The organism is Paenibacillus faecis, from assembly GCF_008084145.1.
GTDB classification, from domain to species: domain Bacteria; phylum Bacillota; class Bacilli; order Paenibacillales; family Paenibacillaceae; genus Fontibacillus; species Fontibacillus faecis.
In genome coordinates this window covers 57,672-115,342 of record NZ_VSDO01000005.1, presented here as the reverse complement: position 1 = coordinate 115,342, position 57,671 = coordinate 57,672, and the positions used below count along the sequence as shown (strand labels likewise).

49 protein-coding genes, 1 pseudogene and 1 riboswitch (2 of these 51 cut by a window edge) are annotated in these 57,671 nt (G+C 53.9%); of the genes and pseudogenes, 12 read left to right on the top strand and 38 right to left on the bottom strand.

Annotated features, from left to right (window positions below; translation table 11 throughout):
* The 7 genes from purL to purE form a co-directional block, all read right to left on the bottom strand.
* Positions 1 to 30 carry the 5' end (the start) of a phosphoribosylformylglycinamidine synthase subunit PurL gene (purL, locus tag FRY98_RS22180; RefSeq protein ID WP_148456264.1) on the bottom strand. The gene continues 2,214 nt to the left of window position 1, outside the view, so 30 of the gene's 2,244 nt are visible here — the first part of the coding sequence; its start codon is at positions 28 to 30; its stop codon lies beyond the left edge, outside the window.
* Positions 8 to 697, bottom strand: coding sequence for a phosphoribosylformylglycinamidine synthase subunit PurQ (gene purQ / locus FRY98_RS22175; RefSeq protein ID WP_148456262.1), 690 nt, complete (start codon positions 695 to 697; stop codon positions 8 to 10). The genes purL and purQ overlap by 23 nt, the downstream gene beginning before the upstream one ends.
* A 2-nt stretch (positions 698 to 699) precedes the next feature.
* Positions 700 to 945, bottom strand: a complete 246-nt coding sequence (purS, locus tag FRY98_RS22170; protein ID WP_148456259.1) for a phosphoribosylformylglycinamidine synthase subunit PurS — start codon at positions 943 to 945, stop codon at positions 700 to 702.
* Positions 946 to 1,005: 60 nt separating this feature from the next.
* Positions 1,006 to 1,905 carry a phosphoribosylaminoimidazolesuccinocarboxamide synthase gene (locus FRY98_RS22165; RefSeq protein WP_148456256.1) on the bottom strand — a complete coding sequence of 300 codons (900 nt, stop codon included), beginning with the start codon at positions 1,903 to 1,905 and terminating at the stop codon, positions 1,006 to 1,008.
* Between the two features lie 838 nt (positions 1,906 to 2,743).
* The gene (gene purB, locus FRY98_RS22160) at positions 2,744 to 4,042 is read right to left on the bottom strand and encodes an adenylosuccinate lyase (protein WP_148456253.1); all 1,299 of its coding nucleotides are present in this window, start codon (positions 4,040 to 4,042) and stop codon (positions 2,744 to 2,746) included.
* A complete protein-coding gene (gene purK, locus FRY98_RS22155) occupies positions 4,039 to 5,160 on the bottom strand; it encodes a 5-(carboxyamino)imidazole ribonucleotide synthase (RefSeq protein WP_373317745.1) in 1,122 nt (373 codons plus the stop codon). The genes purB and purK overlap by 4 nt, the downstream gene beginning before the upstream one ends.
* Positions 5,161 to 5,348: 188 nt before the next feature.
* Positions 5,349 to 5,834 carry a 5-(carboxyamino)imidazole ribonucleotide mutase gene (gene purE / locus FRY98_RS22150; protein ID WP_148456247.1) on the bottom strand — a complete coding sequence of 162 codons (486 nt, stop codon included), beginning with the start codon at positions 5,832 to 5,834 and terminating at the stop codon, positions 5,349 to 5,351.
* 194 nt (positions 5,835 to 6,028) lie between these two features.
* Positions 6,029 to 6,130: riboswitch (purine riboswitch) on the bottom strand.
* A gap of 208 nt (positions 6,131 to 6,338) precedes the next feature.
* Here purE and FRY98_RS22145 point away from each other — a divergent pair.
* Positions 6,339 to 7,055 (top strand): ATP-binding cassette domain-containing protein, encoded by a 717-nt coding sequence (locus tag FRY98_RS22145; RefSeq protein WP_148456244.1) that lies wholly within the window; start codon positions 6,339 to 6,341, stop codon positions 7,053 to 7,055.
* Between the two features lie 5 nt (positions 7,056 to 7,060).
* A complete protein-coding gene (locus tag FRY98_RS22140) occupies positions 7,061 to 8,671 on the top strand; it encodes a hypothetical protein (protein ID WP_148456242.1) in 1,611 nt (536 codons plus the stop codon).
* Positions 8,672 to 8,810: 139 nt separating this feature from the next.
* On the opposite strand, the gene FRY98_RS22135 is transcribed toward FRY98_RS22140, so the two are convergent.
* The 4 genes from FRY98_RS22135 to FRY98_RS22125 form a co-directional block, all read right to left on the bottom strand.
* Positions 8,811 to 9,245, bottom strand: coding sequence for a universal stress protein (locus FRY98_RS22135; protein ID WP_148456239.1), 435 nt, complete (start codon positions 9,243 to 9,245; stop codon positions 8,811 to 8,813).
* An 88-nt stretch (positions 9,246 to 9,333) separates the two neighbouring features.
* Positions 9,334 to 9,597, bottom strand: a complete 264-nt coding sequence (locus tag FRY98_RS22130; protein WP_148456236.1) for a DUF1294 domain-containing protein — start codon at positions 9,595 to 9,597, stop codon at positions 9,334 to 9,336.
* Positions 9,598 to 9,720: 123 nt separating this feature from the next.
* Positions 9,721 to 9,858, bottom strand: coding sequence for a hypothetical protein (locus FRY98_RS28520; protein WP_170287157.1), 138 nt, complete (start codon positions 9,856 to 9,858; stop codon positions 9,721 to 9,723).
* A 47-nt stretch (positions 9,859 to 9,905) separates the two neighbouring features.
* The gene (locus FRY98_RS22125) at positions 9,906 to 12,041 is read right to left on the bottom strand and encodes a DNA topoisomerase III (protein ID WP_148456233.1); all 2,136 of its coding nucleotides are present in this window, start codon (positions 12,039 to 12,041) and stop codon (positions 9,906 to 9,908) included.
* A gap of 218 nt (positions 12,042 to 12,259) precedes the next feature.
* Between FRY98_RS22125 and FRY98_RS22120 the strand changes: the two genes are divergently transcribed.
* Positions 12,260 to 13,261, top strand: coding sequence for a ketoacyl-ACP synthase III (locus tag FRY98_RS22120; RefSeq protein ID WP_148456230.1), 1,002 nt, complete (start codon positions 12,260 to 12,262; stop codon positions 13,259 to 13,261).
* Here the strand turns inward: FRY98_RS22120 and FRY98_RS22115 are convergent, their stop codons facing one another.
* On the bottom strand, positions 13,262 to 13,858 hold the full coding sequence (locus tag FRY98_RS22115; protein WP_148456227.1) for a hypothetical protein: 597 nt from the start codon (positions 13,856 to 13,858) through the stop codon (positions 13,262 to 13,264).
* A 196-nt stretch (positions 13,859 to 14,054) separates the two neighbouring features.
* Between FRY98_RS22115 and FRY98_RS22110 the strand changes: the two genes are divergently transcribed.
* Complete coding sequence (locus FRY98_RS22110) at positions 14,055 to 14,267, top strand: hypothetical protein (RefSeq protein WP_148456223.1); 213 nt, start codon at positions 14,055 to 14,057, stop codon at positions 14,265 to 14,267.
* A gap of 785 nt (positions 14,268 to 15,052) precedes the next feature.
* On the opposite strand, the gene FRY98_RS22105 is transcribed toward FRY98_RS22110, so the two are convergent.
* Positions 15,053 to 15,976 (bottom strand): DMT family transporter, encoded by a 924-nt coding sequence (locus FRY98_RS22105; RefSeq protein WP_148456220.1) that lies wholly within the window; start codon positions 15,974 to 15,976, stop codon positions 15,053 to 15,055.
* 183 nt (positions 15,977 to 16,159) lie between these two features.
* Here FRY98_RS22105 and FRY98_RS22100 point away from each other — a divergent pair, with 183 nt between their 5' ends.
* Entirely contained in the window at positions 16,160 to 17,014 is an 855-nt protein-coding gene (locus FRY98_RS22100; protein ID WP_148456217.1) for a sulfurtransferase, read from the top strand.
* 278 nt (positions 17,015 to 17,292) lie between these two features.
* Here FRY98_RS22100 and FRY98_RS22095 read toward each other — a convergent pair whose 3' ends face one another.
* Positions 17,293 to 19,131: a S8 family serine peptidase gene (locus tag FRY98_RS22095; protein ID WP_148456214.1), complete on the bottom strand. Its 1,839-nt coding sequence runs from the start codon at positions 19,129 to 19,131 to the stop codon at positions 17,293 to 17,295.
* A 480-nt stretch (positions 19,132 to 19,611) separates the two neighbouring features.
* Here FRY98_RS22095 and FRY98_RS28685 point away from each other — a divergent pair, with 480 nt between their 5' ends.
* On the top strand, positions 19,612 to 20,277 hold the full coding sequence (locus FRY98_RS28685) for a hypothetical protein (protein ID WP_211373347.1): 666 nt from the start codon (positions 19,612 to 19,614) through the stop codon (positions 20,275 to 20,277).
* A gap of 893 nt (positions 20,278 to 21,170) precedes the next feature.
* Here FRY98_RS28685 and FRY98_RS22085 read toward each other — a convergent pair.
* The 14 genes from FRY98_RS22085 to FRY98_RS22020 all read right to left on the bottom strand — a co-directional run bounded on the left by FRY98_RS22085 (position 21,171) and on the right by FRY98_RS22020 (position 39,132).
* Positions 21,171 to 22,127 (bottom strand): permease prefix domain 1-containing protein, encoded by a 957-nt coding sequence (locus FRY98_RS22085; RefSeq protein ID WP_148456212.1) that lies wholly within the window; start codon positions 22,125 to 22,127, stop codon positions 21,171 to 21,173.
* A complete protein-coding gene (locus FRY98_RS22080; protein ID WP_148456209.1) occupies positions 22,124 to 22,465 on the bottom strand; it encodes a PadR family transcriptional regulator in 342 nt (113 codons plus the stop codon). Before FRY98_RS22080 ends, FRY98_RS22085 begins: the two co-directional genes overlap by 4 nt.
* A 220-nt stretch (positions 22,466 to 22,685) precedes the next feature.
* Entirely contained in the window at positions 22,686 to 23,744 is a 1,059-nt protein-coding gene (locus FRY98_RS22075; protein ID WP_148456206.1) for an NAD(P)/FAD-dependent oxidoreductase, read from the bottom strand.
* An 86-nt stretch (positions 23,745 to 23,830) separates the two neighbouring features.
* A complete protein-coding gene (locus tag FRY98_RS22070) occupies positions 23,831 to 25,546 on the bottom strand; it encodes an ABC transporter ATP-binding protein (protein WP_148456203.1) in 1,716 nt (571 codons plus the stop codon).
* A gap of 124 nt (positions 25,547 to 25,670) precedes the next feature.
* On the bottom strand, positions 25,671 to 26,696 hold the full coding sequence (locus FRY98_RS22065; protein WP_148456200.1) for an ABC transporter substrate-binding protein: 1,026 nt from the start codon (positions 26,694 to 26,696) through the stop codon (positions 25,671 to 25,673).
* A gap of 16 nt (positions 26,697 to 26,712) precedes the next feature.
* Positions 26,713 to 27,474 (bottom strand): ABC transporter ATP-binding protein, encoded by a 762-nt coding sequence (locus FRY98_RS22060; RefSeq protein WP_148456197.1) that lies wholly within the window; start codon positions 27,472 to 27,474, stop codon positions 26,713 to 26,715.
* Positions 27,475 to 27,480: 6 nt separating this feature from the next.
* Positions 27,481 to 28,509: a FecCD family ABC transporter permease gene (locus FRY98_RS22055; RefSeq protein ID WP_249043497.1), complete on the bottom strand. Its 1,029-nt coding sequence runs from the start codon at positions 28,507 to 28,509 to the stop codon at positions 27,481 to 27,483.
* Between the two features lie 273 nt (positions 28,510 to 28,782).
* A complete protein-coding gene (locus FRY98_RS22050) occupies positions 28,783 to 30,087 on the bottom strand; it encodes a DUF5050 domain-containing protein (RefSeq protein WP_170287156.1) in 1,305 nt (434 codons plus the stop codon).
* 165 nt (positions 30,088 to 30,252) lie between these two features.
* Positions 30,253 to 31,815, bottom strand: a complete 1,563-nt coding sequence (locus FRY98_RS22045) for a glycoside hydrolase family 32 protein (RefSeq protein ID WP_420819712.1) — start codon at positions 31,813 to 31,815, stop codon at positions 30,253 to 30,255.
* A 110-nt stretch (positions 31,816 to 31,925) separates the two neighbouring features.
* On the bottom strand, positions 31,926 to 33,377 hold the full coding sequence (locus FRY98_RS22040; protein ID WP_148456188.1) for a glycoside hydrolase family 68 protein: 1,452 nt from the start codon (positions 33,375 to 33,377) through the stop codon (positions 31,926 to 31,928).
* A gap of 249 nt (positions 33,378 to 33,626) precedes the next feature.
* Positions 33,627 to 34,475 carry a PRD domain-containing protein gene (locus tag FRY98_RS22035; RefSeq protein WP_148456185.1) on the bottom strand — a complete coding sequence of 283 codons (849 nt, stop codon included), beginning with the start codon at positions 34,473 to 34,475 and terminating at the stop codon, positions 33,627 to 33,629.
* Entirely contained in the window at positions 34,450 to 35,976 is a 1,527-nt protein-coding gene (locus FRY98_RS22030; RefSeq protein ID WP_148456182.1) for a PTS transporter subunit EIIC, read from the bottom strand. The genes FRY98_RS22035 and FRY98_RS22030 overlap by 26 nt, the downstream gene beginning before the upstream one ends.
* A gap of 241 nt (positions 35,977 to 36,217) precedes the next feature.
* Complete coding sequence (locus FRY98_RS22025; protein ID WP_148456179.1) at positions 36,218 to 37,297, bottom strand: hypothetical protein; 1,080 nt, start codon at positions 37,295 to 37,297, stop codon at positions 36,218 to 36,220.
* A complete protein-coding gene (locus FRY98_RS22020) occupies positions 37,294 to 39,132 on the bottom strand; it encodes an HSP90 family protein (protein WP_148456176.1) in 1,839 nt (612 codons plus the stop codon). Before FRY98_RS22020 ends, FRY98_RS22025 begins: the two co-directional genes overlap by 4 nt.
* A gap of 73 nt (positions 39,133 to 39,205) precedes the next feature.
* Between FRY98_RS22020 and FRY98_RS22015 the strand changes: the two genes are divergently transcribed.
* Together FRY98_RS22015 and FRY98_RS22010 are read left to right on the top strand one after the other, a co-directional pair.
* Positions 39,206 to 39,754, top strand: coding sequence for a hypothetical protein (locus tag FRY98_RS22015; protein ID WP_148456173.1), 549 nt, complete (start codon positions 39,206 to 39,208; stop codon positions 39,752 to 39,754).
* 163 nt (positions 39,755 to 39,917) lie between these two features.
* Positions 39,918 to 40,445 carry a hypothetical protein gene (locus FRY98_RS22010; protein WP_148456169.1) on the top strand — a complete coding sequence of 176 codons (528 nt, stop codon included), beginning with the start codon at positions 39,918 to 39,920 and terminating at the stop codon, positions 40,443 to 40,445.
* Positions 40,446 to 40,467: 22 nt separating this feature from the next.
* On the opposite strand, the gene FRY98_RS22005 is transcribed toward FRY98_RS22010, so the two are convergent.
* The gene (locus tag FRY98_RS22005; protein WP_148456166.1) at positions 40,468 to 42,204 is read right to left on the bottom strand and encodes a WD40 repeat domain-containing protein; all 1,737 of its coding nucleotides are present in this window, start codon (positions 42,202 to 42,204) and stop codon (positions 40,468 to 40,470) included.
* 1,540 nt (positions 42,205 to 43,744) lie between these two features.
* Positions 43,745 to 44,413 (bottom strand): hypothetical protein, encoded by a 669-nt coding sequence (locus FRY98_RS22000; protein ID WP_148456163.1) that lies wholly within the window; start codon positions 44,411 to 44,413, stop codon positions 43,745 to 43,747.
* Positions 44,414 to 44,806: 393 nt separating this feature from the next.
* Between FRY98_RS22000 and FRY98_RS21995 the strand changes: the two genes are divergently transcribed.
* Together FRY98_RS21995 and FRY98_RS21990 are read left to right on the top strand one after the other, a co-directional pair.
* Positions 44,807 to 45,835: a hypothetical protein gene (locus FRY98_RS21995; protein ID WP_148456160.1), complete on the top strand. Its 1,029-nt coding sequence runs from the start codon at positions 44,807 to 44,809 to the stop codon at positions 45,833 to 45,835.
* Positions 45,836 to 45,907: 72 nt separating this feature from the next.
* A complete protein-coding gene (locus FRY98_RS21990) occupies positions 45,908 to 47,299 on the top strand; it encodes an SMI1/KNR4 family protein (RefSeq protein WP_148456157.1) in 1,392 nt (463 codons plus the stop codon).
* A 125-nt stretch (positions 47,300 to 47,424) separates the two neighbouring features.
* On the opposite strand, the gene FRY98_RS21985 is transcribed toward FRY98_RS21990, so the two are convergent.
* The 3 genes and pseudogenes from FRY98_RS21985 to FRY98_RS21980 form a co-directional block, all read right to left on the bottom strand.
* Positions 47,425 to 49,107 carry a DUF6138 family protein gene (locus tag FRY98_RS21985; RefSeq protein WP_148456155.1) on the bottom strand — a complete coding sequence of 561 codons (1,683 nt, stop codon included), beginning with the start codon at positions 49,105 to 49,107 and terminating at the stop codon, positions 47,425 to 47,427.
* Positions 49,108 to 49,183: 76 nt separating this feature from the next.
* Positions 49,184 to 49,375, bottom strand: a pseudogene (locus FRY98_RS29340) (DUF4274 domain-containing protein); the annotation flags it as partial.
* 12 nt (positions 49,376 to 49,387) lie between these two features.
* Positions 49,388 to 49,891, bottom strand: coding sequence for an ankyrin repeat domain-containing protein (locus FRY98_RS21980; protein ID WP_338114621.1), 504 nt, complete (start codon positions 49,889 to 49,891; stop codon positions 49,388 to 49,390).
* Positions 49,892 to 50,027: 136 nt separating this feature from the next.
* Between FRY98_RS21980 and FRY98_RS21975 the strand changes: the two genes are divergently transcribed.
* The gene (locus tag FRY98_RS21975; protein ID WP_148456153.1) at positions 50,028 to 50,399 is read left to right on the top strand and encodes a hypothetical protein; all 372 of its coding nucleotides are present in this window, start codon (positions 50,028 to 50,030) and stop codon (positions 50,397 to 50,399) included.
* 451 nt (positions 50,400 to 50,850) lie between these two features.
* Here the strand turns inward: FRY98_RS21975 and FRY98_RS21970 are convergent, their stop codons facing one another.
* From FRY98_RS21970 to FRY98_RS21965, 3 genes are all read right to left on the bottom strand, one after another.
* Positions 50,851 to 51,315: a hypothetical protein gene (locus FRY98_RS21970; protein WP_148456150.1), complete on the bottom strand. Its 465-nt coding sequence runs from the start codon at positions 51,313 to 51,315 to the stop codon at positions 50,851 to 50,853.
* 132 nt (positions 51,316 to 51,447) lie between these two features.
* On the bottom strand, positions 51,448 to 51,573 hold the full coding sequence (locus FRY98_RS29230) for a hypothetical protein (RefSeq protein ID WP_276508721.1): 126 nt from the start codon (positions 51,571 to 51,573) through the stop codon (positions 51,448 to 51,450).
* Between the two features lie 63 nt (positions 51,574 to 51,636).
* On the bottom strand, positions 51,637 to 53,025 hold the full coding sequence (locus FRY98_RS21965; protein ID WP_148456147.1) for an SMI1/KNR4 family protein: 1,389 nt from the start codon (positions 53,023 to 53,025) through the stop codon (positions 51,637 to 51,639).
* 79 nt (positions 53,026 to 53,104) lie between these two features.
* Between FRY98_RS21965 and FRY98_RS21960 the strand changes: the two genes are divergently transcribed.
* Entirely contained in the window at positions 53,105 to 54,394 is a 1,290-nt protein-coding gene (locus FRY98_RS21960) for an XRE family transcriptional regulator (protein ID WP_148456144.1), read from the top strand.
* Positions 54,395 to 54,816: 422 nt separating this feature from the next.
* On the opposite strand, the gene FRY98_RS21955 is transcribed toward FRY98_RS21960, so the two are convergent.
* The gene (locus FRY98_RS21955) at positions 54,817 to 57,102 is read right to left on the bottom strand and encodes a hypothetical protein (RefSeq protein WP_148456142.1); all 2,286 of its coding nucleotides are present in this window, start codon (positions 57,100 to 57,102) and stop codon (positions 54,817 to 54,819) included.
* A gap of 46 nt (positions 57,103 to 57,148) precedes the next feature.
* On the bottom strand, positions 57,149 to 57,671 hold the 3' portion of the coding sequence (locus FRY98_RS21950) for a hypothetical protein (protein ID WP_148456139.1). The gene runs 278 nt beyond the window's last position; the window shows 523 of its 801 coding nt (coding positions 279–801); its start codon lies beyond the right edge, outside the window — the gene reads right to left on this strand; it ends in the stop codon at positions 57,149 to 57,151.

Below are 57,671 nucleotides of genomic sequence, written 5' to 3'. Positions count from 1 at the left end.
CGGTTCCTTAGCGGACACTTGCTGACTCATGCCGATCCCTCCATGCCTTTAATATTGAAGTGAACATTTTCTTTCCGTCTTCGGAGCTGAGCAGACGGTCCACGGCGCGCTCCGGATGGGGCATCATGCCCACCACGTTGCCGCGTTCGTTGGAAACGCCGGCGATATCGTCCACCGAACCGTTCGGATTGTTCACATAACGGAAAATAATCTGGTTATTCTTCTTCAACTCCGCCAACGTGGCCTCATCGCAATAGTAATTGCCTTCGCCGTGCGCAATCGGGATCGTGATTTCTTCCCCGGCAGCGTACTGCGCCGTGAACGGATTGGCGTTGTTCTCCACGCGAAGCACCGTGTCATGGCAGCGGAATTTAAGCGACGTGTTGCGCTGCAGCGTTCCGGGCAGCAGTCCCGCCTCCGTCAAGATTTGGAACCCGTTGCAAATGCCGAGAATGTATTTACCTTGTTCGGCGGCCTTGGCCACCTCGGCCATTACCGGAGCGAACCGGGCGATTGCGCCGCAGCGCAGGTAGTCACCGTATGAAAAACCGCCGGGAACCAGGATGCAATCATAGGCGGACAAATCCGTGGCCGTGTGCCATACATAATCCACCTGCTCGCCGATCGTATCCTCCACCGCCTTGTAGCAGTCGATATCACAGTTGGAACCGGGAAATACGAGTACCGCGAATTTCATGATTAGCCCTCCAGTTCAAAGCGGTAATCTTCTACCACCGTATTGGCCAAAAGCTTCTCGCACATCGCCTTGACCCGGGCTTCCGCCTCGAAGCGGTCATCGGTGTCGAGCTCCAGCTCCATATACTTCCCGATCCGTACGCTGCTAACTTCCCTGAAGCCCATCGAATGCAGCGCCCCTTGCACGGCAACCCCCTGCGGATCAAGTACGCTTTCCTTGATGGTGACATAGACTGTCGCTTTAATCATATCCCTGTGTTCCTCCTAGTCATGGATTATGCGGCACGCCGCGAATTTGTATAAAAAAGATTATTGCAGCTCCTGTCCGGTCAACCGGTGAAAAATATCGCGGTACCTCCGGGTCGTTTCCTCCACGACCTGCTGCGGGAGCGGCTCGGGCTGGCTGTTCTTGTCCCAGTCGGAGCCGGCCAGATAGGTCCGTACCGGTTCTTTATCCATGCTGTCGATTTCGATGTCGAGCGCGTAGTTTTCCTTCGCCCAGAAGCGGGAGGCGTCGGGCGTGAACATCTCGTCAATGACGATCAGTTTGCCGTCCACCAGGCCGAATTCCAGTTTGCAGTCCGCCAAAATAATGCCGCGTTCCTCGCAATAATCGCGGGCAAACCCGTAAAGCTCCAGCGTCCGGCTGCGAAGCTGCTCCGCCAAATCGGCACCGACCATACCGGCCATCGTCTCAAACGAGATGTCCTCGTCATGGCCGACATCATTCTTGGCCGCCGGCGTAAAAATCGGCTGCTCCAGCTTGGCGTTCTTGCGCAGCCCCGCCGGCAGCTGAATGCCGTTGATCGCGCCCCCGCTTTCGTACTGCCTCCAGCCGCCGCCGGTGACATAACCCCGGACCACGCATTCGATATCGATCCGCTGAGCCTTGCGCGTCACCATAATCCGGTTGCGCAGCGCTTCCCGATGCGCCTCGGGGACGACCTCGCCAAGCCGGTCCACATCGGTGTGGATCACATGGTTCGGAATCAACTCCTTCGTCCGTTCGAACCAGAAAGCGCTCAGCCGGTTCAGGACATTCCCCTTGTCCGGCACCGCCGGCTCCAAAACATAGTCGAATGCGGAAATCCGATCCGTCACGACGATCAGGTAATGCTCCCCCAGGTCATAAAGCTCCCGGACCTTGCCTTTATAGAGCAGCGGAGCGTTTACCAGCCCCGCCGCCGTGGAAATTGCCGGTGTCGACATCCTGCGGCCTCCCTCTCCTCAACTGCTTTACTTTACACTCTTCATTCCATGTCCCCACCTGGTGGACATTTCAGATAATTTGTCTTTCCAAATGTGGACAAACCGACTATAGTTCGTCCCACCGTTCAAAATCCATATATGGTACTCCAATCCCAAACCACCATCGATATCTGGTTAAGAGATCCACTCGCTGCTCAATCCAACAAGCGGTTTGCGTGTCCACCTTTGAAAAGACACTTTAGCCCGAAAAATCCACCTCACAAGGACACCGCCAGTTACCTCGGAATCCCCGGCATCGCATTTCTTAATTTGCGCCTTTTGTATTTGCTACTATCCAACCGTGCTTCTACTGCTCGCTCCTGGTGCTTGCGTACTCTGCTGCTTACGTACCCCTGCCTGCGTACTCTGCTGCTTACGTACCCCTGCCTGCTTGCGTACTCTGCTGCTTGCGTACCCCTGCCTGCTTGCTTACTCCTGCTGCTTGCGTACTCTTACCTGCTTAAGTGCTCCTAAGTGGCTTCCCCCAACACTGTCCTTCTACTGTCCTTATAGGGTAGACATTCTGCCAATTTGTCTTTCAAATAGTGGACAACCAACTTTTGCTCATATCCCCTCGGCGTCTCGTCCCAAAAACTACATCTTCTATTCGGAATACTTGCTCTGGGCTATATCTAGTTCGGTAAGTCGCCCTGTTTCCCGGCAGGACAAGTGTTCTGTTTGTCCTCATTTGCAAAGACATTTCAGCCCCAAAAGTCCACCTGGTGAGGACGGATGCATTGTCTGCAATGTCTGCAATGTCTGCAATGTCTGCATTGGCTGTACTGTCTACTTTGTCTAATTAATCGATTAAGCCCAGCTTGCGGAAGATCGTGTCCACGTGCTTCAGATGCCAGGACGGATTGAACGCGTCGTCGATGTCCTCGCGGCTTAGCACTGAAGTGATTTCCGGTGTCTCCTCGATGATTTCGCGGAACTGGCGCTGTGTTTCCCAAGCCTGCATGGCGCGCGGTTGAACGGTATCGTACGCCTGCTCGCGGCTGAAGCCTTTGTCGATCAGCTTCGTCATGACGCGGCCGGAGAACGGAACGCCGAACGTGCGGCCCATATTGCGCTTCATGTTTTCCGGGAACACCGTCAGGTTTTTTACGATATTGCCGAAGCGGTTCAGCATATAATTCAGCAGCATGGTCGCATCCGGCAGGATCACACGCTCTACGGACGAATGCGAGATATCGCGCTCATGCCAGAGGGTGACGTTCTCGTAGGCTGAGATCATATGGCCGCGAATGACGCGCGACAGGCCGGAAATGTTCTCGCAGCCGATCGGGTTGCGTTTGTGCGGCATCGCGGACGAGCCCTTTTGACCCTTCGCGAAAGCTTCCTCCACCTCGCGGAATTCGCTCTTTTGCAGGGCGCGGATCTCCGTCGCGAACTTGTCGAGCGAGGTGGCGATCAGGGCCAGCGTGGCCATGTACTCGGCGTGGCGGTCGCGCTGCAGAGTTTGGGTCGAGATCGGCGCCGGGCTCGTGCCGAGCTTGCGGCAAACGAACTCCTCGACAAACGGGTCGATATTGGCGTAGGTGCCGACCGCGCCCGAGATTTTGCCGAACTGGACATTGTCCGCCGCCCGGCGGAACCGCTCCAGATTCCGCTTCATTTCCTCATGCCAGAGCGCCATCTTCAGACCGAAGGTGGTCGGCTCCGCATGTACGCCATGCGTCCGGCCCATCATCGGCGTGTCTTTGTAAGCCAGCGCTTTTTCGCGGAGAATCTCGATAAAGTTGACGATGTCTTTTTCCAAAATCTCATTCGCCTGCTTCAGCAGGTAGCCCAGCGCCGTGTCGACGACATCGGTCGAGGTCAGCCCGTAGTGAACCCATTTGCGTTCCGGCCCCAGGCTTTCCGAGACGGCCCGGGTAAAAGCGATTACGTCATGGCGCGTTTCCTGCTCGATCTCGTAGATCCGGTCGATGTCGAAGGAGGCGTTTTTCCGCAGCAACGCGACATCTTCTTTCGGAATAACTCCGAGTTCCGCCCAGGCTTCGCACGCGCAAATTTCAACCTCCAGCCAAGCTTTGAACTTGTTCTCCTCGGTCCAGATGGCCCGCATTTCCGGTCTGCTGTAACGTTCGATCATGAGTTTTGATTCCTCCAAATATTGGTTTGCTGTATAAAATCAAGTCCGTCCTGGACATCCCCGCAAAGCAGATTCACATGCCCCATTTTGCGTTTGGGAGCCGAGCCGTTCTTTCCATATAAGTGTACTTTCGGGATGACCCGAAATCCAGCCGGATCTGCACCGCCTTCCGCTTCCGCGCCCCAGCGTCCGGTAACCACCGCTTCTTTGACGGCGTCCAGATGCTCGCCCAGGACGTTGACCATAACGACCGGGGTCCGAAGGGCCGGATCCCCGAGCGGCAGATTGCATACGGCCCGAACGTGCTGCTCGAATTGCGAGGTGGCGCAGGCCTCCATCGTATAATGCCCCGAATTATGAGGACGCGGGGCGAGTTCGTTGACGAACAGTTCCCCGTTCTCCGTCAAAAACATTTCGACCGCCAGCAAGCCGACGGCTTCCATCGATTCGGCAATCCGGGCGGCCAGGCGCTCGGCCTCCCGCAGCACCGTTTCCTGGACGCGGGCCGGGACGATGGACAGGTGCAAAATATTGTCCACATGAATGTTCTCCGCCACGGGAAACGTGCTGATTTCCCCGTGCGGGCTGCGGGCAGCGATGACCGACAGTTCCTTGACGAACGGGATGAACTGCTCCAGGACAAGTTCCGTGCCCGCGCGGCTCAGCTCGGCATATGCCGGACCGATCTCCTCGTCGGACCGGATGACCCATTGGCCTTTACCGTCGTAACCGCCGGTGGCCGTCTTCAAGACCGCCGGCAAGCCCAGGCGCCGGACGGCCTCCCGCAGCTCCTCTTCGCTGCCGATCTCCGCATAAGGCGCCACCCTGGCACCGGCGGCCTCCACCGCGCGCTTCTCGCGCAGGCGATGCTGCGTAGTATACAGCAGCCGGCTGCCCTGCGGCACGTACGACTGCTGCTCGAGCAGCGCCGCCACCTCGGCGTCCACGTTCTCGAATTCGTACGTGATGACATCGGCGCGCTTCGCCAGCTCGCGCGCGGCCTCCTTGTCCCCGTAGCCGGCGACGATCTGCTCCGCGACCTGGCCGCACGGCGATTCAGGCGTCGGATCGAGCGCGATGAAGCGGTAGCCCAGATTGCTGCCGGCGAGCGCCATCATGCGGCCGAGTTGGCCTCCGCCCAGTACGCCGATCGTCGCGCCCGGCCGCACCTGACGCTCCCGCCGCTCCGCGGATACCGCCTTGCCGGAAGCCGCTTCAGCCTCGCGGGCCTTCGCCGTGCTCCCCGCCTTGCCGTCCCCCGTCTTTGTACCGGAGGACTCCAGTGAACCCAGTAACTCCCGGCGGATCATAGCGAATCACTGCTTTCCAGCACTTCGCTTGTGATTCGGTCGCGGCGGGCCTGCACCCGCTGCTGGACCGCCGGGTCGAACGCGCCGAGGATCTGCGCCGCGAGGAGCCCCGCGTTGACCGCCCCGGCCCGGCCGATCGCTACCGTCGCGACGGGGATGCCTCCCGGCATCTGCACGATGGACAGCAGCGAATCCAGCCCGTTCAGCGTCTTCGTCTGTACCGGTACGCCGATCACGGGCAGCGCGGTCTTGGCCGCGACCATCCCCGGCAGATGCGCCGCTCCGCCGGCGCCGGCGATGATGACGCGAATGCCGCGCCCCGCCGCCTCCTCGGCAAACCGGAACATCAAATCCGGCGTCCGATGCGCCGATACGACCTTTTTCTCATATCCGATCTCCAGCTCGTCCAGCACCTCGCACGCATGCCGCATCGTCTCCCAATCCGAGGTACTTCCCATGATGACAGCTACCTGTACCGACATTGTTCAACCTACTTTCCGTTTATTTTAGAGTTAAAAAAAGCCCGACCTTCAAGCGAGAAAAGGTTCTCCACCGGGAAGATCGGACCATGACGGGAATGTTGGCGCAGCCCTTGATCCGCGGAAAAACCCGGACGAAAAGACGACAAATGTCCGGTTTCCCCCTAGCTTCTCGGTAAAATGAAGCCGGGGATCACGGCTGACGCTGAATTCCTCGTAGTCCGGAAATTTACGGTTCCCGGGTAGAAACTGCCGGACCTTATTCCCGGCTTTATACGAGATTGATATATTTATTTTAATATTTAAGAAAAGAAGCTGCTTTAAGTTTACCAATCCCCTACGCCGAATGTCAACTTAAACCCGAACATTCATATGTGTAGTTTTTGGAATGTTCGTTTTTGAACAATACCTTCGACCTCCCTCTCTTTTTTTCGCGCGACCTTTCATCGTTTTATACGTATTCGTAATAGACTAAATAAGGAAAATCAAAAATGGAGGAAATCGCACATGCACTTGATTTTAGAAGATATCCTGAAGGACTACGGCGGGAAAAAGGTGCTGCGTGGTGCTGGATACAACTTCGAGCAAGGGAAGATTTACGGTCTGCTGGGCCGCAACGGAGCCGGCAAAACCACCCTATTCAACTGCCTGAGCGGAGAAACGAAAGCCGATGGCGGCAAAGCTTATCTTAAAGAGGCCGACGGAACGGTTCGGGAGCTGCGGGAGGAGGACGTCGGCTATATCTACTCGCTGCCGATTCTGCCCGAGTTTTTGACGGGATATGAATTCGTGAAGTTTTTTATGGACATCAATAGCGACAAGCTCCGGCCGGACCACGATATCGACGGGTATTTCGAGATGATGCGCATTGAACAGGAAGACCGGCATCGGTTAATCAAAAATTATTCCCACGGAATGAAAAATAAAATTCAGATGCTCCTGTTTATGATCACCCGGCCACCGGTCATTTTGCTGGATGAACCGCTGACCTCTTTCGATGTGATTGTGGCTCTGGAGATGAAAAATCTGCTGCGGGAGATGAAACGGGATCATATCCTGATTTTTTCCACGCATATCCTGCAGCTTGCATCCGATTTATGCGACGAGCTTGTGGTGCTCAATCAAGGACGCCTGTCGTCCGTTCCGTCCGAGCTGCTGCATAGTCCCGAGTTCGAACAAAGCGTAATTGATTTGCTGCAAGATGAGCCGGGAGAGGAGGGGTGAGCCTCTTGCTGAACACACTTCGTATGATCTTGAATTTGCGGGTATCCTCCTTTGCGAACATGCTCATCTATTATTTGCAAAGGCTGCCGTGGCTGGGGCGCCGCATTTCGGATCGCATCTACGGCAACCTGCGCATCAAGCGGATCGCGGCCGTCTTCGCCTTTTGTCTTAGCCTGCTCTGGGGATTCCTGGCGCATTCGCTGTACGTGGGGCTCGTGATTTTCTTTCCGGTCCGGGCGGCCGACGGGCATTTGAGTACACCGGAGCAATTGGCCTTATTTTGGCATATCTTCTTCCTATTGAGCTTCATCATCGCCGGTGTGGCCAATATCAAAATGCTGGAGCCCAAGCGGGACAAGTATATTGCGGTCAAGCTCATGAGGCTGTCCGCAACCCGATACATGCAGGCGACTCTCGGCTATCGCTACGCGGCCTTTCTGGTGTTCCTGCTGCCTGCTTTGCTGTTCTTTTCCGCCCGGCTGGGGGCTTCTCCACTGACGGGCGTCATCGTAGCCATAGCAACCACACTTTGGCGGCTCGTTTGCGAGCTGCTTCATCTTTGGATTTTCCGCCGGACCGGGACAATCCTGATCAAGCATAATCTGATCGTCTGGCTAGTGATCCTGGGCGGTTTGGCGGCGGCTTACGCGCCGCTGCAGCTGGAGTGGATTCCGGCGACCGGAACGCTCCTGATCAACGGGCCGGTCATGTTCTTGATCGCGGCGCTGGGCCTCACGGCGGGCATCCGGCTGTTCCGCTTCACGCGGTATGAGGATGCGGTCGAGGCGGCGACGAAACGGGATGATCCCCTGCTGGATCTCGGCAAGGTGATGGCTGATGCGCAGAAAAGCACCGTGCGGACCAAGGAGAGCGACTACACGGCGGAGACTCTCTCCAGCAAGGCCTTTGAGGGGAAAAAGGGATTCGCCTATTTGAACGCGATCTTTTTCGCCCGGCACCGCAGTTTGATCTATGAGCCTGTAAAAAAACGCCTAGCGGTTCTAGGCGGGCTCGGCGCGGCCGCCCTTCTCGCCGTCTTCGTGTTCCGCCAACAGGCGGCGTCTGTAGCGGCTGGGCTCGGTCATCTGCTGCCAATCCTTCTAATCGTCCAGTATTTCCTGTCCGTCGGCGAAAGAATCTGCAAGGCTTTGTTCTACCACTGCGATCTCAAACTGCTCCGCCACAGTTTCTACCGCCAGGCGGCGGCCGAGCATTTCCGGCTCAGGCTCGCCCGAATCCTCGGCCTGAACCTGCTGATCGCCGGAATTCTCGGGTTGATCCTGACGATCGTCGCGTCCGTTGCCGGAGACTTTAGCGTAAATCGGAGCAGTCTGATACTTATGTGGATATGCGTTCTTTCGCTGTCCGTCTTTTTCTCGGTGCATCATCTTTTCTCGTACTATATTTTTCAGCCGTACACCACGGAATTGAACGCCAAAAACCCGTTTTTTCTCATCTTCAACTGGGTCATTTCCATGGTCAGCGTGATCACGATCCAAATGCGGCCGGATCCGCTTTACTTTACTATAGCCGTGCTGGCGCTGAGTGTCCTTTATTTGGGATGTGCGTTCGCTCTTGTGCCCAAGTACGCTCCCCGGACATTCCGTGTGAAGTGAGCCTTGCTTGAAATGGCATCAGCCGACAAAACAGGCGTCCTCCTAGGCCGCATTTGCAAAAAAAGCCCTCCCGGGAAATGGACCGGCAATTTCCTGTCCTTTCCCGCGGAGCGGCTTCTTTTTTCTACAAAATATATAGTTATTTCACGACCAGTACCGGAATCCGGGCATGCTGCACGACATTGTGGCTGACGCTGCCGAGCACGAACTCGCGAATTCCGCCCAAGCCCCGGCTGCCAATAATAATGACATCATTGCCGTGTTTGTCCGCGTAATCCAGAATCGATTCGGCCGGAGCCCCTTGCACCATTTCCACCTTGGCGGCAACCCCGTCGGCTTCCAGCCGGCTCTTCACTTCCTCGACCGTCTTCTCGGCGAGCTCGTAGAAATCCTGGTTCACCTTGGCCGGAACGGGAGCGAAGCCCTCCGCGATATAAAAACGCGGAAAGTCAAAGGCGTGTACCACCTCGAGCGTCGCGCCGGGCGTCATCTTCATCAGCTCCACCGCTTTATCGAGCGCTTTGTTGGCCGCTTTGGAGCCGTCATAGGCCGCTAGTATTTTGGAAAATAACATAGGAAAGCACCTCACTTCTCTAGAGTATGTACTTCTCCAACCTGTCACACTTGCCAAAAACGAATGCCTCACTGCATAAAGAAGGCCCTCAAGTAAAAAAATACCCGTATAACGCGGCGTTTAAAACAAGGAGCGCAGGGATGCCCACCCTGAAGCTGACGTGCTTCGTCTTATGCCGCTTTAATTGCATGGCCAACAGTACGCCCGGCGCTCCGCCGATCGCGGCCAGCAGAAACAGCGTCTTCTCGGGAATCCGTTCCTTCCGCTGCCTGGCCCGCCGTTTGTCATCGGACATGACGATATAGGCCACGGCATTAATAAATATCAGCCAGACCAGCAAGCCCGTCCTCATTACCTTATCGCCTCCTCGTTCCCGTCGGGTTAGTTATGCGGATGCCTTCTGATTCCATTATAACGCCAACTTTTTAAATTAGGAAAATAAAATAAAGTGCTCCCCTTGCGGGGAGCGCTGCGTCTAAGACTCCTGCTTCGGAATCTCGTTGAGGTTCGGAGGATACTCGGCCTGCTTCTTGGGCTTCAGGGCGATATGCTCCTCCAGGATACTGGATTTATTCTGCCGGTTCTCGGTTTTCTCCGCTTTGTTATGCGGCATAAAATCACCTCCCGGGCTTAGGATTCCGGGCGGCCGCGGCTTTTATTCTATTCTCCCTTCTTCTCCAGCGCCGCTTTCAGGAGTTCCCCGAGATTGGAACCGAGCGATTCCTGCTTCGCATACTGCTTGACCAGCTTTTGCTGCTCCCGCTTGTTGACGTGCTTCGCATCCTTGTTCAGCGTCTCCGTAATGCCGCACGGGAGGCACTGCACGTACATGCCCGCCTTGCCTTCCTTTAGCTCCATCTTCTTATGGCACTGCGGGCAGCGCCGGTTCGACAAGCGCTTCTCTCCCGAACGCCGGTAGCCGCAGTCCTCGCTCGGGCAGACCAGCATCAAGCCGCGCTTGGATTTTTTCTCGAGGAGCCGCGTCCCGCAGTCCGGACAATGGCTGTTCGAAACATTGTGCGGCTTGTAGGTGGCCTCGCTGTTTTTTACGCCTTTGACGAGGGTCTGGGCCATCTCCCGGATTCCGTTCAGGAACGGTTCCGGCTTGCCCTGCCCTCGGGCGATCCGCTCGAGCTCCGCTTCCCATTTCGCCGTCAACTCCGGCGAGCGGAGGTCGGCGGGCGCGAGCTCGATGAGCTGCTTGCCTTTGCCCGTCGGATGCAGGCTGGGTCCCTGCCGTTCGATCGTGTCGGAGCTCACGAGCTTCTCGATGATATCCGCGCGCGTCGCCGGCGTGCCCAGGCCATGCTTCTCCATCTGCGTCAGCAGCGCGGCTTCGGTGTACCGCTTCGGCGGCTGCGTCCGGCCGGATTGCAGGCGGCACCGCTTGACGGTCAGCTTCTCGCCTTCCTTCAGCTCCGGCAGCGAGGCCGAACCGCCTTCTTCCTCGCGGTCCTCGTCGTCTTCGTCTTCGCCGTCCGCGACGGCCTGCCCGTCGTACACCGCTTTCCAGCCGCTGTCCTTGACCGTGACGCCTTTGGCGTGCAGCTTCTCCCCGTCCACGTCGATCACGACCGCGACGTTGTCGAACCGGGCCGGCGGATAGAACAAGCTGATAAACCGCCGCACGATGAGGTCGTACAGCTTGCGCTCCTCCGTGCTCAGCGTATTCAACAGCACCGTCTGCTCGGTAGGAATAATCGCATGGTGATCCGTCACCTTGCTGTCATCGACTACGCGTTTGCCCGGCTGAAGCGGCTTGCGAAGCAGCGGTCTGGCCAGCGACGCATAGGGTCCGACCGCTACGCTGGTGAGGCGCTCCTTAAGCGTCTCCACCATGTCGGAGGTCAAGTAACGCGAATCTGTGCGGGGATAAGTGACCAGCTTATGCTGCTCATAGAGCCGCTGAAGCACGTTGGAGGTCTGCTTCGCGGAGAAGCCCAGCAATCGGTTCGCATCCCGCTGCAGCTCCGTCAAATCGTAGGCCTGGGGATGCGGCACCTGCTTCTCGCTTTTGGTCAGCTTGACGATCGTTCCGCCCCGCCCCTCCAGCTTCCGCTGCAGTTGCTCGGCCCGACCCGGCTCAAAAATCCGCGAATCGCCGCCGTTTCCCCGCCATACGGCCTCAAAAGAGCCAAAATCCGCGCGGACTACTTGATACCCCTCCGACCGGAAGGACATAATTTCGCGTTCCCGCTGCATAATCATCCCCAGGGTCGGGGTCTGTACCCGTCCGGCCGACAAGGGCGAACCGAACTTGCAGGTCAGCGCCCGCGTGACGTTCAGACCGATCATCCAATCCGCCTCCGCCCGGCAGCGGGCCGATTGGTAAAGCCGGTCGAACTGCGAGCCCGGCTTCAATGAAGCAAAGCCTTCCTTGATCGCTTTGTCCGTTTGCGAAGAAATCCACAGCCGTTTAAACGGCTTGTTCCATTTCGCCATATCCATAATCCAGCGCGCCAGCAATTCGCCTTCCCTGGCCGCATCCGTCGCGACGATTAGCTCGCCGATGTCCTGGCGGCGCAAGAGCTGCTGCACCGCTTTATATTGATGGCTGCTCTCCCGCAGCACCTTGAGCTTCATTTTGCCGGGCAGAATCGGCAGGTCCTCCAAAGACCAGGTTCCGAATTTGCCGTCGTAATCCTCCGGCTCGGCCAGACCGACCAAATGGCCGAGCGCCCAGGTAACCACGTACTTGGGACCTTCGAAATGGCTCTTATGTTTTTCGCGGCTGCCCAGCACCCGCGCCAATTCCCGGCCAACAGACGGTTTTTCCGCCAGTACCAACGTTTTCATGACTGTTTGAGCACTCCCTTCTTTCCTTCATCCATTATAGCATCCCAATAAGCATCGCGCAGACTCGCCGGTGTTTTTTCGCCTAGATCATTTAAGGGTATGAGTGTATAAAAAAGGGGACTTGGAAAAAGGATACAAACCGGATATAATGTTTTTATCACCAGGTACTAATACCAGATAACAAAATTATCGAACATATGACTAAGGAGTGATTGTGAGTGAACCCGAAATCCGCAGCCCGCATCACCGCTTTGGGAACCTATGTACCCGAACGCCTGCTTTTGAACGATGATCTCGAAAAGCTCGTCGATACCAGCGACGCCTGGATTGTCCAGCGTACCGGGATCCAGGAGCGGCACATCGCCGCCGATGACGAATTCACCTCCCATTTATGCGTGCGGGCCGTTGAGAACCTCCGCGGTCCCGGCGGGGAAACCGTTGGCCTGGAGGACGTGGATTTGATCATCGCCTCCACCACAACCCCGGACTACTCGTTCCCCACCGTCTCCTGCCGCATCCAAAAGCACTTCGGAATAGAGGACGCCGGAGCCGTCGACTTGAACGCCACCTGCGCGGGCTTCACTTACGCCCTCCATATGGCGAACGGAATGATCACTTCGGGACTTCACCGCAAAATATTGGTCGTCGCCGGGGAAACGATGTCCAAAATTACGGACTACACCGACCGGAGCACCTGCATCCTGTTCGGGGACGGAGCCGGCGCCGCTTTGGTGGAGTATGCGCCGGATCAGCCGGGCTTCGAATCCGCGATTATGGGAACGCAGGGTAGCGGCGGTATCCACGTCTACCGCTCCGGCCTGTCGGCGGAGATGGACGGCGAGCCGCTGGCCGGCGAAGGCCGCATCGTTCAGAACGGCCGGGAAGTGTTCAAGTGGGCGGTCCGCACGGTCTCGGCCGGCATCGAGAAGCTGCTGGACCAAGCGCAGCTGACCGTGGACGATATCGACTGGTTCGTTCCCCACAGCGCCAATCTGCGGATGATCGAGTCCATCTGCGAAAAGTCCGGAATTCCCCTGGCCAAAACCCTCCAGAGCGTAACGGAGATGGGCAACACGTCTTCCGCGTCCATCCCCCTCGCGCTGCAAGCCGGCGTCCGGGCCGGGCAGTTGAATCCCGGCGACCGGGTGCTGCTCTATGGGTTCGGCAGCGGTCTGACCCATTGCGGGCTCCTGATCCGTTGGGGAGTAACCCCGAACTAGTTAAAACTCCCGGAACAACAGGCAGGTATATTCATATTTGCTGGAGGGATATTTGAAGACCAGCTTGATGCCTCCGCTCTGAATTTTTACCGCTTTTAGAGCGGGGGTTTTGACAAAACAACGAACCAAGCGGGAAGCGGCCCGTTGATGGCCTCTCCGGATCGCTCTGGCCAAGGCCGCACAATAAGAGGGACGACGGGCCATTTCCCGGTAGTACGGCAGAACGGCCCGGGCGATCCGCTGATGAATCCTCGGATTGAAGTGAAACTGAACCTGCCCCGGCGGAATGGTCACCCCGCACGAATAAGAGGACGACGACGGTCCGCTAAAGGAGATAAAATATCCGATCCCGTTGCTCCCCAACCCGTGGTGGGCCAGCCGCGGCGCCGCTACGCACAGCATTTTTTTCATCCCATCCAGGTCCGCGCCGACCACCGCCCGGCTCCAAGCCTCCGCAAAACGCGGATTGCAGGCGACCGTTTTGTACAAAGGAAGCATGCCCGCCGCCATCCTCTGCAGCAAATAGGCGGTGGGCGTCTGCCTTACCAGTCTTTTTCCGCGCCCTCCTCTCCTACCGCCAAGCCGATATCCAGACATGTCATATCCTCTCCTCAATGAAATTTTGAAAAGTCTTTTTAAAAAAATCGCGTCTCTTACTTCATCATATGCATAAGCCCGGGGGTACGGTTGGGCATTCCTTTCGGGTACCATGAGGCAACTGGACATTCAATAGGTTCGTTGATATGCTGGTGGCAAGAAACGAAGAGAATAGACAAGAGGAGATTATATACGCGTGCCAACGATCAGACGACTTTTGACCGAGCAGGATTTTCAGGAAGCGGTGGACCGTAAACTGTCCGTCCGTATTTTCCGCGATAACCATATGGTAGATAGCAGCACCTGCATCATCCGCTTTACCGACGACACCGTCATCACGCAAAAAGGCGTCAGCGAGCTGACATACCACCCCCGCAGCGACAGCCAATTTTTTGAGCTGAGAAAATAAGGCGGCCATTCCGGAAGACCCGCGGGCGAGGAACCGCTACGCCGGGTTGGAGACGGGTAGGGTCGGCGAGGACACGCTGGGGCAAGACGCGGGGCGGCCAGGACGAGCTGGGGCGGAGATGCGGGACGGTGAGGACGGACGCACCGTGCCCGAGTGAAGGCGAGCATGTGACGGCAGCCGGACACAGAGCGGGCGGAGACGCGGATCGGTGAGGATGAGCTGGAGCGGAGATGCGGGACGGTGAGGACGGACGCACCGTTGCCCGAGTGAAGGCGAGCATGTGACTGCAGCCAGACCATAGAGCGGGCGCGGCGAGGCGCGGGCAGTCAGTTGCTGCTCATGCCCCGCCTTTTTGAGGCAGCTTACGAAAATAGCGGCATTTTTGGGTGCTATTTTGTCGAATTTGGCACAAAAATGAGGAATAGCGGCATTTTGGGCCCTTATTTTTGGAAAATCGGGCCAAAACCTAGTTTCGGGGCCCGAAACAGGAAAATAAGGCCCTTTTTGACCGCTATTATTCCCCCGGAGCCAAAATGGGGCGAAATAACGGTCAAAAATGCCGTTATTTCGGCGGGCGGCCAGAGATTCGGCACGAAGGGCCAGAGATTCGGCGCAGGCAGCCAGAAATTCAGTGGGCGGCCAAAAAATAGCGCAGCGTGCCGGATCCCATTGCCAAGCCGCTCATTAGGGTGGCGAGAAGGACGCTATACCGAGTCCGATCCCATAAAAAAACGCAATCGCATCCCTAAAAGGGTCGCGATTGCGTTCAAAAATGACCGGCGGGATCATGCCGGTTCTTTAAGCACTTTTGGCTCAGGCTCGGCCGCAGGGGTTTCTTTTCCGTAACGGATAAAAATCCAGACTCCGCTCAATATGGCCACCCCCGCAACCAACTGGACACCGGTCAGGCTCTCCTTCAGCAAAAGCCAGGCCAGCAGCGAGGAGAAAACCGGCTCGCCCAGCACGGCCATCGAAACGGCGGCCGCACTGATGAATTTCATCAGCCAGTTGAACAGGTAGTGCCCGAACAAGGTCGGAACCACCGCGAGGAGAAGAAAAATCCCCCACTCTTTTGACGAATAACCGGTGAACTCAAACCCCTTGGCGGCGTTATAGCCCGCAAGTGTCGAAGCCGCGATGAAAAACACCCAGAAGTTGTAAACGAAGGCGCTCATATTTTTGAGCAATTGTTTGCCGAACAGCATGTGAACCGCCACGGCCACCGTGCCGAGCAGGGACAAAATATCTCCGTGCAGGGCGGTACCCGATAATTTAAAGTCCCCCGCACCTATCGCGATCGACCCGACGAGCGCCAGTCCCATTCCGGCGAGCATAGCCCGGTTTACTTTGGCTCCAAACAGGAAAAAAGAGCCTATCATCACGAGGATCGGTTCCAACGTCAAAATGACTGTCGAACTGGCCACCGTCGTTAGCCGCAGCGAGCTCATCCAGAGCAAAAAGTGGAGTCCCAGCATCACACCAGACAACAGCAGGCCTCGCCATTGCTTGGCAGTGAGAGAGAATATTTCCTTGCGGTACTTCCAGACGAACGGCAGCATCAGCAAGCACGTCAAATAAAGACGGTACATGCCGACGACGGACACCTCCGCGGCGGACCAGCGAATAAAGATCGATGAGAAAGAAATCGCAATGATTCCGATAACGTAAAGAAGCTCAAATGAAACAGATGACTTGGTACTCGATTTCATGGTGGTGCTCCTTGCTCTTTTGAATGTGTCGGCGACGTTTTTAAAAATTACAGTAAAGTCAGGCAGACCGAACCTAATTATAGTCTAAAGGCCAGGCGGTGTGCTACATTGAAAATAACTTTCACCTTTGTATCGAAAAAAAGCCATTTACTTAATGGAATGAAAAGGAGAGCCTGAACTCATATGACCGATCCCATCGTAACGCCAAAATGGGTCCTGGCCCGTATGTACGAGCCGGACCTCGTGATCGTTGACTGCCGGTTCACGCTGGGCCGTCCGGACGCCGGCCGGGAAGCCTATGCGGCATCGCATATTCCCGGCGCGGTTTTTTTGGACCTGGAGGCGGACCTGTCCGCTCCGGTCCGTGAACATGGCGGCCGCCACCCGCTGCCGGCGCCCGAGCAGTTAGCCGCCCGTCTCAGCCGGGCCGGCATCGGCAACGCCCACCGCGTCGTCGCCTACGACGACCAGGGCGGCATGTACGCAGCGCGCCTGTGGTGGCTGCTGCGCTGGCTGGGCCATGACGACGTGTACGTCATGGACGGCGAGTTCGCCGCCTGGCAGGCCGGCGGCTTCCCGGTGACCGACGCGCAGCGGACCGCGGTGCCGGCCGCGTTTGTGCTGAACGTCCGCGACGAACTGATCGCAGACGTGGACCAGGTCCGCCGGGCGCTCGGCGATCCCGGCGTCCTGCTGGTGGACTCCCGCGAAGCTTCGCGCTATGCGGGAGTCCAGGAACCGATTGACGCAAAAGCCGGGCATATCCCCGGCGCGGTCAATCGGTTCTGGAAGGACGTGCTGGATGACCAGGGGCGTTGGAAAGCGGAAGCTGCGCTCCGCGAGCAGCTCACCCCGGTCATCCGGGCGCTCGACGACGGACGCGACGCCGTCGTCTACTGCGGATCCGGCGTCAGCGCCTGTCCCAACGTGCTGGCGCTGTACCGGCTGGGCTACCCGCAGGCGAAACTCTATGCGGGCAGTTGGAGCGACTGGATTAGCTATGAGAACAATCCTATCGCAAAGGGAGAAGAACGCTAAAAGTTGGAATTGTAGAAGCCCGCGCCCGACGCGGGCTTTTCTTTTTTTAGATAGCGCCTGGCAGACGCACCGCTCCCCCCGTTGCTTGGACAAAATTCCATAGCAATCAAGCAGCCCCAGAAGAATCAGCGCGATTATCCGAAAACTAAAAAGGACAAGAAAATGACCCGTTACGGAAGTCACCCCTTGTCCCAAAAATGAGATCGTCCATGGCTGTTCACTGTTTCTCTCCATTCTAGTTGTAGTTATTTGTGTATTTTTTCACATTTTATTTAACATCAATTTACAGTAAGTTCGTGCCCGGTGATTTCTAAAGAATAATTGGCCGAGTCTTCAACACCATAAACGCCAATATAATAAGTTCCTCTAGGAGGATTAGACAAACTGAAGAACTCTTGTGGCGGTCCGTCGTTTCTACGAATCCAGTAAGAAGATGGATCCCCTTGGTACGGATTTGATCCAGGCGCCCAAATCACAAGATCCAGATTTTCCGCCTTTTCATTTAAAACTAGCAAGGTGGCATTTAAATCAGCAGCACTTGAATTGACTCTTACAGCATATAAATCCACGTTTCCTTTTTGAACGCTCCCATTAGGTACTCGAATATAGGTCCGATGCGTATCAAAACTCCCGGATGATTCTTGAGCAGCATCTTTGATAGACTCATATGCCAGCACTCTTCCATTGCCGTAGTTTTTATCGAAACCTTCTTCTCCCATATCTGTTACTGTAAAATTAATGCTAGATGAAACTCCACGGGAATAGGCGGCATCATACATCAGCGCAAACACACCTGAAACCATCGGCGTAGCCATGGAAGTGCCAGAAAGTGTCACATATTCCTTCCCCGTATTGGCTGCAGCAGCCCGAACATTGTGACCCGGTAGTACTACGTAAGGGCCTTTATTATAGGATACATTTTCATCAGTTCCGCGAGAAGAAGTCTCTGCTAGTCCCCAGCCTCCTTCATAAGGGTCTTTAATATTTCCGACTGAGGTAGAGGTGTATTTAGCGTAAGTCGATAAAGTGTCGTAATAAGGTTCATCGTTCCCCTCATTTCCGGCTGCTACAAAAACCGGGACACCGCGTGCTTTAATTTTATTTATCGTGTTAATAACTTCTTTCCTGCTTTCATATGATGCTGTAGTTCCTATACTCATATTAACAACATCAATGCTATATCGATCTAGATTTGCTAAGATCCACTCTAAGCCTTTTAATGTATCTCTGGGATCACCGGTTTGACCTGCTCCCGGTAAAGTTTTTACACCTACTAAAGCTGCGCCTGGAGCTACCCCTTCTTGTACTCCCGGATCTCCTTCTCCAGTTCCGGCGGCAATGCTAGCTACATGGGTACCATGCCCGCGATCATCATAGGGCTTGGTTTTTCCGTTAACCGCGTCGTACCAAGCAATAACTTTACCACCGTCCAAATCTACATGATTAGCATCAATTCCGGTATCTACAATGGCTATGACTACATCCTTTGTAGAATAAACATTTTCATTTCCATCTAAATCACCTGTTACCTTAAAGTCCTTCCTTGCCTTTTTGACGCCGATCATGTCAGTAGACGAATTAAGGTTGATACCGATTTCCTCCCCCCCTTCAGCCGCTTTATCGGGAACTATATAATTATTAATCGAGGCTATTACAAGAACCTCTTTTAGCATCTCAAGCTTGACCAGTTGCTCGTAGTTGATATTTTCAATAAGATAAGAGCTGATTTTTCTCTTTGTTAATTCTAAAGAATTTCCAAATAACTCCTTGTACTTCTGTTCAAACTCCTCGTCGGTATAATCGAAATGTACCAAAACCTCTACATCAAAGGTGGTCTCCTTATCTTTATTTAATTCTAATTCCTCTCTCAACATATGAGTAATCTTTGACTCAGGCTCCTCATCCTTCTCGAAGTTTTCCTCCTCAGTTAAAACAGGTAATTTAAATGTTTGTGTTTCTTTTTGCACACTCTGCTCATCAATCTGCTTTAAGATCAACTTCTCTTTATCCATGACGAGCCCATTTCCATCTGCATTAGCTTGAATTGTTCCGGACTGTGTCATCCCGCCAAAAACAATGGAACCTGCCAGAAGTAATGTAACCGTTTTCTTTAGCATGCTTGCTTTTCTCCTTTCATAAGTTAATTTACTGACAAGATTTTTAACTCCACGTTCATAATTATTCTTGAATCCCGCCGCCCATAGCCCCTCCTTTTGTTACCGTTCTGGAGTAAATGGTTTCACTTACTAATTTTCATAATTACATATTTTAACTTTATTTACAGTCGGTTTGCGTCGATTAATTGTGTCCAAAATTTTACTTTTCTCTAATGACGCACCCTCTCCCCAATTTGTTGCACAGAAAAAGGCCGATTCCCCAGAAAATCTTCCTGTTTGAACCGTCTACAAAGACATTCAAGCAACTCTCTCGCTTAATTCAACAGCCGGCCAACAAAGCGTTGCTATGTCTTCAAGATCACGGGAATAAACGGAACCCGGAGGCCCGTTTTTTCGTAGTAATATATGGACTTTGATTGTGGTAGGGATTTCCATGTTGTCCTACCCTTAATAGAATAAGCAAAATGGAGATGAACCGATATGGCAGACCATCCAACCAGCAAGGATATTTTTCGAGAATGTTGTTCCAGAATCGCTGCGGCCTGCGAGTCTTGCGGATTCAAGTACTATAAATCCAGGAGAAGCATGGTCAAACAAGTGGGCCCCTTCACGGCCGAGGTGCGTTTTTCGAGTCATAATTCCAATGTGGCCGGAAGTTATTTGGAGTTTAACACCGATTGCCGAATGATAAATACGGCCAGCGGAAAAACATACTGGTATATCAGCTTGAGCAGTTTCCGAGACAAAGGCAAGGTATGGAATCTGGCTAAAGAAGCCACCCGAGAGCGGGAACTGGCGGAAATTATCACGTTGATTCAAGACAAGGTTGTTCCTTTGGTGGACAAGTATGGTACGAATCTTGAGGAGGTACTTGAGGAAGCCATTATGACCGGATGGTTTTTGCCCCAGGCGAATCCTATGGAGTTTTATGTGATCGACATCATTGACCTGGTCGTTGATTTCGGCTCACCGGAACAGATCAGTGCATGCGCGCACCTATACATCCGCCATTTACCTGAGGATCTACAAGAGACATTCCGAAAAGACTTTGAAGCCTATCAAAGGGAGGAAAAGGCTGCATCCACGATCGCATTCCGTAAATTGATCCCTCTTATGGTGGAGAGAAATATTACTTTGCCGCAGTAATCCAAAGGATACTATATAAGTTGAACTAAAGAATTGGCGTTGGGCAAGGATATGATGGGGTTTCGGGATATACGCTGCCAACATCCACAATTGTAGATATAGGGTTCCGCCGTCGGAGTCTACAACATTAACGGGAAAATCTCCTGTTAATGTACGGCTCTTGGCTCTTCCAGCGGATTTAGCTGGAAAAGCTCCATCTATTTCGCGGCTCTATTGCCGAAATACACAATTTCAGGCGAATTAACGGGAGGTTTTCCAGCTAATTCGCCTCTGCAGCCGCATACGTACCAAATTAACGGTAAGAATTCCCTGTAATTCAAACCAGACATTTAGTTGCAGATCAAGAGTGTGAAAAGAGCCCTTTACATCGCTGTCTAATATGCAAATCCATAGTTCAACTTAATATAGTGCCGTTTTGGAGCGGTCTCCACAAGGATACAGTGAGCACTTTTTCAAAAGTTAACATCCAATCCGTATTAAGCCCACGACCATCAAGAGCCCCGCGAACTTCCAACTCCAAAAAGATGCAAATCTGCAGGTATTTAAATCGATCGGACGAGGATATGCGAAAATAGATGCAAATCTGCAGGTATTTCTAGTGAATTTAGAGATAGGAGCCGGTTTCGTCAAAAATTGCTGCAGATTTGCAGGAATTTTCAAATTTGGGGTCCAAACAAGAAAAAAACATGCAGATTTGCAGGAATTCTATGTTAATCAAGGTACGTTGGCTCAAGGTTGTCTGACGAGGTGGGGCACTAGGCAAGGACCGCAGACTGTCATATACTGCGGCCCAGTCGACCCAGCGTCTCCGCCTATCCAAACGTTTTTGGCTTTGGAAGAGGCCGGCTTCCTTCCACATCCCACGGCGTCCATCCTTTTGTCATATTTCAGGACTATAATGCAACCGCACCTCGCCGCTTGCTTCCGCGTGATAGCAGGTAAAGTCCATAACCGATAATATTTGTTAACAGAAACAGTGCAATCCAGCCTATATTGCCTTTCCCTTCATAATAAGCATTCATCCCCGCCCAGACCGTAAACAGCAGGCAGTAGCCGCCGAGCAGGAACAATCCCAAGCTGTAGAAAAAGGTATAATTGAAATACGTGGTCGCCACGCTGACGATGAAAGAATTCTCGTCAATCGTCTGAGGCTGCTCCGTGGCTGAATGGCCATGGCCAGCTTTAGAAAGGATCCTGGTGTGGATGAAAAAATGGGATTTCGGCAAGGAGTCGCCTTCTCCTTCGGATTCCATATGAGGCGAACGGAAATAATTGAGCCATTGTTCCGCCTCCGGATCGGCTGCATACATAAACAGTCTGGGAGACGCATTCTTCTGATAGTAAGCGCGCTCGACGCTAATTCCTTTTACCCCCCAGGTGTCTTCCACCCAGGCTTTCAGTTTCTCCTGAAGCGGCTGGGATAGCGAGGTGGTACCGGGAGTGCTTAATTCCTGCCCCACCATTTGATAGGCGTCTTCAGTAAACTTTGCTACCGTCCGCTCATTCCATACACCGATGATCAATCCCAAGCAGATGGCAGACAGAACCAGTAAGGTAAGTGCACTGCGGAGTACGCCGGCGGCAAAACGCCTTTTGACGGTGTAGATTTTCTCCAGCTCGCGCTTGACTTCCCCGGCTTCGCCAAACTGCGACAACGCCATAGTTACCGCCTGCTGCTCGTTGATCCCGGTATGCATGTGCTCCAGAACCCCCGAGATCAGGTTGGCTGTCATCTCCTCGCGAAAGTCATTGATTTCCGCAGCGGGTTCTTTCATCAGTCTGCACAGTTGGTCGACATATTCCGTAATCCGGCGGGTGGATTCAGTGGTTAAGCTCATCGTTTTCATCATCGGTCTCCTCCTAGTAATGTATCTATAATGTTGCGGAACACCGCCCAGCTCCGCTGGTTTTCCTGCAAGCGTGTTTGCCCTTCCGGCAGCAGCCGGTAATATTTACGCCGTCCGCCGCCGCTCGATTCATCGTCTTCTCCCCAGAAGGCCTCCACCAGACTCTGCTTCTCCAACCGCTTAAGCGCCATATACAAGGTGGCTTCTTTAAGATCCATCGCGCCGCCGCTTACCTCGCGCACTTTCTTGGCAATTTCATACCCGTACATCGGCTTGTCCTGAAGTAGACTCAAGAGAATGACATCGATATACCCCTTCAACATCTCTTTGTCGAAATCCAAAAAACTATTCACCTCTTTCAAGTACTTCGTAACATTTAACTACCTCGCAATACGAAGTATATCATAAAATAGTTTTTGGTAAAATACAAGTCCGCACATAAAACGTAAAACCAAAGCGGCCCTTGCCGGACACACACAAAAAAGCCCACGCTATCGCGGGCTCTTCGTTTTAAAGATCATACACAGCAAATTTCCGAGTATGTCGATTCCGTTCCTCCGCTCAAGCCTCCTCCTCCGCCACGCCGAGCGCGAGATTACGCTCCTTGAACTTCGGATTATGGGAGGAGACGTAGGCCATCCTGTACGCCTCCGGCTCCAGATACTGCTTGGCGCTGTTCACCGCCAAGGCGGCGTCGGTAAACGCGCCGGCGATCAAATGCAGCTTGCTCGCATAACTCGCCACGTCGCCGGCCACAAATACGCCGGGCAGACTGGTCGCCAGCCGTTCGTTAGCTTGAATATCCCACTCTCCCATATCCAGCCCCCAATTGACGATATTGCCGAAATCGCCGCGCAGGCCGTGGTTTACGATCACGGCGTCCACGTCGAGCCGCATGGCAGTGTCCCCCAATTGGCCGTCCGAATTCACCTGGGCGATGGATACTGCCTCAATCGCCTTGCCGTCCGTATTGCCGTGAAGCTGCTTCACCGCATAAGGCGTAAGGACGCGGGCGGACGACGCCATCATCCGTTTCACATTGCGCTCATGTCCGCCAAAATGCTCACGGCGGTGAACGACGGTTACGCTTGCGGCGATCGGCTCCAATTCGTTCGCCCAATCCACAGCGGAATCCCCGCCGCCGGAAATGAGCACCCGCTTGTTCCGGAATACCTCCAGTTCCTGCACGGTATAATGCAGGTTGCTGACCTCATAGCGCTCGGCTCCCTCGATCTCCAGCTTTGCCATCTTCAGCACCCCCCGCCCCAACGCAAGAATCACCGTGCGGGTCCAATGCCGTTCGCCCGTTTCCGTCTTCAGCAGCATCGTTCCGTCATCCAGACGCTCGAGCCCGCAAACTTGCTGTCCCAGCACGATCGTAGGATCAAACGTCATCGCCTGATCGATCATTTGCCGTGTCAACCGTTCACAGCGCACGGGCGTTACTCCCCCCACATCCCAGATCATTTTCTCCGGATAAATCAGCGTCCGGCCGCCGAGTTCTTCCTTCGCCTCGATCAGCTTGGCCTTCATATCCCGCATCCCGCTATAGAATGCCGCGTACAGCCCGGCGGGCCCGCCGCCGATAATCGTCAAATCATAAAGTTCCAAATCATGCACTTCAGGTTACCTCCCGCTTATCATCTAAGAACTTTTATCTTGTCTATCTATCGATCCGACACCCGGTCAACACGGCCGCAAAAAACTTAAGTTCCGAATTGGGCCCGGTGCAGGCGGCTGTATACGCCGCCGGCCTCCACCAGCTCTTGATGCCGTCCCTGCTCGGCGATGCCTTGATCGGTTACGACCACGATGCGGTCCGCCTCTTTGATCGTGGCCAGCCGGTGCGCAATGACCAGCGTCGTCCGTCCATTCGCCAGCTCGGCAAGCGACTGTTGAATCGCAAGCTCCGTCTCGGTATCGAGCGCCGAGGTCGCTTCATCAAGGATCAGTATCGGCGGATTCTTCAAAAACATCCGGGCAATCGCCAGACGCTGCTTCTGACCGCCCGACAGCTTCACGCCCCGCTCGCCGATTATCGTATCCAGCCCTTGCTCCTGGGTGCGGATAAATTCATCAAGCTTCGCCCTCCGGGCGGCTTCCCACACCTCTTCATCCCTCGCGCCGAGCTTGCCGTACAGGATGTTGTCGCGGATCGTCCCCGCGAACAGGAACACATCCTGCTGCACAATACCGATCTGCCCGCGCAGCGATTCCTGGGTCACGCGGCGGATATCCACGCCGTCGATGCGAATGGCGCCGCTATGCACTTCGTAAAAACGCGGCAGCAGGCTGCACAGCGTGGTCTTGCCCGCGCCGGACGGCCCGACGAAAGCCACCGTTTCTCCCTTGCGGATGACCAGGTCAACCCGGTTCAGCACCTTTTTGTCCTCTCCATAGCCGAAGGAGATGTGGTCGAAGTGAATTTCCCGCTGAAACGGCTGCATCTCTGCGGCGTCCGGCGCATCCTCGATGTCCGGCTCCGTATCCAGCAGCTCCGTATAGCGTTTGAAGCCGGCAAAACCCTGCGGATAGCTTTCCACTATAGCGTTGATCTTCTCGATGGGCCGGAAGAACACTTGGGTCAGCAGCAAGAATCCGACAAATTCGCCGTAAGACAATCGCCCCTGAATGACGAACCAGGTTCCGCAGACCATAACAAACACCGTAACAAAACGCATCATCATATAGCTGATGGAGCCATTGCGGGCGATCAGCTTGTAGGAGGCCAGCTTCGTCAACCGGAAACGCCCATTGTTCACAGCGAATTGCGCTTCCTCGTGGGCCTCGTTGGAAAAGGCCTTAACGACGCGAATTCCTCCCACGCTATCCTCAATCCGCGCATTAAAATCGCCAATATCGCTAAATAGCTGGTCGACCGCTTTCGTCATTTTTTTATTAAAATAAATCACGACCCAGACGATGCCCGGCACAATCACAAAGGTCAGAAGCGCCAGCTCCCAGTTGATGAACGCCATCAGTGTAAAGGAACCGGCGAGCGTCATCACGGCGATGAACAGATCCTCGGGTCCGTGGTGCGCCATTTCCCCGATCATGTTCATATCGTTCGTCAGCCGGCCGATCAGGTGACCGGTTTTGGTATTGTCGAAGTACCGGAACGACAGCTTCTGGATATGGGAAAACAATTTGCGGCGCATATCCGTCTCAATATTAATGCCGAGCATGTGGCCCCAATAGTTGACGATATACATCAGCACCGCGCTCAGGATATACAAGGCGATAAGAGCTATGGAAGCCAGCAAAATGACATTCCACTTTCCTTGCGGCAGCAGATCGTCGATAAACACATTAACGGCCATCGGAAAGGCCAGCTCCAGCAGCCCGGCGATAATCGCACAGCTAAAATCGAGCAGAAACAAACCTCGGTAAGGTTGGTAATAGGAGAAAAATCTTCGGATCAATCGAAATCTCACTCCTTTCCTGTTGTTATAACCCTTATGATTATGATAATCATTATCAATAAATAATCAGACGTATGCCTTTTTTTCAATAAATTAGCTGTACTCTTTATTTAGGCGGTAATCTTTACTTAAACAGGTCCGGATACATCTCTTTGGCCAAAATCTCAATTCCGTCCAGGGTATTGTACCCATAGCCGAACATGTAGTTATAATCCATGGCGTAGATTTGTTTGTTTTTAATGGCTTTCATGCCGGACAATTTGGGATTGGCGTAAAGCCCGTCCTTGATCTTATCCGGGCTCGTGCCGTTGCTGATGCTCCAATCCGGAATAATCAGCACATCCGGGTCGGCCTCGATCAGCATTTCTATATTCCCCTCGCCCGTCTGATCCTTCAACGCGTTGTCCAATTTGATCATATTCATCGCCCCGTTAAAGAACGTCTCCCCTTCCAGCGTTAATACGCTCACCTCTTTGGGATCGCTCATATGCAGGTAAACGTACGTCTTGTTCTCCGTAATGCCGCTTAACTTGGAAATGACCGCTTCTTGCCGGCTTTTGAGCTCCTGGGCGAATTCTTTGGCTTTGTCCTGCACTTCAAATATCTCGCCCAAATTTTTAATATCGTTATAGATGGATTCATACGTCCCCCCGGCTACGGAAGATTCAAGGACATATGTACGAATTCCCATTTCGTTAAGCGTATCTACGGTACCGACGCCCCAGTCGGCATTGTCGAACAGCCCGCCCCGACCCATGACCAGATCCGGATTCGTTCCCATCGTTACTTCTTTGCCCACATATCCGTCGCTAAGAATGTTCAGCTTGGCGTACTCCGCTTCCACCGCTTTGTCCGGCTGTCCGAAACTGGCGCCTACCCCTACGATTTTGTCGGCCAAGCCCAGATGCAGCAGCAGTTCCGCGGACGGCCGGGTGTTCGCCATGATGCGCTCGGGAGCTTTGTCGAAGACTTGATCTTTTTTCTCCCAAGTGGTTCCGCCCTCCGTCTTTTTGAAGTTTTGAATCGTTACAGGGTAATGACTTGGCGTTTCGGATTCCGCTACAGGTGAACCGCTTTTCGCCGAACCTCCGCATGCCGCCAATGTCAACATGAGGGTCAAACCGATCCCCAAAACTAAAATTCTTTTCACTTTCCTTCCTCCATTCTTAAATTCCATAAGCAAAGCCGAGTCCGTTCGTTACCGGATTGATGTAAGTCTGGCACTTGACTTGATACAACGCCTCGATAACTTCAGGGGTGAGCACCCTATTCGGGATGCCGTGCGCATACACTTCCCCGTCTTTGATGGCGTATAAATAATCACAATAATGCGCTGCCATTTCCAAATCGTGCAAAGCAGCCAGCACACCTATTTTTAATTCCTTGACGCAGGTTAAAATTTCAAGCTGATAGCGGATATCCAAATGATTCGTCGGCTCATCCAGAATCATAAATTCAGGCTGCTGGGCGATGGTCCTTGCCAAAATCACCCTTTGCTTTTCCCCGCCGGATAAGGACAGGTAGCTCCGCTCCCGGTAATCGAGCAGACGGGTTCTGGTTAATGCGTCCTCGACGATCCTGTAGTCTTCCTGTTTATCCGACTCCAGCATCCGTTTATGCGGCGTTCTGCCGAGCATCACCATTTGCTGTACGGTCAAATCGAAGTGCATTTCGTTAAACTGGCCGACGACGCCCAATCGCTGCGACACTTTTTTTTCGGATGATTTCAACACGTCCAGCTCATTCAGAAAGACGGATCCCCTTTGGGGAACCAGGCTTTTGTAGATGCTTTTTAACAGCGTCGATTTCCCGCACCCGTTCGGGCCGATCAAACCTACGAACTGCCCGGTTTTGACCTGAATCGAAACATTTTTTACGATCTCTTTTTTGCCGAGCCTGATCTCCATTTCCTTCGCGGTCAATTCCATGCTTGTTTACCCTCCGAAATTGTAGCCTTTTTTAACAATCATGTAGATAAATAACGGCGAACCGATAACGGAAGTAATGATGCCGATAGGCAGTTCGACATTATGAATTAGCGTCCTTGACAGGATGTCGGCCCAGATGAGAAACAGCGCCCCCAATAGCAGGGTACCCGGCATTAACCGTTTATGATCCGCTCCGAACAAGCCTCTGCATATGTGCGGAACGATAAGACCGACAAAACCGATCATCCCCGCATACGCTACCATCGTTCCGGTAATCAGGGCGGTGGCCACCAAATACAATTTGCGATAACCGCTCAGGTTGATACCGAGAGTTACGGCGGCTTCATCGCCAAGCAGCATCGTATTCAGGACCCGGTGTTGAAAAAGAAACATCGCGCAGCCCAGCAAAACGACCACGGCCATGATCGGCGTTTTCTCCCAACTGGACGAAGCGAGACTCCCCATAGACCAAAAAGTAACGGTTTTGATCCCTTCCGTGTTGTTGGCAAAATAAATAATCAAACTCGAAAATGAACCGCACAACGCGCCGACGACAACCCCGGACAGGACAAGCTTCACCGATGTGGCTTTTCCTCCTATACTGGATAGAACCAACACCGCTAACGAGGTGATCATGGCGCCGGCGAAGGCTCCGAATGCGATGCCGAACTGCGACAAAAACGCGCCGCTTCCAAATCCGACCAGAATCGCAAACGTAGCTCCCAACGATGCCCCCGAAGAAATGCCGAGGATGTACGGATCGGCGAGCGGGTTTTGCACGACGGCCTGCATGACCGTCCCGCACAACGACAGCCCGATGCCTATAAGAAGGGCGAATATAACCCGAGGTGCCCGCACTTGCAAAATAATGTTCAAGTAAGATTCGCTTTCGATATGTTCCAGCGAACCCAGATGACCGTTTGTCATGGCATGTAGCAAAATCTCCATCGCCTGGCTGAAGGGTATGTGAACCTGTCCAATCGATACCGAATATACCGCGGACAACAAAATCATGCCGATCAAAACGAAGATCATCGCAAAGTAGAGGCCCCCTGTTTTTACTCCAACCGGCTTTGATAGCGTTACACTCCTACTCGCACCCGCGCTCTCACTTTTCATATTCCTAATTCACCTCCCTGCATCCATCTCTATATGAAAATGATTCTCATTCTCATAACGATAATATTACGAGAATATATTTTAAATTACAATCAAATATTTTCCAAAAATAAAAACAGCCCTTACTTCAGCGTAAGGGCCGTCCTTTGATTACCATGGGTAACCATGGTTTTTATGACTCTGCCACAATTAATTTTTGGAGATCAGTACAATTCGCGACACTTTCTCATCGGCCAGCTTCTTGGTCGTTTTGCCGTCTTCGCTCATCCAATACAACCGGCCGTTATCGCCCGCATTGACATAGAAGACCCCTGCCACATCTTCTTTATACACGCAGAGATCCCACTCCACGCCCACCATCTTGGTCAGGGTCAAATCGGCATTCAGCACATAAGCGCCGCTCTCGGCAAACAAGGCCGTCGATCTGACTTTGCCGCCGCTGGTCAAATTCCGTACATACCCCACATCGGTCAAAGGAATCGCCTTGGTGCTCGCCACTTTGCCGTTCGCCAGCGTACTTACATAGGCTTTGCCTTTTGCGTCGACATAAACGAATTTATTCCCGCCCAGGGCGGCAATTTCGTAAACTCCGGTTTGGTTCAGTTGGATGTTCTTGCCCGACTTGTCGATCAGGAAGCCCTTGGATTTGGAGTAATCATAGCCATCACCGGAGCCGGGAAGAACCCCTTTGTTGTACAAGTAATGATCGCCCGCCCACATTCCGGAAAACACGGCGTTCGCGTCCAATGGAGCTTTGGCGTTCAAAGCCTTGGCGGTTCCGCCCGCGGCCGGCATCGAATAAAGCACCATACTGTTCAGGGAATATTGGGTTTCCATCGGCTTGGTATCCACCATGAAGTAAAGGGTGTTGTTTTCTTTATGTAAGTAGTAAGAAGATGAAAGCGCACCCTCGGCGATCCATTGAACCGTTCCGCTGCCGTCCGCCGATTTGGCCGCAACCCAGATGGTTCTGCCGTTTTTGAGCGCATTGTAGTATACTTTGCCATCCAGCACAGTGAACTGAGGATGCTTGGTGTCGGCCATGTCCGCAATCAATGTGCCTTCATCCACCTTCTTGGCTTCCGCAGGCGCACGATAAATGCGTCCTTTATCGTCCATACAGTAAACGAAATTGCCCTCGGTGGTAAAGTAAAGAATGTCATGATCCCCGCCAAAGTCGGCAGCCTTCGCTTTGGAATCCACCATGGACAATTTAAGCAAGGTGAGTGATTTCTCATCAAATAAATGGAACAGATAATCGCCCGCCGGCTTCAGTTCAACGCCGAAGAAATTTTCACGGATTAGCTGGGCGGGGCTGCCGTCCGTCCGTACCCGGTACAAATCCCCGTCAGATACATAATACACATAGGCATCCGTTGACGAAGCCTCGGCGGCTTGCGCTTTCGGAGCGGCCGCAGCCGCTCCGGTAAAGGCCAGCAGGACGGCCAAAAGCGGGAGCAGCATTTTTCTGGTAAATTTGACACAGCTGTTCATTCCCATTCTCCTTCTTCTGAAAAGAATATATGTATAAAAGACTATACTTCTCTTTTATCGGAGACAGCTGTGTATATTTTCCATAAGCCTTTAGACCCATATTTTACCTGAAGCGAAAACTATAACCTCAACATCCGCCCGAAGCCCGACAGCTTTACCGAATTATTACTTGAAGTGCTTAATTTCCAGGTTGCTGAATACCGCCGTTCCCCCTTCGGCAAAGAGCGCGATGCCCAAGTCGTTCCGTTCGGGAAAGATAAGATTGGAGAATACCACGGAACCGTCATTCACATAGACCTCAATGCTGGTCTTATCCACCAGTATTTTCAGGTGCGCTTTATTGTCGGCGGGATGAAACGGAGCTTGACTCTCCAAATAACGGCCGTTCAGGTCGGGATGCCCGGTATATGACCGGTTCACATAAGCGTACCCGCCTTCCGTGTAAATCCCGACATCGGCATGACGGCTCCCATCGGCGGATTCCCGGAGCCTGAATCCTACATTCTTTATGGCTGTCCAGGAAATGTCGGCATCCAGCTGATAGGAATCGCCCGAAGCCAGTAGGGTTCGGGAGCCGTTGACAGTGATCGGTTCGAACGATTCCTGCGAAACCACGGATTCATCCAAGGCGTCTACCGGCTTGGAAACCAAGCGATACTCTCCTTCCGTGGACTTTCTGAGTTCAATTTCCCGCACGATCGAGTCCATGCCGTTGTAACCTTCCTTTAGCGTGGGCGTACGATTGGCGTAACTCCAGTTGTTCATCCAGGCCAAGGCATACCGGTGACCGGTCTTGTCGCTGTCCGTTCCATCCTCGAACGTCACCGCCCCGTACCAGTCAAATCCGTAATCCAGCCACCCGGGCTCAGGACGGTCCGGCATAAACTCCTGGCCGTCAAAGCTCCCCGTCCAATAAGCGTAAGTATTGGGCCGTCCCGTTGAAATGCCGTTGGCGCTAACCCCAAGCACCCACTTATAGACACCATCGTCCGCTCTCATCATGAATAAATCCGGGCATTCCACCAGACCGATATTATCCGTGCGGAAATCGCCGGTATAACGCCAATCTTTCAGGTTGGCCGACTCATAGAAACCCACTTTCGTTCCCTCCGCCAAAACCATGGCCCATTTTCGGGACCGGGGGTCCCAGACGACCTTAGGGTCTCTGAAGTCTTTTTTTCCCGGATTCTTAAGCACGGGTTGGTCCCCGTAGAACTTGAACGTCTTCCCCCGATCGGTGCTGTACCATAAAAATTGCTCCTGTCTCCCGCCGTTGGCGGAGGGCTGTGTCACGATCGCAACCAACGCACCCTTGCCGAATCCGGCCGTCCCCGACTCGTCCACGACAATCGAACCCGACCAGGGGTCGCCGTTCCGGTTCGTATATTTGGGAATCGCCACGCCCTGATCCTCCCAGTGGATCAAGTCCGAGGAGACGGCGTGCCGCCATTCCGTGCCGTTACCGGTAGGGTAATCACGGTTATACAAATAATAGTAATGATACTTCCCGTCCAGATAGATAGGTCTCTGCGGATCGTTCTTCCATTTGTCCGGTACGGTGAAATGGTAATTTGCCCGCAAGCCTTGTTCGGGAACGAGCGCTTGGGCTTGCGTTTCCGTTTTCTGCGCGTTTTTCTGCGTACTAGTCATCATCGGAACCTGCACGGTTAAGCCAAGAGCCGCCAAACAACCGCCGCAAACGGCCCACGTCACAAGTTGTTTTTTCATTCGGTTCTTCATGTTGCTGTTCATAAGGCCCCTCCCCGCTTGTAAAAATAGTAAAGAAAATGCCAATATCATTGACATTTTCTTTACGTACACCCTATTGGAGAACGGGTTTATTTCACCGTCAATTGTCCTTGTTCAAGGATACTGTCCTTCACGACGGATGTTTTGGTGCCTTTAATGTTGACGAGGAAGCTTGGCGCGAAGGTGGAATGATGATCCTCGAAGAAGCCTCTGTTCGTCATGTAACTCGTAATGACCACGTTGTTACCTTGAACTTGCGGAACCGCAAAATGCGCATAGGTCCATGTCACGTCTTTGGGATCAAGATCCTGATGCAGCACCAGTCCGGTCCCGTTCAACGGCTTGTAAGGCCCGGTCAGAGAATTGGATACGTAGCCGAGCATATAGATATCTTCGGCGTCAATGCCGTCCACAAACATTTTGGCGCCTCTTGTATCGGTGAACAAGTACCATTTCCCGTCCAATTTAAAGATGTTGGGGCGCTCGATTTCGTCCGTTACGGTATTTGATGCGATGAGCGGCTTCATGACCTGTTTTAACGTGTAGTCGTCGTTCAGTTCAATAATCCCCAGAGCGCCGTTGGCCAAAGAAATGCCTTTCTTATCCGGACTTTGCGACAATTTCTCCCGCTCGGATCTGAAGAAATTCATGCTTCCTTCGTAGAAGGCCCGGTTGTTGAAGGAATCCTCGCCTTGATAACCCGTTTCCGTTCCGGTGTTCGCTTCAAAAACAAGGTATTTGCGGCCGTTGTCCTCCACATAATGCGGATCTCTCAGGGTATGGTTGTCCGCGTAGTCGCCTCCGCTAAAAGCCTGATCGACCGTTTGATACATTTTGCCGTCGCCGTCAAAGATCGACTTAAAGTCCTCGACACCGTTCACCTGGAGGGTGCCGGATTCAGGTTCGGACACGTTGATTTGAGCGGTCGTCAACGTTTGCTTGCCGTAAAAACCGTTCGCGGGATCCCAGCCATGACGGTTGGTGTAAAACAGGCGGATATGACCGTCGGAAGTCAGCGTGGCGGAACCGGACCACTCTTCTCCCTGCTTGTTCAGGATCGGGTCGTTCGGCACGTCCTTGTCCGTGTTTTTGAACACTCTGCCTGCATTTTTCCAAGCATCGATGGAATTGTCGCCGATTTTCTTATAGAACATATAGATGAATGTGTCCCATCCCCGCTTCGGATCGCCAGCCAGACCAAACACGATTTCATAGCCATTGTAGTTAGCGACGGTTCCGTCCGCGTTTTGCAGCGGCCAAGTGTCCCACACGTCCAGGTCAATGACGTTGCCATTTGCGTCCAAGCCTTTGGCGGATGGAAGATTCCGGATCGTTGAAGCGTCGAATTGGGGAACCTTAAATTGTTCGCTTGTTTGTTGCCCCGGGATATTCAGGGCATCGGAGCGTGTAATATGGGAGAAGCCGTAGCTCTCTTTGTAATCTGAACCTTTTTTTGCAAATACCGACGTTCCTCCTGCTGCCAATAAAGCTGTTGCCAAGGTTACTGCTGATGCTCTTCTTACGATGTGTTTGAGATTCATACTTGTTCTCTCCCTTTCTCGTGTAATTTTCTGGAGAACAGAAAAAGACCTAAAAAGCCTTAGAGCGTGGTGGACACACCATTCCCTAGCGGATTTTTAGGTCTTGCCTGCTTACCAGTAACAATCCCGACATATTCAAATGTCAAAAGTAATTCTATCCTGTCATGGCCCGACATGGCTATAGCCCGTATTTCCCGATTTCCACAAGGACCAAAGGCCCCTATTCCTATGCGAATTGATAGAAAAGGGCTAATTTTTCGGCTCCCCGCGTCTGGTTCCTATCCGATTAATTTCCAAAGCGATCACAACCCGTTGACTCTCCGTAAAAACGTACCCGTATTCCTCCTCAACCCATTCTCCGATTTCGCAGGCCTGTCCATAAGCTTCCGTAAAATTGCTTCTTGCCATCGCCACAAGCTCCGGGACCAGTTCGTTGCGAAGTCTGCCCGATTCATCGGTCTGCAGCATATTCTCAAGCTGGGTCAAAAGCCGTTCATAATTGGCGGAACGCCGGTTCAACGTTACCCCCGCAGCACGCTCCACCCCCTCAGCGATATCCCGGATCATTGCCGTTTTCTCCGTCGTCTTCCCGCGGGTCCCCGAGTTCTTCCAGGCGGTATGAATGTGCATGGCGATATAGCCCACCTCATCCTCCGGAATATCCACCTGTAATTTCTCGTAGATCATGGTTTTGGCATGGAGCCCGATCTGGAACTCCCTTGGATAAAGGATGCGGATCTCCTCCAGAAGCGTGTTCCGGATAGCGATTCCTTTACGGATCCGCTCCAGGGCGAATGAAAGGTGGTCGGTCAGAGCGATATGGATATGTTCGTAAAAGGCGACCCCCAGTTCCTGCTCGGCGAACGTAATAATTTGCTGGGTCACCGCGATTTCTTCTTCCGGTAATGTACCCAGCATTTCCTGAAGATGGTCGTATTGCGAAGGATCGCTCATGATGAACACTTTCTCGATGAGGGCGGGGTCAACCACGTCATTCTTTCCCTTCCCGAAGACAATGCCGGCACCCAGGACGATTTTTTCCTCTCCAAAGTCGTTGACAACCGCTGCGTTATTATTCAGTATTTTTTTGATTTTCATGATCGTCTCCTATGCCTGATCGTTTTCCAAGTCGTTTAGCTAGTCCTTCATGCATAAAAGTTTGCTTCGTACCGAGCAGCCAAGTGGCGCAAAATGCCGTGATCAGGGCAAGCAAAAAACCCGTTAAATAATGGATCAGATTCATCGGTCCAGGTTGGAGAACAAAAGCGGTCATCGGAATTCCGGTTAGACCGAACGAATTGGACACGACCTTATGAAAAGCGACATACGCCCCGCCGACGGCCCCTCCCGCCGCAGCGCCCAAAAAAGGGCGCCCCAGCTTCAGGTTGACGCCATAGACGATCGGTTCGGTGATACCGAATAGAGCGGTGATGGAGGCCGGCAAGGCCACTTTTCTTAAAGCCGTGTCCCGGGTTCCGACATAAACCGCAAGTCCGGCTCCGGCCTGGGCGACATTCGCCATCGACCAAATCGGCAGCAAAAAATTGACGCCGATGTCCGGATTGGAAATCAATCCGGCCTCCACCGCCTGAATGCCGTGATGGAGTCCGGCAATCACAATCGAGCTGTAAATCCCGCCCAGCAGCAGACCGAACAGCACGCCGCTGGAGGCGAACAACTGCTCCAGCCAACCGCCAAGAGCCCCACCCAGCCGGAAGGTAATCGGCCCAATGATCAGCACCGCTATGCCTCCCGCCATGGCAAAGCTTATAAAAGAGGCGAGTGGAAACGCCCCCCACGACGGAAGCCGGCGGCGCAGCCCTTTCTCGATGAAAGTCAACAACAGCGTCGAAAGAATCGTAGGAATCAGGGCCCCCTGATGTTCAAATTGAGGGGCCATGAATGGGACGCGCATACTCGCCTTTTCCGTAACTAACCCGGTTAGTTCCAGAAAATCGGGATGTGTCATGATCAGGCCCATCGCCGCTCCGAGAACCGGAGTACCTCCAAACCGCTTGGCCGTGTGATACCCGAACAAGACCGCCATAAGTTGAAAGGCCGATCCCGTTAACAGCGACAAGGCGCGAAAACCGACGTTGCCGGGATCATTCCAGCCCATAGCCCCCATCAAGCCCAGAAGGCCGAGCAGAAGCCCCGTCCCGACAAATAGCGGAATCACGGGCACAACGACATCCGAAAAAAACTGAACCGCCTCCAGCAACCGCGACAAAAGCGAGAACGTCCCGCACTTCTTGGATGAGGATGCCTCGAAACCGTTCCGGGCCTTCTGCCGCCGCGGTGTTGACGTAGCGGCCGCCTCCAGCAAGCCATTCACTTGACGGGTGACTTTAACAACAGCTTCCGGCCCAAGGATAATCTGCAGTTGCCCGGTTCGCACGAACAGCCCTTGGACTTCGCTTATCTCGTTCAGACGCTCCTTATCGACAAGATCGCTATTTCGCAGCCTGAGACGGAGCCGGGTCGTACAGTGGGTACATTCCATAATGTTCTCGGCACCGCCGGACAGCCCGACTAGGCGGGTGGCCAATCCCTTCATCGAACCGCGAACCTGAGTCACACGCTGCTCATCCTGCGGCATGGCGATCCTCCTTTTTTCAAAATTCCTTAAAAAGCTCACCGGTCAAAAGGTTACAATTTCGTCATCTTAAACAATAGTTCTATTGTGACCACTTCACTTTTCAAAATCAAGGGTCAAGAAATACCATTTTAAACCACGGTATATTTTGAGGTGGGTACGGGGAAACAACTTTTGGGGCAAAAAGACGGAAAGCCCGCGTATCCACGCGGGCTTTCCGTCACTGTATTTGAATGTCCTCGCACTACTCCGCCACCTGCGCCAAAAGCCGCTGCACATAATCGGTATAGTAGCGATTCCCATTACGGGTATCGAATTTCCCGGCGGCGGTCAGGGCCCGTTCCGCGTAGATCTCCGACAGCAGGGATACGTCGCGGGCTGCCGCGGGATCGGTAATATGTCCAGGCAGCCGGATATCAAATTTCACCTGCTCGCGGGCCAGCCGCCTAAACAAGACCGCCGCCGCACCGTCAAAACCCAGGCGAAAAAGCGGGTTCTCATGGTTAACGGATAACGGAGCAAACGCCTCATAAACCTCGAGCCCTCTGAAAGGATCGGCCTGGCTCAAATAGGCGATCTGCTGACCCGCCGCGAATAGAAAATCGCGGTTTCCCTTGATCAGGCGGTAGCTTTTTCTCTCCAGGTCGGCTGCCTCTTGCCGCTTCCCGGTTCGGTACAGCGGAAGCAGCAGCTTGGGGTACGTAAGATGCGGCACTTCGGCGCAGGATAATCTGCCGCTCAAGATCTTTTGAGCTTCCTTTAAAGTTCGATCATCGTCCCCCGTCCAATAATAGAATTCGACCAGCATATCCTGCTCACAGGCTTGACAGTTGCTAAGCGAATCCCGGTCGGCCGGCCTCCACTGATCCATCCATTGTTTGGCCTGTTCCAGTTCTCCCGTCGATAAAGCCAAACTGAACCGGTAGTAATGATACGTCCTTTCCGAGTAACCGGCCTTCTTGGAGCGGAGGCGGAAATCCTCCAGCAGGTTTTCGATTTGGGCCAGCGGGATATCCGGAAACGACGGAAGATCATGGAGAATCCATTTATACGACCACAGCAAATCATGCAGGTCATGCTCGAATCGCTCGGGATGCTTATCGTGTTGGCCCAGTTGCCACGAAAAAGCAACCAATGCTTTGAGCGGATACCCGTTAAAAGAGGCCGTGTTCACCAGCATACCGCGCGCTTCATAACCTTGGTCGATATCGCCCGCCGTATCGGCCACCCTGATCGCCTGCTCCAGCAGTTCGATTTTGGCCGCCGAATCGGGCATCCCCATGGCTTCGTCCATTAAATCCTCAAAATCCAGCTCCATGCTCATGGTGTTTCCCCTCCCTTTCCATAGGCCGATAGACCCAAATCGATAAAGCGCAAAATACCTTCGTTCAGCACCTTCATTTCCTTTCGGTTCAGCGGATAATGCCCCATCATAAGCGCATTGACATACAGCATCTCGACCGCGGCAACCAGGATGGCGCGATTTCCGGAACCGAAAACCCGGGCTACGACTTCATTGTCCAGGTTCAAATACAAAGTGGAATAGAGCTGATCCTCATAGGCGGAGCTTAAGCTGCCCAGTATCGATGACAGCTCCGTCGTGCTCACCTCTTCGGCAGCGACAAGGTTCCGCAGATCGGACGATTCCTTCGATAAAGTGAACAAGGAAGGAAGCGTCGACGGTTTAAACCGCTTCAACTGCACCCGGCAGCGAAACCGCTGCAGCGCCGCATCCCCATCCCGGGTCAGCTCGTAATACTGTCTCCGTTCTTCCGCCGTAAGGTCGATAAAAGAGAAGGATACATCTTCCGGCAGCAAACGCTCGATTTTTTTATGCGGGTATAAATACGGCAAACCGGCAAGCAGCCCGGCATCATAAACATATCCCCCGTTGATGACCGGCAAGCTCTGCGCGGAAGCTACATGCATGATCTGCCTGTACTCATCGAGCGTGATCGTATAGTAAAGCTCATCGTTCTCATCCAGCAGTTCGCCCAAATCGCGGCGGCCATAACTGCTTTCAAAGGGCAGCCAGCGGTGTATCATTCGGAAGAACGCTTCGTCCTCCACCGCCAAAGCCTTCATGGACAGCGCGTGCAGTTGAATGATTCCTTTCAGCCGTTCCGGGTCCAGGTCGGCCAGGGTCATCAGTTCCCGGCGCAGCGATTCGCCGAGCTCGGAACGAACCGTCTCCAGCTTCTCGTTTTCATAGAAGTGCTCCCGCGAAGCCGTCGGCTGAAGCTCATCCGTCCAGATGATGCACTTGACGAAAAAGGCCCAATCCGGAACGATATTCTCCGCCGATTCGGAAACCAGCATATACTTCAGGTATACACGATGCGACCGCTTAGCGCTTAGGTTGACGGCATAAGGCAAAATATAAGCGATTCCGCAGGTCCGCCCGGAGGAGGAGGTCAGCGGTATAAAATCGCGAACCGATTCTCCAAGCAGCTGTTCACCGAACTTCAGCACTTCCTCCCTACTACCCCGCGCAAGCGCCAGGTTGTTCATCCAATCCGGATGCGGCATGTTGATCGTCTTACAGGAGCCCTCCGCCTCAAATAGAATCGGATACGGAAGCAATGAGCCGTAATCGCTAAGCCAGGCTTCCACATTGGCCGGGTCGAAGTACAGCTCGCTGCCCGGCTTGCATCTTAAATAGACTTTGGTGCCGCAGGACAACTCGCTCTCCAATTTGCGTATGCTGTATGTACCGTCCGGCTTTCCCCGCCATTCCAGCGAAGGGCCTCCTTTGGCCGACCGGGTCAGAAGCACGATTTCCTCGCTGACCATAAAGCAGGACAACAAGCCGATTCCGAAGCGGCCGATAAACGAAGTTTCCCCTACAAGCTTTCCGTCTTTCCGCTTGGACGATTGGCCGATCATCGCCAGAAACTCGTGAATATCCTCCTCGGTAAGGCCGATCCCGTTGTCTTCCATGGCCAGAGTGGCGCCGCTGCCGGTCCCGATGATCTCGACTCTGACCCGGCCTTGATGGGATGCCTCCCGCTCCCGCATGGCGGTAATCGCGTCGACCGCGTTCTGCAGCAATTCCCGTAAGAAAACCTTGGAACTGCTGTACAGGTGATTGGACAAAATATGAATCATTCCGCTAAGATCGACTTGAAAGCGAAAATCTTCCTGGGCATGCCGATTCATGAAACTCCCTCCTTTTTTAATAGACTACCTACCTCATTAATTTACCATATTTTGCACCCGGAGGCAGGAGGACGTGGCGGTTCGCGGTTTTCGGTACCTGCTGTTCCGCCGCATAGAACATGAAATGATCCGTTATCGGCAAAATCATAGAATGGAGGAGCGTATGCTATTTATATTATTGATGGCGGGAGCCATCGTAAATGGCGCCCTGTGTGCCGTAGGAGGTGCCATTTTATTTATGGGAGTGGTGTTCTATCTGATCGGACTTCCTCAATTCAAGCGCTCCGAGAAAACCAAGGTTCGCGACGGGATCAGAGAATCGCTTCCCATCTTTTTTACCTTACTGATGATCCTCTTCTACATGGTGATTACCTACTGGTGCGCACGCACCGGAGGAACTCTGGCGTTCCACTCCGTTCCTTCCGCGGACGATTTGAGTCAGGCGAAGAAACTCGTTCTATTGGGGATCGGGCAAGGCCTATTCTCGCTGATCACCTTCAAATGGATCCTGCCCGGTGCCATCGGCGAACTGAAGCTGGACCGGAAACATAAATGGGGGATTGCGGCCGGGGTGATCGTCACGATGGCGGGCGGCGGCGCAGCCTGGCTTACGGCGGTTTAATCACAGTACGGCCTCCCTGTTTCGCCGAGCCGCTCTCTTCCCGGGCTGAGCTGACCTATCGTAGCCACGGTGCAGCCGGACGCGAATTAGGGGGCTATTACCTTGTTTTTTTCGTATAATGGATGAAAAACCCAAACCTACCGAAAGCAGCAGGTGACGACTTGTGATCTATTTATGCGCATGCGAAGAGCCCGAATTGGGAACCTATTATTTTGAAACCGATCAGGACGGTGTCGCCCTGAGACAAATCGTGATCGAAGAGGACGGCAGCCGGGTCACCTCCCATCGGAAGCATGAGCTGTATCACTTCATGTTGGCCGAGCATCCGATCGATCTTTCCGACCCTTCCTATGAGAGAATCCCCAAAGCCCGGTTTGAAGAGCTGTGGTCCGAGGTTTTGCTCGCAACCATGGAGGAATGGCGGCAAATCAAACAAGCTTTACCGATCGGCCAAAAAGTGGCGGGGAGCATTGAAGCCTTTTTTCCGCAGGGCACTTTGGTCGATTTGTTTGAACACCGGGCGGTCGGATTAGCGGATACGGCATTTCTAAAACAACATTCTCCCCGGGAATGGATGTACCCGGGCTACAAGCTTACGGCCAGCGTGAAAGGCTATGACGAGATCAATCAATGGGTATTGCTTGATCAAACTCGCATGCTGGACGGGGAACGTCGTGTCGTTGAACGATAGCCTGTTTTTCGATAGGCGCCGTTTACCCCAGCCTTACTTTCGTTTTATGGCTAATGGCCACCATGCTCGCCTCGGGCCGGATTGCAACCTTGTTGAATATCACCCAACGTGAGTAGGACCACTGATCGGGGTCATATTTTTGGATCAAGGCTCCCGTCGTGTAATTAATCACCTGAACGGCAGGCATATCATAGATCCACATCTCTTCGTGCTGCTCGCTGACGTAAATTTCCTCCACATCATGCAGGCCTTGGTCGAGCAGCACTTCCATCCCTTCCGAACCGTTCCGATACCGGAGGAGGCGAGAGGGGGTATTATGACGATATTGTGCAAAAATAACGCGGTCTCGCGAATCCCAACAGAGTGCGCTGCAAACGGATTTCTCCGGCATCGGGATGTCCTCCGTGCGAAAGGCATCGGTCTCGGCCAGATGAACGATCCGAACGGTCTGGCGTGACGCATACGCTAACTTTTTACTGTCCCGACTAAAAGCTACCGTCTGCGTCATGCCTACCCGGGACGGCAACCCTAGCCAGACGAAATCCATGTTCTCGTACACAGCCAGACGCGTGCTCATCTCCCACAACTTGATGCCCTGGCCGAAGCACCCCGCAGCCAGCCATCGTTCGTCGGAGCTCATTTGGACCGCCGCAATTTTATATCCCTCGGGAAAAGTATGCTGCAGCACAACTTCACCGCTTGCGAACTCCACGCAATAAAAGGTTCGGTAGGGCTCGGGGATGCCAAAACCGTCATCGCCTTGAGGATCATAGCTGGCCGCGGTCGGTACCATGATCAAATAACGGCCGGTCTCGCTGAATGTTACGTAAGTATACTCCTCATAATACGCGTTCCGCTCCAGTTGCTCCCAATCCAGTCCGGGATAAGCGTATTCCGTAAGGGGTTCCTTTTTTGCAAGATCATAGACCTTCACGATTCCTACGCCCAATCCTACCGCGAGATACCGGGAATCCGGGCTAAACGCCAGGCCGGCTTCGCCCGCCTTTTCGCCTTGAAACAGAGGCCGGCTGTCCGAAAATGAACACACTTCATTTCCGTCAGTCGTACGCAGCACCTTTAGCTCGCCGTCCTTGTACATGACCGCCAAAAGAGAGGCATCCGGGTTCAAACTGACCTGCACGACCCATTCCTCGTAATCCCCCAGCTCGATAAAAGCCCGATGCCGGGCTCTCAAGCTCTTATAGTCCAGCCGTTTGCGCGCCTGGATGTTATGGCGGAGTTCATCGATCGGGCCGGCAAAAAACGCAGCTTCTTCCTCGGAAATTTCCGAAAGCTTCCGCTCGGCATCCACCACGTTGTAATCCAGGTAGTCCGCCAGCGCCACGAAGTATTGGATCCTGGAGGTCCAAAAAGGCGGCAGTTTTCCAAACTCGAGCGATTCGCCGAAACTCCGCAGGCAAACCTCTGTTTCTCGCTCTTTTGTAAATAAGAAGGCCATGTCCTGCAGCATATTCCTCATATGCACGGCCTCCCCCAATTCCTCTGGATTCGCCTCGGCCGCGATCCGGTAAAGCTCCTCAAATCGCCGGGCGGCCTTCGCGGCCTTCACGGACTCGCCAAGCAGAACCGCAGCCTCCGCAAAAAAATACAAGGCGTGCAGAAGTTCGATCCCCTTGGGCAATGATGGGCCATCTCCTCCTAAGCCCATTTCTAGCAGTTGCGGCTCCCATAACGCGATCGTGTCCGCATATCTGCCTGAGCGATTCGATTCCATCGCTTCTTCCAACAACTGCTCCATTTGACTCTAAACCTCCTGTTAGTTTTGCAAAAAAAGCGGCGGCTACCGCGTGCCCTCAGGGTTACCGACAATCCGGTTCGGACTGATGCAGATGGTCCGCATCGCGCGGTGACCTTGCAGCAAATTGACCACGCGGGGTTCTTGCGAGTCAGGCCGCACGGGACGTCGGACCGCGCTGGGGCCCTTGCGAGAGTCGGACCGCGCTGGGGCCCTTGCGAGAGTCGGACCGCGCTGGGGCCCTTGCGAGAGTCGGACCGCGCTGGGGCCCTTGCGAGAGTCGGAGCCTCAAAGCGGCTCTATTCGAGGTCCAGGCTGTTCGGCGGGCCGCCCGGCAACTGCTCGGCGGGCCGCCCGGCAGTTGTGACGGCCCTCGGCAGGGATTGGCCGACCTCGGCTGGTTCCAGCAGAGGGCTAACGGAAATAATAGCCGCTATTTCGTGTTTTTTGGGCCTTTTGGATTTCTAACGGAAATAGTAGCGCCTATTTCGGCTCATCCAGGCCCAAAACCCCTCTTTTTCCCAAAATAGCGGCTATTGCGTCCGTTAGAATTCTCAATAGGCCGATTTGGGCGAAATAGCCGCTATGGCTTCCGTTAGACGCTCGGACCGGTCCGTGGCTGCATACTGTTTCCGCAGCCACGACGACCCTCGGCGGGGATTGGCAGGGATTGGCCGACCTCGGCTGGTTCCAGCAGAGGGCTAACGGAAATAATAGCCGCTATTTCGTGATTTTTGGGCCTTTTGGATTTCTAACGGAAATAGTAGCGCCTATTTCGGCTCACCCAGGCCCAAAACCCCTCTTTTTCCCAAAATAGCGGCTATTGCGTCCGTTAGAATTCTCAATAGGCCGATTTGGACGAAATAGCCGCTATGGCTTCCATTAGACGCTCGGACCGGGCGTGGCTACATACTGTTTCCGTAGCCACGGCGACCCTCGCCGGGGATTGGCAGGGATTGGCCCACCTCGGCAGATCCCTGCCGAGGGCTAACGGAAATAATAGCCGCTATTTTGTAATTTTTGGGCCTTTTGGATTTCTAACGGAAATAGTAGCGCCTATTTCGGCTCACCCAGGCCCAAAACCCCTCTTTTTGCCAAAATAGCGGCTATTGCGTCCGTTAGAATTCTCAATAGGCCGATTTGGACGAAATAGCCGCTATGGCTTCCGTTAGACGCTCAGCCCGGTCCGTGGCCGTGAGTCGTGACCCCACCGCCACCCTCCGTGTCCCGCCGTGACCCACCATGCCCCGCCGTAACTCACTGTGACCCCTCCGTCACCCGCCATGCCCCCACCATACCACGCCGTAACTCACTGTGACCCCTCCGTCACCCGCCATGCCCCCACCATACCACGCCGTAACTCGCTGTGACCCCTCCGTCACCCGCCATGCCCCCACCATACCACGCCGTAACTCACTGTGACCCCTCCGTCACCCGGCCATGCCCCCACCATACCCGCCGTGATCCACCGTGACCTCACTGTGACCCGCCGCGTCCCCACCATAACCCGGCATTGCGGCTGGATGGGATTGTTGAAACGGCCTCAGGGCCTGGTTCTCTTATAGTAACCGTAGGCTTGCTTTATAGGAATCTGAAGCAGGGCGGCGATTTCCTGGATCCCGTTCCCTTGCGCAAGCAGATTCCGAACCTGCCCGATCAAATCTTCCTCGTAAGTCTCGGCTGCATCATAGGCGGGGGCCAGCATCATTTTCCATATCTCGACGTCGGCATATTCATCTTCAGCCACGATTTCAGCTACGAGTTTGTCCAGTTCGGATCGGGTGACCGGAATCGGTAGTTTCCGGTTATCCTCCTGTCCCTGTTTCTGTCCCTGTCCCTTTTTTTCAGCTATCCATCGATTCACTTTCTCCAGGGCTTTTTGTAATTGTCCGATCGAGCCTGCGATATAGCTGCCCGCTCCCCACTCTCCCATACCATGCATCAGGTAGGAAACGGGCTGCCTCGCTTCGCCGAGATCCACAATGATCGGGTCGCCGACCAATGGCGTATAGCCGATGACCACCCATTCCGGCTGCCAGGCCCCTTCTTCGCGGGAAGCCAAGGATCGGCCTTCAGGATCGATAGCGTAGCCGACTTGGGCCCGCTCCAGCTCATCTGGCGCATGAAACGCCATATCAAGCCAATCTTCAGCCTGTTCCCATTCCCTCTTAAGCAGTTCCAAAGCTCCCTCTAATTCGCTGTTCAAAGGCATTTCTTCACCCTCTCTCTATCATCTCTCTATCATCTCTCTATCATCCCTCAATCATCTCTCTACCATCCCTCAATTATCTCCCTACCATCCCTCTATCATCCCTCTATTATCTCTCTATCATCCCTCTATTATCTCTCTATTATCTCTCTATCATCTCTCTATCATCTCTCTATTATCTCTTTATCATCTCTCCACCATCGCCTATCTGATTTTCTGAAATTCGACTAGCCACATCATTAATATTGGCGATAATTGGATTCTACGAACGAATCAACCATTTGGCAAGTAAAGGCGGGCCGTGGGCCGCGAGAATCATTGAAGCCCCCTTCGGCCACAGGATATACTAGTGGTTAGTATTGGCAGACCCTATTTGCCGGGATGGAGGAGGTTAACATGATCACACAGCGACGCGCGGAGTGGAACAATACGAGCAGGCCGGAAAAAGAACGCTTCATGCGCGAGTTGGAAGGAAGTCTGCCGGAGGGCTTTTCCTTTCGGGGAATCGAACGGTTTGAGCGCTATGGACAATGCCTGGAAACGGGTGTTTTTACATATAAGGGGAGCGAATTTCTCTGGGTTCCGGGCGATGAGGTAACGCTCGGCTGGAGCACCGATCAATGGCCGGGCGATATGGACCAGGCCACCCTGGACGATCTGCTGACGGGACTGAAGGCGATGGGGCTGGACGCGTCGGAGGCGGCCCGGGTGCTGCAGGAGCAGATGTCCCCGCCGCGTAAGGCCGTGATCGGTGCGATGCTGGTGGAACGGTCTCCGCGCTCCACCGGGTGGACCCAGGTAACCGAACCGGAGCTGGATCCCGAATTGCACGCGGAGATCCGGCAGCAGCTGCCTCTTTTCAATGAGTCCACCTCCTTAAGTTATGAAGTGTATGAGTCCTACCGGCTGGAACGCGATGGGGAGCGGATTCGGATCCATCTATTTGACTACACCGCGGACTTTGCGGAATGGTCCGCTAGCCATTTGGAAAAGCCCTTCAGTATCCTGACGGAAGACGAATGGGAGTACCTCTATGGCGGCGGAAGCCGCACCCTGTTCCCCTGGGGCGACAGCTTCGACTATACGATGAAGGTCGGTCATTTCGGCGAACTGGATCGGCCCGAAATGACCGTATTTAATTTGGAAGAGGGGGACGAAAAACGGCCCTATGACCTCGAGCTTCCCAACGGCTTCGGTCTATGCTTCCTCGGCGATCCTTACCGCGTTGAGCTGGTCGTCTCGCCGGAAGGCGTCGCATCCGGCAAAGGCGGGGACGGGGGCTGCAACATTTGCGGCGGGATGGGGATTTTCTGGGGGTACCTTCCGGTTGCGACCTATTATCGGGACCTGAAGGAGAACGAACTGGATTGGGTGGATCGGCTGGATTACTTGCATTTTCGCCGAATCCTGCGCCTGCAAAGATGAATCCTTTGGACCTGCTGGTTTAATTCCCCAATTGATATAATAGGATAATTACACCAATTATCGGGGGATATCATGGACCAAACGCTTATAGAACAATTGAACCGATGGCATGAGGAAGACGAGCAGCAGCAAATCGTCGACACCCTCTCGGCGATTCCCGAAGAAGATCGGGATTATGAAGCCGTAGGCCGCTTGGGCAGAGCCTATAACAATCTGGGACTCTACGAGGAGGCCCTCGCTCACCTCGGCACCATCGCCGAAGCGGGAGAGCGGGATGCGGTGTGGCACTACCGGGTAGGCTACGCCCTATTCCATTTGCAAAGATATCATGAAGCGGCGGAGGCCTTCGCCACCGCGAACCGGCTTGAACCCGGTGATCCGGATTTCGAATATTTCCTGCAAATGAGCCGGGGAAGAGCGGAAAAGCAGCTCAGACAGGAGCGGCGCCTTGCCGCCAAACGGGAGGCCGCCTTGCAATCCGGAGGTTCAACAGCCGAGAACCACACTCCTTTCGCTGGGATGTCGCTCGCCGACTTTTGGGAAGATAGCGACTACGCCAGAAAGGAATACGTTTCCGCGCCGCCAACCGATGAAATGATCGCCTCGGTCGAGGAAGAGCTGGGATACAACCTGCCCGCATCCTATATCGCGCTGATGAAGCAGCAAAACGGCGGAATTCCGAAGAATACCTGCTTTCCGATGGAGGAAGCGACTTCCTGGGCCGAAGATCATATCGCCATTTCGGGCATTCTGGGCATCGGCCGGGAAAAAAGCTATTCCCTCTGCGGTGACTTGGGCAGCCGGTTTATGATCGAGGAATGGGAATACCCCGATATCGGCGTGGTGATCTGCGACTGCCCTTCGGCAGGCCATGATCTGGTCATGCTGGATTACCGGGCCTGCGGGCCGGATGGCGAACCGGAAGTCATTCATGTCGATCAGGAGGGCGACTACGAGATTACCTTCGTCGCCGACAATTTCGAGGCGTTTATCAGAGGGCTCGTGCATAGTTCGGAATACGATACCTCCGACGAAGATAAGATAACAGATCTGCACAACGTAGCTCACGGCGGATTCTCTCCCTTACTCGCGGAACTGTGTGCCAACGTCACGGAGCTCGATCAGATCGATCAAAAAATCCGCCGCATCTGCACGCAAATCGTCGAAGAAAAAGGTCATTTTTCCTTTCATGCGGATGAACGGTCGTACCTGATGTATGATGTGCAGTTCTGGCTTTACACCAAGTCCTACCCGGATACGGATCGCCAGCGCTACCTGGACATTTACCCCAACATCATCGCCTTCGGCGCGGGGGAATTCAGCCAGGGCGGCTACGGGCCCGGATGGATCTCCGGCTGGCTGGACCTCCGCTTGAAGGAAGGGCGGATCGTCAAGGAGCACGGGCGAATCCGGTTTACGGATCAGGCCGCGGCCGAATTGATCGGACGATTGAAGGAAGCCTGATTCATCCGGCCAGCAGGCTGGCAGGCTGACATGTCAGGATGACCGGCCCTCCGCCACCGAGTGGCATAAGCAAAAGCCCGCGCAAATGGCGCGGGCTCTTTTTCGCTCAAATCTGAAGTTTGAGCTTACTTCAACAATGTCAACATTTGGAGCGCCACCAGCTGTTCCAGGCCTTCCTTCAGCGGAGGCTGCGCTTTCCGGGCCGCTGCGGCCAATTTTTTGACGCTCCCGAAAATCCGGCACAGTACCAGCTCGCGTTCATGTATCTCTTTCCCCTTCAACACCTGGACAAGCGCTTCGGCGAGCTCCGGAGTGTCGATGACGGCATTTTTCACCGGCCTGCCCTCGTCATTGCCCCCCAGCAAAATCGCAACGAATACCGGCATATGCTCTGCACGTAATCCATGCGCCTCTATAAACACTTCCGCATAGCTGTCCTGTACCATTTGATGCTCCGTATCCACCAGCTCCATATAGCGGCGGACTAACGGGAAATAAGATTCGCTGTACAAGCCCAGGCCCATAACGGCGTAGGTGCCCGGCATGACCGATTTTTCGCCCGATTCCACATCCTCGTACCACGCAAACTCCTCCATCGCGATGTCGGCATATTCCGCCAGCTTAGGGAAGAGAGCCGGATAACTGAGCGCGTTGGCAAAAAACTGGTGCAGTTTGGACTTCGCCAGCTTTTTCAGCGGCAGGAAATGCTTTTGGCTGCTTTTCAGTTTCAATTGATAGCCTTTGGGAAATCCCTGACGCAATAGGCCGATGATATAGTCCAAAGCTTCTTCATAAGCCGACGCTTCTTCGGTAAGGATCCGAATTTCGATCGTCCGCGTCACATCGTTGTTCTTGCCCTCCACCCGCTCTCCACGATAGATGCTGGCAAACTTTCCGCTGCCCGTTTTCAAATAATCGGCGGCCCGCTGCGAGCCGAGTTGGACCGCCAGCTCCAGATAGTCCTGACGGTTATCCGGCTCGGTGAGCCCGACCTGCAGGGCGGCATACAGGAAGAAGTCCAGTTCACCGCCGTCAACCGCTTGTAGATCCTGCCCCGTCTTCAAAGTCCAGTAGTTTCCATAGTCACGGGTACGATCAAAATACCGCGGCAAAAAATATTCCTGCGCCCATCGGTTAAAGGCAGCGGTATAGTGCCGGATCCATTCGGCGTGGCGGCTCGGGTCGGTACGCAGCTTCGCGGAGAGCCGGCGGACCAGCGGGTCGATCTCTTTCTCCTCCTGCCGCATCAGCTCCGGATCGACCAGATGATCGGCGAAGAAGAACAGGTCTTTCTCTCCCGGCATGTCCCCGGGCGACTCGGAAACAACCCGCGTTTGAATAAAATGCTCCAGCGTTTTGCGGAGTTCCGTCCGCTTGGCTTCATTTATCAGTCGGCGGTTCAGCGAAATGGTGGACGTCTCCCGTTCAAATTCAAACACGACTTGAAACCGGAAATCAAAGAAGGACGGACCGAACTTCTCCGAACGAAACAGCTGGTCCACCCGATCGCACAGGGCGGGGAAAAATTCCTCCGTCAATTGCTCGTCGGTCAACTCCGCGATGTAAGGACCCGCTTCGATTTTATAAGAACTATCGCTCCAGGAGAACGGCTCATAGATATCGATATGAATTTTCCCCGCTTCCCAGGTGAATTTCCCCTTTCTCCAGGCCACCTGCAGATAATCCATAATTCCCGCCTGCAGGCTGCTTCGGTGCTCCAGTTCGCCGATTTGCGTGTTTTCCTTGGCGTAAATCGTCATGACCTCCTGCCAAACCTCATTAAGAAAAGCTTCAACCGCCTGATTCATGTTGGCCTGTCCTCCCGATCATAGATTTGATAAGAGTATAAATAGAATGACGTTAATGCTGCACTTCCTGAACTTCCTACACTTCTCCGTCTAATTGTAACCGTTGTCTTAAGCTTAAGGCCAACTCCCGCCAACGCTCGCCTTCCGGGTTCCTTGCAAGTTCCGATTCGTCTTTCTCCAGCCAGTAGTCCCCGTCCAGCAGCTCGTACATGTCGAACAGCGTAATCTCCGGTATGGACGGGTTGGCGAATGCGCAGAGCATCGGTTCCGGGCCGTCGTCTCAGTTGTACCCGTTCACGACCGCATGAAGCAGAACCGGGGAGTCCAGACGCCGGATTTTGTCGCACATGTCTTTGCCGGATTCTTCATACAAAATATCGTCCACGACCTCTTGTTCCTGCGGTGTCAATGTGAGGCGGACCGCTCCGGCGGTCCCGAGCAGCATGTCGGCGATTTCCTTGTTGCCGCGGGCCGCGTTCCAGGCGGTCGCCAGGATGCCCCCCGGGGAATTCAGCTTCGCACCGGCCTCAAGCAGCTTGCGGATCGCTTCCTTTTGCTTGAATTTGACCGCTTTTTTGAGCGCCGTATCCCCCAGCCTGTCTTCCGCTTCCAGATCCGCTCCCGCATTCAGCAGCACTTCGATCGCCTCGACCGGCATACGATGCGTCAGAAACAGCATAAGCGGGGTTCTGCCCCGGTCGTCCCGCTCGTTTACGTCCAGCTCGGCTGCGGCGTTTCGAACCGTTTCCAAGTCTTTCGTCCGGCTGACCTCGTTCCAATTCATAGACTCAGACTCCCTCCATATTTTGATAGACTCGACTCGAACTCGTAAGCGATAATTCGTCAGGTTAAATATTCCAACCATTTAGCCGATAAACAAAGAGTGGCAGCCATTCTCAACTAAAGGAGGTGTTTTCCATATGAAACTTGAACCTATATCCCTATTCAGGTCGAATGCTTCCACGCCATCCGCTCCCTCGTCCAAATTGGATCAGCTTATGCAGATCTCCCAAAACAGCGCATCAGCGGCGGAGAAACGAAAGATGGCCCGAATGATGCAAATGCAGATGGAGCAGGAATCGGTAGGAACCCTATTCGCCCATATCCCTGAAATTAAAGGGAAAGCGGAGAAGCCGTCCAAGGAGGACGCGGAGAACGGAGATAAAGTATCGAATGAGCATGGAGATACGGTACAGATTTCCGATACGGCCAAACAGCAGTTCGAGACTAGCCGCTCCGAAAGCGGCGGGTCGGCTCCCGAACCGGCCGCTACATCCTCACCCGCCACCTGACGCGGCGATTGACGGTGTGCAGAGGCTGTCCTATAAGGGACAGCCCTCTTTTGACAAGGCCGTTTTTTTCCGGCAGGAAAGCAAGCTGATTACCCCATGTACCAGTACCCCTTCAGACATCATAGCAGGAGAAAAATCGTATTTAACCCGCGGAGATCAAGGACCTAGCGCACCTTCCAATACTTCTTCCAACTCCAAAAAGATGCAAATCTGCAGGTATTTCCATCCAGTCCCTGAGGGAATTCGAAAAAAGATGCAAATCTGCAAGCTTTTCTGGCAATTTTAGAGATACGAGCCGATTCCGTCGAAAAATCCTGCAGAATCGCAGCAATTTTGAATTTTTTGTTCCAAACAGAAAAAAAACATGCACATATGCAGGAATTCTATGACTATCAAAGGTTTTCTTCATATGGACACTAGATTGGAGCAGCTGTTAAGGCTGGCTTTGCAATCATACCAGGTATCTTTTTATTCGCTGTTCAAACAGCGTAACATAATGAAATTTACGAGGATACTTGTCTTCACGCAGCACATCGAGCAGCACCGACTGTCCCTCCGAATAGCATACCGCGTACTCGCACTCGTCATATAATAGCCGCGACAACCTTTGAACCTCCTCTATATTTTCCTTGGTCCGCCATCCAAAACGAATCATATCCAACTGGTCCAGCGGATCACGGTAAGTGTCCAAAACGACGCAACTGCCCGGCTGTTCTTTCCTGCCGAATACCAGCACATCCCCCGTGTTCACCGGATGATCAAAATAACGCTCATAAATGGCCTCTATAGGCACGCGGATGCTGAGCGTATCCATCACCGCCTGAAAATTCGGATGAGGGATATACTCGTCGCGCTGCTCGTCCGGATAAAATACCAAATCGGAAATCGAGGCCATGATCGAAAAATCAATATACATAGAGTAACCTCCTTCATTTTGGAGGGAAGATCCCCATTAGGTCCGGCTGACAAACCTCAGGCCAGCACCGCCAACCTCCAGCTAGCCCGACCGCGAAGCGCGCACGCTGAGCGACCGCTTCCTAACATACTTTCAGCTTTGCTGATACACGCTCGCGGTCAGCCTGTCCTCTGGACATACGAACATGTATACCAGCGACAACAGGATATTTTCCGCGATCCCCCTATCTCCGTCCCCGCCCCCGTTCATAAGCTCCATTGCATATTCCAGCAACCGTCCGGCAGGGAATACGTTCGGTCATGATGATTCCACCTCCAATATTTAACGCCCTCTCCCTCTCAGATAAGGATCCAAAATAGTTCTGAGCATTCCTCTCACTTGCAGCAAAGATGCGGGTACCTTCCGCTCCATCTCTTCCATGGTGGCAAATCCGAACTCCTCCAGACGACGGCGCACATTCGAACGGACATAATCCCGGTCCGTCCGATGCTGCCGGAGCAGCCGTTCGTACGACTCGAGCAGCGCGGGATCGGGCACGTCCGACAATGCCTGAACGGCGATGAGCTGCACACGGACTTCCGGATCTTCGAGCGCCGTCATGAAATCGGACAGGTGCTCAGCCTTCCTTGTGGACTTCCCGGCCCGATGGACGGCCTGTACACGAAATGCCTTGTCCGGATGACGAAAAAAAGGCAGCATCCATGGCAGCACGTCCATACCGGCATCATCCAAAACGTACGTCATGAAGCGAAATGCCTCCGCATTCGTTTCCTGCGGCAGCAAACGGATGATATCCTCTGTAAAGCACCGCTCTCCCGGGGGCATATACCACTTGATAAACTGTAGAGCGAGCAGGCGGCCTTCGGCATCCGTCCCGTTCAGCTTTTGGCGGATCAGCGGTTCCGCCCGGCCGAACCTGGTTTTGGCCAGCACCTGCAGCGCCCGGCGGGCTGCTTCCCCCGAGCTCTCCCGGCATAGCTTCTCTAGGAACAAAGCCGTTTCTTCGGTGATCTCCGGCAGTTTGAGCATGCCTTCCAACGCCTCCAGCCTGACCGCTTCTTCCGTCGCCGCGGCATACAGGTCCATCAGCAATCGATCATCTCCGCCCCGGCGCATGCCGAACCAGGAATCGTCGTAACCGGCGATCGTCTCGTCGAGCCAGCGCTCATACCAATCCAGGAAATTGGCTTCATATGTAAAAAAAGACCGGTGGCTGTCCAGATCCAAATAAACCACCTTTCCCCGGTATTCGCCCGTTATGACCAGCATCGTTTCATAGCTGCATCCCTGTTCGCCGATATTCAGCAGACTTTGAACCTGTCGGGCGACCCACTCGTCATACTCCTCATCGCTCATCGTGTCGGGATCGGGATCGGGAGCGTGGGTTCCTCCGCCCGCGATGTCAGGACTCGTCTTAGGACGCAGGGTCGCAGGCTGGTTTATACGATCCAGTTCAATAGATTGCTTGGTCCCCAGCGGATGAATCCCGTAGTAAGGGCCCGCCCCGCCGTTCCCGATTTCCGTCAGAAAAGCGGCATAGGCTTCGGGCAGCACGATCCCGTGCGTTTGCTCAAAGCGCCGCAGCTCAACGGAACTCAACGGTTCATTAATCCTATACCGATGCGACTTGGCGCCGAATACTCGATATTCCGAATCCGCTTGAGCGGCCAGCACGAGTTTGCGGCAAATCCGATCCAATTGATTGTTCAAACGAGGTACCTCCTTCTAGCCAAAAAAACTATGGTATACTTTGGGAATGACATTTAACGGAAAGGATGCACGAAGCCTGATGTTAAAGGAACGGATCGACTATTTGTGCAAAAAAAGAGAGATCGCCCGCAAAGAGCTGGTGGACGGCCTTGTGACGCAGGCCCACTTCGCCAACATTTTGGCGGAGCGCTACCCGCTGCCCGAGGATTTGGCGGTGCAGATCGCGGGCCGGCTCGGCGTCACCCCCGCCTATCTGCTTGAGGCCTCGTCCGTCTCGGAAGAAACGCTGTCGCGGGCGGAAGCGGTCTTCGACCTGTTGTCACGGTCCGCTGCCACCATCGATGAACAGCAGGTTGGCGAGCTGCCCGATAAGGATGACACCCTGACCGTCGAACTGACAACCGCCTTGATGAAAGCTGTCTATTACCGGCAGTTGAACAACACGATAGCCTATGATTATTTACACCGGAACTACCTGGACTTTTTCCTCGACAAGTATGGCCGCCCGGAAGGCAGCAGCATGCCTCATCTGCCAACGCCGGCAAAAAAAGCCCTCCACTACTACCATATCCAGCTGTTCCGCTCCCAAGGCCGTTACGACGAAGCGCTGAACCAGTCGCTGCTTCTGGCGGAGACGATTGAACCCGGAACGGAAATCTGGTTGACGGCGCAAAACTTTATGCTGGAATCCTACATCTATTTAAAACAATTCGACCAGGCGAAGCGGACCTTCGAGCATACGTTGAAACACGTCTATGAACAACGTTGGTTCCATCGTCTGTCCGAACTCTATATCGCCTACAGCGGCTATAATTTCTCGGTCGGACTCGTTCAGGAGGCGCTCCTTGCCCTGGCGATGGCGGAAGCCAACCTGGTTTACGCCTCCAACCAAGGCGAACTGTTTCCGGCGCTGCTCAACAACCGGATCATTATGCTGATTCTGCTGGGCGAACATGACAAGGCCGAACAGGAAATCGCCCGTTACGAAGCGATGGCTCTCCGGGAACCGGAGGAGATTCGGGCACAGTTCCGTCCGCTCATCCATGTATACCGCTGCGAGCTTGCCGTAAGCCGAAAGCAATGGACATTGCTGGAGAGCGAGATCGCCATGCTTGACCGAACCGCTCATAACACCGACCAGCAGATGTCCCTGCTGTTTTACCGCAGTCGGCTGTCGCTGGCCCAAGGCCAATACGACTCCTTCATGGAGCAGGCTTTGGCCTGCCTGCCCTATTACGAGTCGATCCGGCAGGCCAACCGGCTGGAGCCGCTGTACGAGGCGCTGGCCGTCGTCTCCGAGGAGCTCCGCAAATATAAGGACGCGGCGGCTTACTATAAGAAGCTCGTTCAGCTGTTGAGGAGCAAATAGAGCAAATAGAGCAAGTAGACCAAGTAACGGAGGCAGAGGCAGCAATCGCTCCCCCTGGCCGCCCTCTGCGGTATTTAGCGGCCTTTTGGGCCGCTATTTCGCCCCGATTTGCGTTTTCGGGAAGAATAGCGGCCAAAAAGGACCTTATTTCACTGATGCGGGTCCAAAAATCAGGTTTCGGTCAGCTTTCCCCTAAAATAAGGCCCCAAAAGACCGCTATTTCTCACCGAAGGGACGAATTCGACAAAATAAGGCCTCAAATGACCCTTATCCTCCCGCCAAGCTTCAAAGGGAGGCGATTACGGTTATTAATCCCTTCGGGTTAATGCAACACTAGTGCCAAAAAGGCCCTTATTTCCCTGATACGAGTGCCAAAATCATGTTTTGGCCTGCATTTTCCAAAATAGCGCCTCAAAAGACCCTTACATCGAAGAGTAATTGACGATGATCGCCTCCCGCGAGGCCTCGTCGTAAGCGATCCACACGTCGTCGCCGACCTCCACCCCGTACACCGGTTCAATCGTTTGGGTGATGCGGTAGACGACTCCGCCTCTTTCCGCCGTGATCGTCGCCAGCGGACGTTCCCCCAGCGTTCCGGCGTATTGAACCGCAGTCACCTTCGCCGCCCCCTGCTTACCTCTATGCAGCCGGACTTCCTTCGAGTAGTCGTCTTTTCTCATCGTGACGGGAAGAACCACGCCGGCTTTTACCGGCAGCTCTTTCGGCACAAACAGACTGTTGATCTTGCGGAGCCGCTCCGGTCCCTCGGTTAACATGACTTCGAACAGCATGAGCTTCCGTCCCCCGATCGCAATCGGGAATTCCTCCACCCGGAGCACTTCGCCCTCCATGGAAATTTGCTCCGCATGTTCGAAGCTGCCCCCGTCACCGTAACTGTAAAGCCGCACCGTCCCCTGGATCAGCGCCAGGGAAGCCCGTTCGCCGACGCGGTATTCGAACCCGGGAGGCTGCACCACCGGCACGGCATAGTCGCGGCCGTCGGCCGTAAAATGGAGTTGCAACGCCTGTCCCCGGTTCACCCTGCCGCATGCCTCGATCCGCCGCAGTACCGCGTTCTTTACGATCTCCGGTCCCGATTCCGGTCGCTGCCCCATGTCCTTAAGATCATCTTCCGTGATAAACACGGCCTTGTTCTTTTTCCGGTTATAGCTGATCATGACAGGATCTCCAACCTTGATATCGTTCAGGTACGAGATGACCTGTTTGATTTCAATCTCCTTAACCTGCCCCTCGTCTTCGAACCGGACGGTAAACCCGACCTGCGGTCGCTCGTTCACATAAAGGCCCGTTTCCCGCATATCGACGATCTTGCCCGGCAGCGCCACACCTTCGGCGATTTTTTTGGATCTTGTTCCCCTTAATAGGCGAGGAAGCAGAGCTCCGCTGAGGAAGGTGACAAACGGAATAAACAGCCAGACCACCCAGTTGATAACGAGTGCGTTGCCTTGCTTCACGTAATTCCAGAAGCTTTGAAGCGATAGGCGAGTTTCATTTTCCGCAACCACCCAGCTTCTGACCTGATCGCCCAGGAACACCTGGGCCTCCCGGCTTTTGACATTGACAAAGCCCGCCGCCGCATGCTCGCCGTTTACATAGTAAAGCATATCGCTGTCCGGTTCTTTGTGGAAGCCGGTATCCTCCCCTTTCAAATCCTCATAAGAGAGCTTTCCGAGCAAATCGGTGGCATCGCTGTATTTCCCGGTTTTCTCATTGAACACATAGCCCAGCACAGTCCCGTTCAGCTCATCTTCCGCCGTCGATCCGGCAATCAGCACCTCTTGGTCGTTCAGCAGAAAAACCTTGGCCTGATAAACCGGTTTGGGCGTCGGTACGGCGGCTCCCCATTCGCTCTTGGCCGCATTATAAAACACGGCCTTTCCGGGATAATCGCCATTCTCCCGGACCAGCTTCGCGTTGTTGAAGCCGAAGTGCTTGGCGAAACTCGCCCCGGCCCGGTCCTCCGCCTCGAACGTGTTCTCCTCCTTGTTCTGCAGGAGCACGAGCGGAAGCCCGTTTTTGTCCAAAATTCCGCTGACGAACGCGGTTCGGTCGTCTTTCAGGCTCACCGAAAAGATCGGAACCGCCTGATCGTTCTCAAAGCTGCGGTGAACTTCGCTCACACTGACAGGTCTCGCCGGAAGTAGATCGGGCTTATTGAAATTCGCAATTTGCAGCTTCCCGTCTTTCACCTGGGCCAGATAGAGCGCATCCCCTATCGTTTTCCCGGACACAATCAGCCGACCGCGCCACGAATAAGTCCCCGAGCCCATTCCCCCGGGGATGTGCACCGTTGATCTTGCCAGTTCTTCAACCTCCCCGGACGGGCGGATAAAGTTGATCCGCAGCCCGTTGCTGGTATTATACGTCGGTATGATCACACCGCCTTGCTGATATACCGCCGGTCCCAGTTCCCCGCTAAAGTCGGAATCCAGGACGAACTCCTTCAGCACATTTCCGGTGGCGGTATCAAACAGCCGAGCCGTAAACTGCTCTTCGCCGAGGTCCTTTTCGAAAACCCCCACCGCTTTTTTCCCCTCATCCAGCGCATAAACCCCTTTCGGAGTCGGCAGGTAATCATCGACATTCCCGACATAGCGGTTGTAATCGTTCCAGACGAACACGCTTAACAGAATTCCGGGTACAAAGAACACCAGATTCAACAGCGATATTCCCCGCATTTTTTTCACAATACAACCTCTCCCTTCCTAAAACACACGGCCGTCCCCAGCCTCCTTACAGATACGCTCCGAAATAGAACTCCGCCTTTTCCCTGGAATAACCATCCTCACCCCTCCAGGTGGCCATCGAGTTAAAGTCGGTGCCGCGGCCCCGTTCCTTCCGGTAGTCGTCTCCGGACTGCAGCAGTCCGGCGTATCCCCAGATTTCCATCACAAAGTCCCGTTCGTAGCCATTGGACGGAAAAACATCCTTCCAGCGTTTCTCCAACTGCCGAGCCGCTTCTTTGTCTCCGCAATCTTCCACCGCTTCAAACATGCGCCTAAGGATCGTCACGTCCTCCGCGATGACCGCGAATTCCTCCTCCTGCCCGGCGAGCAATTCCAAGTCCATCAGACAGTAGCTCAGCCAGTTTAAACGGACGCCTCCCCATTTCACACGCTCAAAATTAAGGACATTCCAGTCCTCATCGCGATATAGTTCGTTCGCCATCAGCCTTCTGTCGTTACAAGCGCTGCAAGTGGAGTAACTCGGCTGTTCGGCCGCTTGCGCCGTATAGGTATGTAAAGACAAGTCGTAC

Bases quoted from the DNA above. Each gene is read 5' to 3' on its own strand.
- purQ (WP_148456262.1), bottom strand. From the start codon at position 697: ATGAAATTCGCGGTACTCGTATTTCCCGGTTCCAACTGTGATATCGAC.
- purS (WP_148456259.1), bottom strand. From the start codon at position 945: ATGATTAAAGCGACAGTCTATGTCACCATCAAGGAAAGCGTACTTGAT.
- FRY98_RS22165 (WP_148456256.1), bottom strand. From the start codon at position 1,905: ATGTCGACACCGGCAATTTCCACGGCGGCGGGGCTGGTAAACGCTCCG.
- purB (WP_148456253.1), bottom strand. From the start codon at position 4,042: ATGATCGAACGTTACAGCAGACCGGAAATGCGGGCCATCTGGACCGAG.
- purK (WP_373317745.1), bottom strand. From the start codon at position 5,160: ATGATGGCGCTCGCCGGCAGCAATCTGGGCTACCGCTTCATCGCGCTC.
- purE (WP_148456247.1), bottom strand. From the start codon at position 5,834: ATGTCGGTACAGGTAGCTGTCATCATGGGAAGTACCTCGGATTGGGAG.
- FRY98_RS22145 (WP_148456244.1), top strand. From the start codon at position 6,339: ATGCACTTGATTTTAGAAGATATCCTGAAGGACTACGGCGGGAAAAAG.
- FRY98_RS22135 (WP_148456239.1), bottom strand. From the start codon at position 9,245: ATGTTATTTTCCAAAATACTAGCGGCCTATGACGGCTCCAAAGCGGCC.
- FRY98_RS22130 (WP_148456236.1), bottom strand. From the start codon at position 9,597: ATGAGGACGGGCTTGCTGGTCTGGCTGATATTTATTAATGCCGTGGCC.
- FRY98_RS28520 (WP_170287157.1), bottom strand. From the start codon at position 9,858: ATGCCGCATAACAAAGCGGAGAAAACCGAGAACCGGCAGAATAAATCC.
- FRY98_RS22125 (WP_148456233.1), bottom strand. From the start codon at position 12,041: ATGAAAACGTTGGTACTGGCGGAAAAACCGTCTGTTGGCCGGGAATTG.
- FRY98_RS22115 (WP_148456227.1), bottom strand. From the start codon at position 13,858: ATGTCTGGATATCGGCTTGGCGGTAGGAGAGGAGGGCGCGGAAAAAGA.
- FRY98_RS22105 (WP_148456220.1), bottom strand. From the start codon at position 15,976: ATGAAATCGAGTACCAAGTCATCTGTTTCATTTGAGCTTCTTTACGTT.
- FRY98_RS22100 (WP_148456217.1), top strand. From the start codon at position 16,160: ATGACCGATCCCATCGTAACGCCAAAATGGGTCCTGGCCCGTATGTAC.
- FRY98_RS22095 (WP_148456214.1), bottom strand. From the start codon at position 19,131: ATGCTAAAGAAAACGGTTACATTACTTCTGGCAGGTTCCATTGTTTTT.
- FRY98_RS28685 (WP_211373347.1), top strand. From the start codon at position 19,612: ATGGCAGACCATCCAACCAGCAAGGATATTTTTCGAGAATGTTGTTCC.
- FRY98_RS22085 (WP_148456212.1), bottom strand. From the start codon at position 22,127: ATGATGAAAACGATGAGCTTAACCACTGAATCCACCCGCCGGATTACG.
- FRY98_RS22060 (WP_148456197.1), bottom strand. From the start codon at position 27,474: ATGGAATTGACCGCGAAGGAAATGGAGATCAGGCTCGGCAAAAAAGAG.
- FRY98_RS22055 (WP_249043497.1), bottom strand. From the start codon at position 28,509: ATGATCTTCGTTTTGATCGGCATGATTTTGTTGTCCGCGGTATATTCG.
- FRY98_RS22050 (WP_170287156.1), bottom strand. From the start codon at position 30,087: ATGAACAGCTGTGTCAAATTTACCAGAAAAATGCTGCTCCCGCTTTTG.
- FRY98_RS22045 (WP_420819712.1), bottom strand. From the start codon at position 31,815: ATGAAAAAACAACTTGTGACGTGGGCCGTTTGCGGCGGTTGTTTGGCG.
- FRY98_RS22040 (WP_148456188.1), bottom strand. From the start codon at position 33,377: ATGAATCTCAAACACATCGTAAGAAGAGCATCAGCAGTAACCTTGGCA.
- FRY98_RS22035 (WP_148456185.1), bottom strand. From the start codon at position 34,475: ATGAAAATCAAAAAAATACTGAATAATAACGCAGCGGTTGTCAACGAC.
- FRY98_RS22030 (WP_148456182.1), bottom strand. From the start codon at position 35,976: ATGCCGCAGGATGAGCAGCGTGTGACTCAGGTTCGCGGTTCGATGAAG.
- FRY98_RS22025 (WP_148456179.1), bottom strand. From the start codon at position 37,297: ATGAGCATGGAGCTGGATTTTGAGGATTTAATGGACGAAGCCATGGGG.
- FRY98_RS22020 (WP_148456176.1), bottom strand. From the start codon at position 39,132: ATGAATCGGCATGCCCAGGAAGATTTTCGCTTTCAAGTCGATCTTAGC.
- FRY98_RS22005 (WP_148456166.1), bottom strand. From the start codon at position 42,204: ATGGAGCAGTTGTTGGAAGAAGCGATGGAATCGAATCGCTCAGGCAGA.
- FRY98_RS22000 (WP_148456163.1), bottom strand. From the start codon at position 44,413: ATGCCTTTGAACAGCGAATTAGAGGGAGCTTTGGAACTGCTTAAGAGG.
- FRY98_RS21995 (WP_148456160.1), top strand. From the start codon at position 44,807: ATGATCACACAGCGACGCGCGGAGTGGAACAATACGAGCAGGCCGGAA.
- FRY98_RS21990 (WP_148456157.1), top strand. From the start codon at position 45,908: ATGGACCAAACGCTTATAGAACAATTGAACCGATGGCATGAGGAAGAC.
- FRY98_RS21985 (WP_148456155.1), bottom strand. From the start codon at position 49,107: ATGAATCAGGCGGTTGAAGCTTTTCTTAATGAGGTTTGGCAGGAGGTC.
- FRY98_RS21980 (WP_338114621.1), bottom strand. From the start codon at position 49,891: ATGAATTGGAACGAGGTCAGCCGGACGAAAGACTTGGAAACGGTTCGA.
- FRY98_RS21975 (WP_148456153.1), top strand. From the start codon at position 50,028: ATGAAACTTGAACCTATATCCCTATTCAGGTCGAATGCTTCCACGCCA.
- FRY98_RS21970 (WP_148456150.1), bottom strand. From the start codon at position 51,315: ATGTATATTGATTTTTCGATCATGGCCTCGATTTCCGATTTGGTATTT.
- FRY98_RS29230 (WP_276508721.1), bottom strand. From the start codon at position 51,573: ATGGAGCTTATGAACGGGGGCGGGGACGGAGATAGGGGGATCGCGGAA.
- FRY98_RS21960 (WP_148456144.1), top strand. From the start codon at position 53,105: ATGTTAAAGGAACGGATCGACTATTTGTGCAAAAAAAGAGAGATCGCC.